Annotated in this window: 44 protein-coding genes (2 of these 44 running past the window's edge); 28 read left to right on the plus strand and 16 right to left on the minus strand. The window is 60.6% G+C overall.

From position 1 onward, the window contains the following. The 3 genes from AC24GY_RS23910 to surE form a co-directional block, all read left to right on the plus strand. Window positions 1-1341, plus strand: partial view of a right-handed parallel beta-helix repeat-containing protein gene (locus tag AC24GY_RS23910; protein WP_487688063.1) — the 3' portion only. It extends 1233 nt beyond the left edge of the window; the window shows 1341 of its 2574 coding nt (coding positions 1234-2574); the start codon falls outside the window, past its left edge; the stop codon is at window positions 1339-1341. Between the two features lie 295 nt (window positions 1342-1636). Further along, window positions 1637-2620 carry an MDR family NADPH-dependent oxidoreductase gene (locus tag AC24GY_RS23915; protein WP_487688066.1) on the plus strand — a complete coding sequence of 328 codons (984 nt, stop codon included), beginning with the start codon at window positions 1637-1639 and terminating at the stop codon, window positions 2618-2620. Between the two features lie 3 nt (window positions 2621-2623). Further along, complete coding sequence (gene surE, locus AC24GY_RS23920) at window positions 2624-3313, plus strand: 5'/3'-nucleotidase SurE (protein WP_487688068.1); 690 nt, start codon at window positions 2624-2626, stop codon at window positions 3311-3313. A gap of 45 nt (window positions 3314-3358) precedes the next feature. On the opposite strand, the gene AC24GY_RS23925 is transcribed toward surE, so the two are convergent. The 4 genes from AC24GY_RS23925 to AC24GY_RS23940 all read right to left on the minus strand — a co-directional run bounded on the left by AC24GY_RS23925 (window position 3359) and on the right by AC24GY_RS23940 (window position 8813). Beyond that, the gene (locus AC24GY_RS23925) at window positions 3359-5248 is read right to left on the minus strand and encodes a M56 family metallopeptidase (RefSeq protein ID WP_487688070.1); all 1890 of its coding nucleotides are present in this window, start codon (window positions 5246-5248) and stop codon (window positions 3359-3361) included. Between the two features lie 11 nt (window positions 5249-5259). Then, a complete protein-coding gene (locus AC24GY_RS23930; RefSeq protein ID WP_422316925.1) occupies window positions 5260-5637 on the minus strand; it encodes a BlaI/MecI/CopY family transcriptional regulator in 378 nt (125 codons plus the stop codon). A gap of 489 nt (window positions 5638-6126) precedes the next feature. After that, window positions 6127-7068 carry a tetratricopeptide repeat protein gene (locus tag AC24GY_RS23935; protein WP_487688073.1) on the minus strand — a complete coding sequence of 314 codons (942 nt, stop codon included), beginning with the start codon at window positions 7066-7068 and terminating at the stop codon, window positions 6127-6129. Window positions 7069-7145: 77 nt separating this feature from the next. Continuing rightward, window positions 7146-8813, minus strand: a complete 1668-nt coding sequence (locus AC24GY_RS23940; RefSeq protein ID WP_487688075.1) for a putative transporter — start codon at window positions 8811-8813, stop codon at window positions 7146-7148. Window positions 8814-8970: 157 nt separating this feature from the next. On the opposite strand from AC24GY_RS23940, the gene AC24GY_RS23945 reads away from it, so the two are divergent. The 8 genes from AC24GY_RS23945 to nth all read left to right on the plus strand — a co-directional run bounded on the left by AC24GY_RS23945 (window position 8971) and on the right by nth (window position 14536). Further along, complete coding sequence (locus tag AC24GY_RS23945; protein ID WP_487688077.1) at window positions 8971-9345, plus strand: group I truncated hemoglobin; 375 nt, start codon at window positions 8971-8973, stop codon at window positions 9343-9345. A gap of 8 nt (window positions 9346-9353) precedes the next feature. Beyond that, a complete protein-coding gene (locus tag AC24GY_RS23950) occupies window positions 9354-9995 on the plus strand; it encodes a DUF2490 domain-containing protein (RefSeq protein ID WP_487688079.1) in 642 nt (213 codons plus the stop codon). 61 nt (window positions 9996-10056) lie between these two features. Next, window positions 10057-11397 carry an MFS transporter gene (locus tag AC24GY_RS23955; RefSeq protein ID WP_487688082.1) on the plus strand — a complete coding sequence of 447 codons (1341 nt, stop codon included), beginning with the start codon at window positions 10057-10059 and terminating at the stop codon, window positions 11395-11397. A 45-nt stretch (window positions 11398-11442) separates the two neighbouring features. Continuing rightward, window positions 11443-11937 carry a hypothetical protein gene (locus AC24GY_RS23960; RefSeq protein WP_487688085.1) on the plus strand — a complete coding sequence of 165 codons (495 nt, stop codon included), beginning with the start codon at window positions 11443-11445 and terminating at the stop codon, window positions 11935-11937. A 19-nt stretch (window positions 11938-11956) separates the two neighbouring features. Next, window positions 11957-12658 (plus strand): CDP-alcohol phosphatidyltransferase family protein, encoded by a 702-nt coding sequence (locus AC24GY_RS23965; RefSeq protein WP_487688088.1) that lies wholly within the window; start codon window positions 11957-11959, stop codon window positions 12656-12658. 63 nt (window positions 12659-12721) lie between these two features. Next, on the plus strand, window positions 12722-13171 hold the full coding sequence (locus tag AC24GY_RS23970; protein WP_487688090.1) for a thioredoxin family protein: 450 nt from the start codon (window positions 12722-12724) through the stop codon (window positions 13169-13171). 207 nt (window positions 13172-13378) lie between these two features. Further along, window positions 13379-13858 carry a 3D domain-containing protein gene (locus AC24GY_RS23975; protein WP_487688093.1) on the plus strand — a complete coding sequence of 160 codons (480 nt, stop codon included), beginning with the start codon at window positions 13379-13381 and terminating at the stop codon, window positions 13856-13858. A gap of 24 nt (window positions 13859-13882) precedes the next feature. Then, window positions 13883-14536 carry an endonuclease III gene (gene nth, locus AC24GY_RS23980; protein ID WP_487688095.1) on the plus strand — a complete coding sequence of 218 codons (654 nt, stop codon included), beginning with the start codon at window positions 13883-13885 and terminating at the stop codon, window positions 14534-14536. A gap of 84 nt (window positions 14537-14620) precedes the next feature. Here the strand turns inward: nth and AC24GY_RS23985 are convergent, their stop codons facing one another. From AC24GY_RS23985 to AC24GY_RS23995, 3 genes are all read right to left on the minus strand, one after another. Continuing rightward, window positions 14621-15436 (minus strand): hypothetical protein, encoded by an 816-nt coding sequence (locus tag AC24GY_RS23985; protein ID WP_487688097.1) that lies wholly within the window; start codon window positions 15434-15436, stop codon window positions 14621-14623. Window positions 15437-15689: 253 nt separating this feature from the next. Then, window positions 15690-16712 carry a hypothetical protein gene (locus AC24GY_RS23990; RefSeq protein ID WP_487688100.1) on the minus strand — a complete coding sequence of 341 codons (1023 nt, stop codon included), beginning with the start codon at window positions 16710-16712 and terminating at the stop codon, window positions 15690-15692. 4 nt (window positions 16713-16716) lie between these two features. Continuing rightward, complete coding sequence (locus tag AC24GY_RS23995) at window positions 16717-20730, minus strand: outer membrane protein assembly factor BamB family protein (RefSeq protein ID WP_487688103.1); 4014 nt, start codon at window positions 20728-20730, stop codon at window positions 16717-16719. A gap of 145 nt (window positions 20731-20875) precedes the next feature. Between AC24GY_RS23995 and AC24GY_RS24000 the strand changes: the two genes are divergently transcribed. The 7 genes from AC24GY_RS24000 (at window position 20876) to AC24GY_RS24030 (ending at window position 30191) form a co-directional block, all read left to right on the plus strand. Next, window positions 20876-21595, plus strand: a complete 720-nt coding sequence (locus AC24GY_RS24000) for a metalloprotease (RefSeq protein WP_487688105.1) — start codon at window positions 20876-20878, stop codon at window positions 21593-21595. Window positions 21596-21623: 28 nt separating this feature from the next. Next, the gene (locus AC24GY_RS24005; protein ID WP_487688107.1) at window positions 21624-22730 is read left to right on the plus strand and encodes a prenyltransferase/squalene oxidase repeat-containing protein; all 1107 of its coding nucleotides are present in this window, start codon (window positions 21624-21626) and stop codon (window positions 22728-22730) included. Window positions 22731-23743: 1013 nt separating this feature from the next. Then, window positions 23744-25039: a Gfo/Idh/MocA family protein gene (locus AC24GY_RS24010; protein ID WP_487688109.1), complete on the plus strand. Its 1296-nt coding sequence runs from the start codon at window positions 23744-23746 to the stop codon at window positions 25037-25039. 55 nt (window positions 25040-25094) lie between these two features. Next, a complete protein-coding gene (locus AC24GY_RS24015; protein ID WP_487688112.1) occupies window positions 25095-28241 on the plus strand; it encodes a fused MFS/spermidine synthase in 3147 nt (1048 codons plus the stop codon). Between the two features lie 221 nt (window positions 28242-28462). After that, a complete protein-coding gene (locus AC24GY_RS24020; protein WP_487688115.1) occupies window positions 28463-29527 on the plus strand; it encodes a cytochrome-c peroxidase in 1065 nt (354 codons plus the stop codon). Window positions 29528-29600: 73 nt separating this feature from the next. Next, window positions 29601-29888, plus strand: a complete 288-nt coding sequence (locus tag AC24GY_RS24025) for a hypothetical protein (protein ID WP_461527860.1) — start codon at window positions 29601-29603, stop codon at window positions 29886-29888. A 6-nt stretch (window positions 29889-29894) separates the two neighbouring features. Then, the gene (locus AC24GY_RS24030) at window positions 29895-30191 is read left to right on the plus strand and encodes a type II toxin-antitoxin system RelE/ParE family toxin (protein ID WP_487688118.1); all 297 of its coding nucleotides are present in this window, start codon (window positions 29895-29897) and stop codon (window positions 30189-30191) included. 9 nt (window positions 30192-30200) lie between these two features. Here AC24GY_RS24030 and AC24GY_RS24035 read toward each other — a convergent pair whose 3' ends face one another. The 3 genes from AC24GY_RS24035 to AC24GY_RS24045 form a co-directional block, all read right to left on the minus strand. Continuing rightward, on the minus strand, window positions 30201-31772 hold the full coding sequence (locus tag AC24GY_RS24035; protein WP_487688121.1) for a hypothetical protein: 1572 nt from the start codon (window positions 31770-31772) through the stop codon (window positions 30201-30203). A 137-nt stretch (window positions 31773-31909) separates the two neighbouring features. After that, window positions 31910-32827, minus strand: coding sequence for a 23S rRNA (adenine(1618)-N(6))-methyltransferase RlmF (gene rlmF / locus AC24GY_RS24040; protein WP_487688124.1), 918 nt, complete (start codon window positions 32825-32827; stop codon window positions 31910-31912). Window positions 32828-32936: 109 nt separating this feature from the next. After that, window positions 32937-33206, minus strand: coding sequence for a Precorrin-3B methylase (locus tag AC24GY_RS24045; protein ID WP_397384293.1), 270 nt, complete (start codon window positions 33204-33206; stop codon window positions 32937-32939). Window positions 33207-33256: 50 nt separating this feature from the next. Here AC24GY_RS24045 and AC24GY_RS24050 point away from each other — a divergent pair, with 50 nt between their 5' ends. The 3 genes from AC24GY_RS24050 to AC24GY_RS24060 all read left to right on the plus strand — a co-directional run bounded on the left by AC24GY_RS24050 (window position 33257) and on the right by AC24GY_RS24060 (window position 39574). Beyond that, on the plus strand, window positions 33257-36193 hold the full coding sequence (locus AC24GY_RS24050) for a DUF7133 domain-containing protein (RefSeq protein ID WP_487688126.1): 2937 nt from the start codon (window positions 33257-33259) through the stop codon (window positions 36191-36193). Between the two features lie 185 nt (window positions 36194-36378). Next, a complete protein-coding gene (locus tag AC24GY_RS24055; protein WP_487688129.1) occupies window positions 36379-38703 on the plus strand; it encodes a hypothetical protein in 2325 nt (774 codons plus the stop codon). Between the two features lie 142 nt (window positions 38704-38845). Further along, the gene (locus tag AC24GY_RS24060) at window positions 38846-39574 is read left to right on the plus strand and encodes a segregation and condensation protein A (protein WP_487688131.1); all 729 of its coding nucleotides are present in this window, start codon (window positions 38846-38848) and stop codon (window positions 39572-39574) included. A gap of 167 nt (window positions 39575-39741) precedes the next feature. On the opposite strand, the gene AC24GY_RS24065 is transcribed toward AC24GY_RS24060, so the two are convergent. Next, entirely contained in the window at window positions 39742-39921 is a 180-nt protein-coding gene (locus AC24GY_RS24065) for a hypothetical protein (protein WP_487688134.1), read from the minus strand. Window positions 39922-39973: 52 nt separating this feature from the next. Between AC24GY_RS24065 and dusB the strand changes: the two genes are divergently transcribed. Then, window positions 39974-41008 (plus strand): tRNA dihydrouridine synthase DusB, encoded by a 1035-nt coding sequence (gene dusB / locus AC24GY_RS24070; RefSeq protein ID WP_487688137.1) that lies wholly within the window; start codon window positions 39974-39976, stop codon window positions 41006-41008. 308 nt (window positions 41009-41316) lie between these two features. On the opposite strand, the gene AC24GY_RS24075 is transcribed toward dusB, so the two are convergent. Further along, on the minus strand, window positions 41317-42228 hold the full coding sequence (locus tag AC24GY_RS24075; protein ID WP_487688139.1) for an alpha/beta hydrolase: 912 nt from the start codon (window positions 42226-42228) through the stop codon (window positions 41317-41319). 117 nt (window positions 42229-42345) lie between these two features. Here AC24GY_RS24075 and AC24GY_RS24080 point away from each other — a divergent pair, with 117 nt between their 5' ends. Together AC24GY_RS24080 and AC24GY_RS24085 are read left to right on the plus strand one after the other, a co-directional pair. Further along, entirely contained in the window at window positions 42346-43578 is a 1233-nt protein-coding gene (locus tag AC24GY_RS24080) for a M48 family metallopeptidase (protein WP_487688141.1), read from the plus strand. An 87-nt stretch (window positions 43579-43665) separates the two neighbouring features. After that, on the plus strand, window positions 43666-46533 hold the full coding sequence (locus AC24GY_RS24085; RefSeq protein WP_487688144.1) for a DUF1549 domain-containing protein: 2868 nt from the start codon (window positions 43666-43668) through the stop codon (window positions 46531-46533). Window positions 46534-46847: 314 nt separating this feature from the next. On the opposite strand, the gene AC24GY_RS24090 is transcribed toward AC24GY_RS24085, so the two are convergent. The 4 genes from AC24GY_RS24090 to AC24GY_RS24105 all read right to left on the minus strand — a co-directional run bounded on the left by AC24GY_RS24090 (window position 46848) and on the right by AC24GY_RS24105 (window position 55109). After that, window positions 46848-48308 carry a peptide MFS transporter gene (locus AC24GY_RS24090; RefSeq protein ID WP_487688146.1) on the minus strand — a complete coding sequence of 487 codons (1461 nt, stop codon included), beginning with the start codon at window positions 48306-48308 and terminating at the stop codon, window positions 46848-46850. Between the two features lie 368 nt (window positions 48309-48676). After that, window positions 48677-50605: a DNA polymerase III subunit gamma/tau gene (gene dnaX / locus AC24GY_RS24095; RefSeq protein ID WP_487688148.1), complete on the minus strand. Its 1929-nt coding sequence runs from the start codon at window positions 50603-50605 to the stop codon at window positions 48677-48679. A 74-nt stretch (window positions 50606-50679) separates the two neighbouring features. Next, a complete protein-coding gene (locus AC24GY_RS24100; RefSeq protein ID WP_487688150.1) occupies window positions 50680-53265 on the minus strand; it encodes a hypothetical protein in 2586 nt (861 codons plus the stop codon). Next, entirely contained in the window at window positions 53262-55109 is a 1848-nt protein-coding gene (locus AC24GY_RS24105) for a tetratricopeptide repeat protein (RefSeq protein WP_487688153.1), read from the minus strand. Before AC24GY_RS24105 ends, AC24GY_RS24100 begins: the two co-directional genes overlap by 4 nt. Before the next feature lie 138 nt (window positions 55110-55247). Between AC24GY_RS24105 and AC24GY_RS24110 the strand changes: the two genes are divergently transcribed. The 4 genes from AC24GY_RS24110 to AC24GY_RS24125 form a co-directional block, all read left to right on the plus strand. Then, entirely contained in the window at window positions 55248-56462 is a 1215-nt protein-coding gene (locus AC24GY_RS24110) for a radical SAM protein (protein ID WP_487688155.1), read from the plus strand. An 81-nt stretch (window positions 56463-56543) separates the two neighbouring features. Continuing rightward, window positions 56544-56774 carry a hypothetical protein gene (locus AC24GY_RS24115; protein ID WP_397384206.1) on the plus strand — a complete coding sequence of 77 codons (231 nt, stop codon included), beginning with the start codon at window positions 56544-56546 and terminating at the stop codon, window positions 56772-56774. A 2-nt stretch (window positions 56775-56776) separates the two neighbouring features. Beyond that, window positions 56777-57469, plus strand: coding sequence for a TIGR00266 family protein (locus tag AC24GY_RS24120; protein WP_487688158.1), 693 nt, complete (start codon window positions 56777-56779; stop codon window positions 57467-57469). A gap of 5 nt (window positions 57470-57474) precedes the next feature. After that, on the plus strand, window positions 57475-57671 hold the 5' portion of the coding sequence (locus AC24GY_RS24125) for a M48 family metallopeptidase (protein ID WP_487688161.1). 1084 nt of this gene lie beyond the right edge of the window; 197 of the gene's 1281 nt are visible here — the first part of the coding sequence; it begins with the start codon at window positions 57475-57477; its stop codon lies beyond the right edge, outside the window.

A 57671-nucleotide genomic window follows, 5' to 3' on the forward strand; every position in this document is an offset into this window, starting at 1 on the left:
CGCATGGGCGTGCAGATGAGCGGGAACAACCTCATCGTGGAATACAACCACCTGCACCACCTCTGCCTCGAAACCCAGGACGGCGGCGCCATTTATACCGGCGGGCGCGACTGGATCAGCAGCCGCGGCAGCAAATGGCGCTACAATTTGATCCACGACGTCATCGGCTGCGGCCAGGAATCCGGCGGCCTCAAGCACCCATGGTTCACCTTTGGCCTCTACCCGGACGACAACAGCGGCGGCCTCGACATCATCGGCAACATTGTCTATCGCGTGGCCCACACGCCCATCCACATGCACAACTCGCGCGACTGCATTGTGGAGAACAACATTCTTGCTCTCGGCGGCAAGTTTCAGTTCGACCTCCATGGCTGGACCAAGGATCAGCGCTTCTACACCAGTCACATCGAAACGATGATCAAAGGCTACGAATCCGTGGCCGGCCTGCCCGCATGGAAAAACATGCGCCACATGGACCTGCACCCCAAGGACGCCATCCGCGACGACGGCATCATGATGAGCGGCAACAGCTTCCAGCATAACATCATGTTTGGTGACACCCCCGGCGTGAAATACGGCGACATTCGCAACGCCACGCCGAAGTGGAACACCATCGACTACAACATCGCCTGGAACAGCGGCCACCCCATCGTCACCGGCATCAATCAAGTCGGCCCGGACAAAGGCGCACCACTCGTCACCGAGAACTTCGACACTGTCGCACCCGGCAAAACACCTCCGGGCTGGGGCTTCAACCACCGCCCCAACAAAGATGTGCAACTCGTCGTCGCCGATGGTGCCCTGCGTGTGGACTGCGCGCTTGGCACCGATCCCAAAAACCCCAAGAGCGTCTTCCACAGCCCCGATGTGCCGATCAAGCCCGGTGCCGCGTATCGCGTGAAGCTGCGCGTCAAATCCAGCGAACCCACCGCCAAGATCAGCCTCGCCTTTGCCTCCTTCAAAAACGGCGAAGGCTACTGGCAGGCAGGCAGCACCAGCATCACCGCCACCAGCGAGTGGAAGGAAGTCGAAGCCACCGGCCGCATGCTCCGCGAAAACGAAGCCGGCTGGAAACCTTGGATGACCGCCTTCTGGCTGCGCGTGGATTGCCACGAGCCCAAAGGCCAGGTCTTCTTCGACGACTTCCGCATTACCGAAGCCGAACCCCTCGACGAATGGGCCGCCTGGCAAAACGCCGGATGGGACAAGCACAGCATGGTTGCCGATCCGTTGTTCATCGACTGGAAGAACGACGACTTCCGCCTCAAGCCTGAATCCCCCGCCTTCAAGCTGGGCTTCAAAGCGATCCCGGTGGAGGAGATTGGGGTGAGGAAGAAGTAAATTGGAATCGACTCACCAATAGTGCCACCGCGAGCGCGACAGCGTCTTGGAGTGCGTGCGGCAAGCCTCGGCGCGACGCCGCTTTCGCTGGCCGGACAATACAGAATGACTAGTGAGCATTCTACACCTCGCGAAAGCGGTGCCGTCGATGCAGGCTTGCGCCGCGCATCTCTGTCACCGCACTCCAAGACGCTGTCGCGTATCTTGCAAACGACCGGCTTGCCACGCCTCCGCTCCGCCGTCACTGTGTGAAAACGACAGCCCCAATCTTCTTTCCCCACGTAATCCCTTCACCATGTCCCAGTTTCTTCAATTCGACCGCACCGGCAATCCTGCTGAAGTTTTGCAACTCCACGAGCGCACGCTCACGCCTCCCGAAGGGCATGAGGTTCGTGTGCGCATGCGTTATGCACCGGTGAATCCGGCGGATCTCAATTTCATTGAAGGCACCTACGGTCGTGCGGCGCATCCGCCTTGCATTCCTGGGCATGAAGGCTGTGGCGAAGTCGAGGAAGTTGGCAGCGCGGTGACATCGCTGGAGAAAGGCGATGTCGTCATCCCGCTGGTAGGCACCGGCTGCTGGACGCAGCACCTCACGGCGGCGGAACATCACTTTGCCAAGATACCTTCTCAAATGGATGCCGTGCAGGCCAGCATGCTGCGTGTCAATCCCGTCACCGCCTGGGCTTTGCTCAAGCACTACACCGACCTCCCGAAAGGTGCCTGGGTGGCGCAGAATGCGGCGAACTCCGGCGTGGGCCGCGCCTTCATCCAGCTGGCGCATCACTTCGGCCTGCGCACGATCAATTTCGTGCGGCGCGTGGAGCTGTTCGATGAATTGAAAACGCTGGGGGCAGACCTCGTCATGCTCGACACCGACGAAGGTGTCGCTGAAGCCAAATCAATCATCGGTGATGAGCCCGTGATGCTGGCCACCAATGCCGTGGGTGGTGACAGCGCCATCCACATGATGGACCTGCTCAGCCCCGAGGGCATCCTCGTCACCTACGGTGCAATGAGCCGCCGCAGCCTGAAGGTGCCCAACAAATTCCTCATCTTCAAAAACCTGCAGCTCCACGGCCTGTGGATCACCAAGTGGTTTGAGAAAGCCAGCACGGCAGAACTTTACGAAGTGCTCGAACCTCTGACTGCCCTCATCCAATCCGGCGAACTCGTCACCGCCATCGACGAAATCGTACCGCTGGCTGATTTCAAACAGGCGATCACGCGTGCGCAGGAAGGCTCACGCGGCGGCAAAGTCATTCTTGATCTCGCGTAACCCATGCACGTCCTGCTCACGAACGACGACGGCATTTCCGCACCGGGATTGCAAGCTTTAGAAAACGCAGTGACACAGCTTGGCTGGCAATACACCATCGTGGCTCCGGCCACGGAGCAAAGCCAGTGCGGGCACCGAGTCACCACGCATCAGCATCTGAGGGTAGAGACGCTTGGGGAAAATCGCCATGCGGTGCACGGCACCCCGGCTGACTGCGTGCGGCTGGCCTTGTTTGCACTCGATTTGAAACCTGATCTGGTGCTCTCCGGCGTCAATGCTGGTGGCAACATGGGGCAGGACATCGTCATCTCCGGCACCGTGGCCGCAGCACGTGAGGCTGCCTACCATGGCATTCGTTCCATGGCGCTGTCTCATTACATGATCCGAGAAATCGCAGTAGACTGGCAGCGCACCGCCGTATGGATGGCGGAGATCGTGAAGGAGACACACGCCCAAGACCACGCACGCAGCACCTTCTGGAACATCAATCTTCCCCATCTGCCAGTGGATCAGAGCGCCCTGCCGCCACGCATCCTCTGCCACCCGGCGCGTTCACCCTTGAATGTGAGCTATCGCAAAGAAGAGCACGGCTACGCCTACGCCGCCTCCTATTCCTCACGCCCGAGAGATCCTGGCTCGGATGTGGAGACCTGCTTCAGCGGCAAGGTCTCCGTCTCGCTGCTGCAGGTTTGAGGCTGCCTGCTGATACAGCGGGCAGCCCCCTTCCATGTGGCCCGTCTATTTGGCAGTCTTGGGTTTGAGGATGAAGGCGTAGGATTCAGCCACCAAGTCCAGCCCCGCGAGTTCCGCCGTATAGCGGAGCGCCTCGGTGAGCGGGACGGTTTTGAGATCCAGGGAGATGTTCACGTTGGGCGGCACGTCGGACTCGCGGATCAGGATGCTCACGCCTTTCTTGTCGGGATCAAACTCACGCGCTTTGGCGCGCAGGTACTCCAGCGCTTCAGGCAGCGTCGCGCTGCGAAACTGCACTGTCGGAATGACGATAGACTCTGCTTTGGCAATCAGTGGTGACTTCGGAGCTGCGGGCGCAGCAGGGACCGCAGCCCCCGGAGGGCCGCCTGCGTCTCCTGTCACGAGAGTGCTGATCAGGTCTTCCACAACCCGCTGCTGCGCCTGGGTGTTTTTGACCACGAGTTGAGTGCCGTTGTCGACGAGCGCCGCTGAGGCTGCCCCTTCAAAGACCACCCCCTTGCCGCCAAGCCATTTCCTAGCATTGTCGATTTTGGCCGCAGCACCCGCAGGCAGCTTGTAGGAGCGCGCGACCATTTCACCCTGGGCAGGCATGGGAGCGATCACCGTCGCCATGGCCTCATATCGCACCACCCGGTTGCTCAAAGATGCGACATAGTACACGGCTTCATAGAGCGGGATATTGGTCAGGTCGAGCGTGATCATGGGACCCTTTTCATAGTCGGGCTTTTCGATGACGAGGTTCAGTCCCTTGTGCTCGGGATCCAGTTCAATGGATTTGGCCTGCAGGTACTCAACGGCCTGCAGCAGAGTGGTGTCACTGAACTTCACCTTTGTCAGGATGATCTCCCTCGCTTTGTCACGAAGCTTGCTGCTGTGAGTCGTAGCCTGCGCCGGTTTTTCATCAGCCCCACGCAGTTGCGCTGTGGCGCACAGTGCGAGCACCGCGAAGGCAGTGGCTAGACCGGTGAGCGCCCCGCGCATGCTGTAGGAGCTGCGATCACGCGTGCCATCCATGATCGCCGAAAGCCGCGTCTCAAGGGTGGACGGCTGAGCCATGGCCATGGCAGGAGCACGCAGTCCACCGGCGGCCTGCACACTGCGTGCGGCTTCGAGCAATTGCAGCGCATAGTTTTCCGCCACCGCACCCGAGCGGATGACCAGGTCGTCCGCAGCCTGCTCCTGCACTGTGCGCCATGCTTTGGCCGCCAGCCAGACCAGTACATTCGGCCAGTAGGCAGCCGTGATGAAACAGGTGATCAAGCGAGTCAGCGCATCGCAGTGGCGGATGTGTCCCATCTCATGACGCAGCGCGGCCTCCAGACGCGCCGCGTCCCAATCCAGCGCCTCTGCCGGCAGCAGCAGCACAGGTTTTATCCAGCCCCATGTCAGCGGTACTGAGACGCTGGACGCCATGCGCAGCGAGATGCCCCGCTCCACGCCCAGATCAGCCGCCACGCGTGCGGTGAGCGCGAGAGTGCGCTCATCCTGCACAGGATGGCTTTGGGATCTCAGACGACGCAGTTGCAAACTGCCGAGCATCCGATGGGCCAGCAGGCAGACAAAGCCTGTGAGCCATACCAGAACAAGCCACTGCGCAGCGCTCAAGCTGGGCAGCCAGCTTTGCGCTTCAGGTGGGGCAGATGGAACCGTGAGGTTCGAAGAGGACAGCATGATCTCAGTCCTGAGGTCGGGTGTCTGCACCTCCGCCGTTGTCTCCGTAAGAGCGATGGACCAAAGCGGCTGCCATAGCAGCGTGACCGGCAACAGGAGCAGTACCAAAAACGCCGCCAGCCAGACCGCACAACGCTGCGCGGCGGAGGCGCTGCGCCAGAGGCTCAGCGTGGCGAAGGCGAGAAGAACGATGCCAGCGCTCTTGGCCAGCAGGTCGACGACATGGAACAGCAATGGATTCATAGGTGGGTTGGTTAGCGGTTCTTGGCCTGTTTGATGATGGACTCGAGACGTTGGATCTCTTCGGGGGAGATTTTCTCGCGCCCATCCACCAGCGCGGCGACGGTGTTCACCAGCGAGCCTTCGAAGAACGTGTTCACGATGTTCTTGAGCGCCGAGCGGCTGGCTTTCTGGATGGGTTCGGTGGGCAGGAAGATGTAGCGCTTGCCGTCTTCGCGATGCTTGAGCATCCCCTTCTCCTCCAAGATGCGCAGCAAGGCGCGCACGGCGGAGTAGCTCGGGGCATCCGTCATCGCACCCGCGACCTCGGAGGCGGTGGCCTCTCCCTTCGCGTAGATGATGTCCATGATCTGGCGTTCGCGACGGCTTAACTGACTGGCTTTTTCCGACATGCTAAATTATTAGCACATCAAGCCGGATCAATGCAAGCCCAATGTGCTAAATAATTAGCACATGCTTCATGCAGAGCTGTTTTCCCTGGAGTGTGGTCAAACCACACCTGCAAACCTGCGTGGCAGGCGTCCCACATCTCCTGTCTTTCCACATTCCCTGGACGGCGCACCTTTTTGAGCGCCCGCGACGCCACAGACCCGAAACTTCGGACCCGCTCAGCGGGTCCCTACCAGCCCTTCGGCACGCGCTGCTCTGGATGGCAGGGATGCGCTGTGCGCGTCCCTAGAAGTCTTCGTCCCATCGTGGGCTGCTGCCTCATCGCATGCCCCCCTTTCCAAAAGCTCACTCCCCAAGCGCATACCAGCTGGCCTTGCATGCGCTGTCTGTCATCTGCCCCCTGGATCTGCACAGAAGCAGTGATGCAGCTTGGAGCGCCGCGCGCTTCAACGGCCAAGTTTTCATCTCATTGCTGCAAGCTTTGATGCAGCTCACTTGGGAGCGTTTTGCAGAGTCGTGACGAGCTGCTGCAGCTCTTTCGTGCTGGGGTGATCATTACCCAGTTTGTTCTTCGCCATCGTCAGCCCCGCCTCGGCTTCCTTTCTGGCCTCGGCATATTTCTTTTCCAGCGTCAGGCAAAGGGCGAACTGGTAGCGGAACGTCAGCGTGTCCACGTGCGCCTCACCGGGGTTGATATCCATAAACAGCAGCACTTTTCGGAACTCCTGCTCGGCTTCCGCCAGCTTGCCCTGCTCGCGCAGGTTGACGGCCAGAGCGCCCCGGGCCATGAGGGTCGGCTGCTTGTCGATGCCGAGAACGCGCACATCGATCTCGACGACGTCCCGCAGTTCCTTCTCGGCCTCGGCAAATTTCTTCTCATCGCCCAGCACCACGGCAAGGTTGGTGCGGTTCAGCAAGGTCGCAGCATGCTCGGCTCCGTACACCTTGGTCATCTCCTTGACCACCGCACGGATCTCCTTCTCCGCTTCCTCAAATTTCCCTTCTTCGTGCAGAGTCTCCGCCAGAGCGTTGTGAATGCGCAGCGTCTCAGGTTTGTCCGCCCCTGAGTACTTCACGTGTCCTTCCCATGACGCACGGAATTCAATCTCCGCCTCTGCTGGTTTCCCCTGCGCGCGCAGGCAGGTGCCCAGAGCCCCCTGGCACTCCGGCAGCAGTGCATTGCCTGGACCGAAGTAGCTCTTGAAAGCTGCGATGAGGGAGCGCAGCACCGGCTCGGCCTCCGCGTATTTGCCCGCCTGCATGTACTCACGCACGGTCGCCTGCTGCTTCTTGAACTCCAGCGCCTGCTTCTTGAGGTCCTCAGGCAGTTTTTCCGGCAGTTTGACTTCAGCAGGCGGTGTCTCCGCTGAGTGCAAGACAGCAGAACCCGAGAGGAGTGCGGCAAGATGAAAAGCGACGATGGTTGACTTCATGGCAGGCCGCAAGGAACGCCAAGTGCGCCGGATGTCTTGTATTTTTAGCGTGGAGTTGAAACGAAACGGCCCCCTCCTCAGGCAAGCTGGGCAATCACCTGCGCCGCCACAATGCGCAGCAGCATGGTGAGCGGATACACCGTGGCGTAGGCCACCGCAGGTGAATCGCTGCGTGCCATGGTGGTGGCAAAGGCGAGCGCGGGCGGATCGGTCATGCCCCCGGAAAGAAGCCCGCACAGCGTCATGAAGTTCACACGGTGAAATTTGCGTGCCACAAACCCGACCAGGAGCAGCGGCAGCATGGTGACGAGCACCCCAAGCAGCACCCACTGCAGTCCCTGCGCCGAGAAAACCGTGGCGGCAAAATGCTCCCCGGAAAGCAGGCCCACATTCGCTAGGAAGAGGATGATGCCCAGCTCACGCAGGGCGCGGTTCGCATTGATGGGCATGTGCATCACCATGGGGCCCAGACGCCCCAGATGACTCATCAGGATGGCCACAATGAGCGGCCCGCCGGCCAGCCCGAGACGCACCGGCGCTGGCAGCCCCTCGATACGGATGGGGTAGAGGCCCAGCAGCACGCCGAGGAGAATGCCCGCGAAGATGGCGGCAAACTTTGTTTCCTGCAGCATCTGCACCGCATTGCCGAGCCTTTGCGTGGCGGCATTGAGAGAATCCTCATCCCCCACAAGCTGGAGCATGTCGCCAAACTGGAGGCGCAAATCGGGCAGCGCCGTGAAGATCAAATCCCCACGGCTCACACGAGTGACGGCAACACCGTGAAAGTGATCGAGGCCGAGTTCACGCACCGTTTTGCCCAGCAGCTTTTTGTTGGTGAGCACCACGCGCCGGTAGGTGATCCTGCCCGGAGCCTTCATGAGGTTCTCTTCGCTCACGCTGCCGATGACCAGCCGGAACTGCTCCAGATGCGCCTGCGTGCCCACGGCCATGATCACATCCCCCACATGCAGCTTCGTTTCCGGGGTGGCGGCGGTGACTTCAACCTCAGCGGCTGCGCGATGTCGGGAGATCACGACACTGGTCTCCTGCACACCGGGAACGCTGGCGATGGCGACACCGTCAAGGTTTGGATTCTCCACCCGCAGATTCATGCGTTGCAGCGGCTCGATGCCAGCCCCCTGCTCCTGGCGGAAGGTCTCCGCCTCCTGCGTCACATCCACCTTGAAAAAAGCCCGCATGAGAATGAGTGAGACAATGATCCCGACGATGGCCAAGGGATAGGACGCCGCATAGGAAAGTGCCGGCAGCGTGATCAGCGCAGGGTCCACATGCGCTGAGGCAAGCGCCTGCTGCGCGGCGCCGAGTGCGGGCGTGTTCGTGGTGGCACCGGCAAACAAACCCGCCACGGCAGGCAGCGGCATGTTCAGCATCCAGCCCCCCGCCAAAGCCACCACAGCCCCCAAAAACACCAAGACAAAGGCATAGGCATTCAGCATGCGTCCCTGCCGCCGCAGCGAGGCAAAGAAGCCCGGCCCCATCTGCATGCCGAGCGCGAAGACGAAGAGCACCAGCCCAAACTCCTTCATAAAGTGCGCCACCTCCGCATTGGGACGCATCCCAAAATGAGAGACGGCCAGACCGGCAAAGAGCACGCCTGCGGTGCCCAGCTTGACTCCCCGGAAACGAATGTTGCCCAGGCCGATGCCTCCGAGAATGACGATGCTGAAGGTAAGCAGGTCGCAGGCCACGGGGTTGTCCAGATGCAGTTGCTGAAGAAATGACATTCCTTTCTCATAGGCATGTTTAGTGCCAGAGGCGCAACGGGATTGTGTGCCATTCTTGTGTGGGCATCACGCGCAGGCTGGCATTCGCTGCGCCGGATTTGACATGCGCTGATTTACCCCGGCATGGCGGCGCTGTTTGTGCTTAAAGCATCCTTGCATGAATACGAACAAACCCTCTCTCTATGAACGTCTCGGTGGTGAAGAAATGATCTCCGCCCTCATTCCCGCCTTTTATGTCCGCGTGCTGGCCGATCCTGAGCTCGGGCCCTTTTTCATCCACACCGAGCTGGAGAAACTGCACGCCATGCAGCGCGAGTTTTTTGTCATGGCCACCGGCGGGCCGATCCAGTACACCGGGCGCCCCCTGGCGCATACGCATCATGGGCGGGGCATCACCCGGCAGCACTTCGCCCGTTTCACCGGGCATCTGGTGGAGACTCTGCTCGACATGGGAGTGACCCAGGAGGAAACGGATGAAGTCATCGAACGAATCAACGCCATGACCAACGAGATCATCGGCGCCTCCTACTGATTCACCGGATGCGCCTGCTGCTGATATTCCTCTGCCTTCTTTCAACTCTGACCGCACAAGCCGATGAGTGGTGGGCCTGGTCGAATGTGGACTATTACCGCAGGCCGCCGTGGACCGGCAGTGTGTTCATGGCCAATTTTGCCGATGAAGTGGACGGCTCCTACGCGCAGATGGTCAGCCCGCGCGTGAAGTATGCGGCGGCCAAATGGCTGGATCTCGGACTGGGGCTGTCGATGTTCAGGGTCGAAAACACCACCACGCACGACCGCTACGACCAGCTCCGCCCGGAGCTGGAAATCAATCCCCACTACGAACTAAAGCAGGTGCGTCTGGACTGGCGCAACCGCATGGAATGGCGCGAGAACCAAGGCGCCCCCTCCACCGCAAACCGCACCCGGCACCGCATGCAGATCGCCTGGACACTGCCCCAGCCGCTGGGCCCGCTGACACGCCTCTATGCCAGCGATGAATGCCTGATGGACCTGCATCTTCGCCGCCCAACAGAGAACCGCATCATCCCGCTGGGAATCACCTTCAAGCTCACCGATTCGATGGACCTCGACCTCTTCTACATGATCGACTCCAAGCGCACCAAAACGACATGGAAAAGCGAATCCGTGCTGGGCACGTATCTGCGGGTGCGGTTCTAGAGAATGAATGAAGGCGCGGCTTTGCGTTGCCCGCGTCCTGATTTGAAGCGTAGAGAGAGGCATGCCTGAGCATTCCAATGCACGCCTGTTTGTATGGTTCCGCATCCTCTTCAACTGCCGGTTTTACTACCCGGTGTTCACGATTCTGTTCCTCGATCTGGGCCTGAGCATCGGTGAATTCGCGGCGCTGAACGTGGTGTGGGCGCTGACCAGCGTGGTGCTGGAGGTGCCCTCCGGGGCGCTGGCAGACCGCTTTGGCCGCAGGCCGCTGGTGGTGGCGGCAGGTATGCTGATGTTGCTGGAGATGGCCGTGCTGTGCCTGATGCAGCCGGGACACCATGACCTCGTGCTGTGGCTGTTTGTGGTGAACCGCGTTCTCAGCGGGGCTGCCGAAGCCTGTGCCAGCGGGGCGGATGAGGCCCTGGCCTATGACTCCCTGCCAGCTGCTGAACGCACAGCACTGTGGCCACAGATCATGGCGAAGCTTTCACGCGGGATGGCCCTGGGTTTTGTGGTGTCCTCCATCACAGGATCGGTGCTCTATGATGCGCACAGCCTGACGACGGCGCTGCATTGGATCGGACTGGATGTAACGGTGGCCAAGCAGGTGTCCATGAAGCTGCCACTGCTGCTCGGCCTGGGCACCGCGCTGGCCTGTCTGGTGGTGACCCTGCGCATGACCGAAGTGCGCGCCCCTGCCCCCAAGACTTCCCTGCTGCAGAGCATCCGCGAAACCTGGATCTCCATCCTGCAGACAGGCGGCTGGATCTGGCGCACGAAAGCCGCCTTCGCGCTGATTCTGTTTGGGCTGGTCTTTGACAGTGTGATCCGTCTCTTCCTGACCGTGGCCAGCAACTTCTACCGCCTCGTGGGCATCGAGGAAGGCTGGTATGGCGTCATCGGCACCGGGGTGTCTCTGCTCGGGCTGGTGACCGCAGGTCTGATGGAAACGAGCGCCAAGGTCATGACCGCACGGCAGAATTTCATCTGGCTGGGCCTCCTGGTGTTTGGCGGCTTGCTGGCGGCGGCGCATCCGCAGCCGGGCTGGACAGGCATCGCCCTGGTCATGCCGCTGTTTCTGGGCATGCGCTTCCTGCAGTTCTTCCTGTCCCATTACCTCAATGAGATCGTGGACTCCGAGCAGCGGGCCACCGCGCTGAGCTTTCGCGGGCTGACGATCAATCTGGCCTATGGCACCCTCACCCTGCTTTTCGGCTGGCAGACCACCTGGGTGGGCGGCCATTTGCACCTGAGCGCGGACGATCCCCGCGTGTTTGCCGCAGCACTGGGACTGTGGCCGTGGTGGTTTGCCGGAACCGTGCTGGTGGCGGGCGGCTGGATGCTGCTGCGCGTTTTTACAGCCAGCAAAGCTGAACGAAACGTAGAGTCATCAGGTCATTAAGAACATTCGACAAGTAACTTCACCGGCAACAAAATGCTCCCAGCCATGAAAAAGCCCTTCTTCGTCCGCCTCTGTCTGGTTCTGGCCGTCGCCATCCTTTTTGTCCAGTGCTCCTCCACGCCCAGGACGCGCATTGAGAAAAACCCGCAGATGTTTTCCAAACTGAGCGCCAAGGACCGCCAGCTCGTGACGCATGGCCTGATCCGTGAGGGCATGACCCGTGATGCGGTTTTCCTGGCCTGGGGACGTCCTGACGCCGTCTCGGTGGGTATCAATCGCGGCAGAGAAAGCGAAACCTGGACCTATGAAGGCCAGCGTCCCGTGCGCTCCATGAACATGAACATGGGTTTTGGCTACGGTTACGGTGGCTTTGGTTATGGCGGTTTCGGTTACGGCGGCCTGGGTGGTTTCGGCCCCTTTGGCTACGGTGGCTATCCCATGTGGGGCAGCGGCACCTCTGTGACGTACATCCCCTACACCGCAGGAACGGCAGATTTTGTCAACGGCCGGGTGGTGAGTTGGAAGTCCACGGCACGCTGAGTTCGAGCTCCCTCCGCCGATGAGCGTGCCCGAAGAACATCTGGCGTCACGCCGCAGTCTGAAATCCCGCGACACCCGCTGGGCGCATGCGCTGGCAGGCTGGCTGGCGCGCTCCGGTCTGACACCGAATGCGATTTCTTTGCTAAGCGTGGTCTTTGCCGGCGGAGCCATGGCCTGCTTCCTGGTCGCCGGAGATCAAAGCAGCCTCACCGGCATTCTCGCAGCCTGGCTGGGTGCCCTCGTCTGCATCCAGATGAGGCTGGTATGCAATCTGATGGACGGCATGGTGGCGGTGGAAGGCGGCAAGGGCTCACCTGTGGGAGCGATTTATAACGACGCACCTGACCGTGTGGCAGATGTGCTGATCATGGTGGGGGCGGGCTACAGCGGTGCGGGAGACCCCGGAGTGGTGAAGCTCTTCCATGTGATTCCGCTGGGCTGGTGCTGCGCGGTGACGGCGGTGTGGACGGCCTACATCCGCGTGCTGGGCGCCTCCCTCACCGGCAAGCACGACTTCCGCGGCCCCATGGCCAAACAGCACCGCATGGCCGTGCTGTGCGGCGGGCTTTTGATCGAAATGATCCAGCATCTGACCGGGCACGAACGCTGGGGCATCCTGCTGGCGCTGACGCTGATCTTTTTCGGCGGACTCTGGACGTGCTGGCGGCGGCTGTCCGTGATGGCTCAGGCACTTCGTTCAGGCGACAACTCGGCGCTTTGATGGCGTGCACGCGAGGAGTTGAAATATTCATGCCGTGGTTTGCGTCCCTATCCACGCACCCTCATGAAAAAAGCGCTCCTCGTACTCGCCACCCTGTTCTCCCTCAGCCTTCACGCCGCTGATTTCCCCAAAGGCAGCCCGAAGTTTTTCACCTCCTCGGGAGCAGTTTTGAAGGCCTCGAAGGAGAACGGCAAGCCCGTTATCCTCGTTTTCTCCGCCGCCTGGTGCGGCCCCTGTCAGAAAATGAAAAAGGAGGTCTACCCGAGCAGCGAGGTGCAGCCGCTGCAGGACAAGTTCAACTGGGCCTACCTCGACATCGACGAGGAAGCCAACAGCAAGCTCGCTGAGGGCTTCAAGGTGGAGACCATCCCCCACCTCTTTTTCCTCGATTCAACGGGCAAGACCACCTTGGACGACCTCAAAGACGTCACTCCCCCCAAGGATTTCGCCAAAAAGCTGAGCAAAGTGCTGAAAAAAGCGGAAGCCGCCCCCAGGAGCGGCAGCGGAAGCTGAGCCTGATTTTGCCACGGCCATTGCAGGCTCAATCACAGCCAGGAATGCATACAGAGTTTCCTTTCACGGCCGGAACTCCTGTCTTTTTTACCCTATTCAGCCCCCTTCTCAAAAGTGGTCCGAAAATCAAAGATTGATTTCAGCGGCGATTTACCCCACAATAAGTATTCTAAAAGGAAAGTTAACAATCAGATATTGTTAATAAAAATGCGATACCACACACTCCTTCTCCTCGGCCTCTCCGCTTTACTTCTGGCGTCTTGTGAATCCTCAGGCTTCATCGGCCGGGGCACTCGGATCACCTCTGTTCGCACCACCGCCTACACTCATGGCGAGTCTGACCACATCATTTACGGAGCCAAGACGGCCGTCGGAACCCAGCTCAAGTATGGAAACGTGCGCAGCGCTGCTGCCGACTGGTCGGTATATCCAGTAGGCACGATCTTCCAGATTGAAGGACTCCCTTACGTTTATCAGGTGGATGATTATGGTTCCGCCTTGGTGGGCACCAACACCATCGACCTCTACAAGCCGGACAAGGCCACCATGAATGCCTGGGGTGTGCGCAACGTGAACATTCGCGTCATCAAATGGGGATCGTTTTCCAAGAGCCTGTCCATTATGAAGGAGCGCACCGGCTACGAGCACATCCGTCGCATGGTGGCGCGCATTGAACGCAGCTCCTAGTCCCGGCTTCTCTGACCTACTCCAGTGACCAAGCAGGAGCGCGCGGATTACATCCGGAATCGGCTGGGTCAGTTGTACCCTTCACCTCCCATTCCTCTGGATCATGAGGATGCCTTTACCCTGCTGGTGGCCGTCCTGCTCTCTGCCCAGTGCACCGATGTCCGCGTCAATCAGGTGACGCCAGCCTTGTTTCGGCTTGGCAAAACCCCGGCAGCGCTGGCCGCAGCCCCGCTCGATCAAATCGAAGCCATCGTGCGCCCCTGCGGCCTGGGACCGCAGAAAGCCAAGGCCATCAAACAGCTTTCTGGCATCCTTCTGGAGGAACACCAAGGGCAGGTTCCCGCCTCGCTGGAGGCCTTGGAGCGCCTCCCGGGAGTCGGCCACAAAACCGCCCAAGTCGTGATGGCTCAGGCCTTTGGCATTCCTTCTTTCCCGGTAGACACCCACATCCACCGGCTCGCACAGCGCTGGGGCCTGACCAATGGCAAGTCCGTGCTGCAGACCGAACGGGATTTGAAGCACCTGTTTCCGGAGGAATCCTGGAACAAGCTGCACCTGCAGATCATCTTCTATGGCAGGGAGTTTTGCAGCGCACGCGGCTGCGACGGGACCGTGTGTGAAATCTGCCGCACCTGCTACGCGAAGCGGAAGAATCCCGTCAGCACCAAGAAAGCTTGAGGAAAGTACTCACGAGCTTTAGCTCGTTCAGGAAGGAACGTTCTGATGCCCCGAATGAGCTATAGCTCATGAGTAATTTTCAAATTACCAGCGCAGACGCAGGCTGGTGCGGAAGGCGCGGGTGGTGTTGCCGAAATCGCCGCCGATACCGATGTCAAACATGGGCAGCACCCGGAAGTAGGTCGACAAATCCACCATCTTGCTGTCGTACTTGTCGGCGCTGCTCACGGTCACGCCGGCCTGCACTTCCAGCCAGGTCAAAGGAGTGAAGCGCAATGCGGGACGCACATAGATGGAACCATCGCTGAAGCTCACGGAAGTGTCCTGCGCCTTCAAGCTGGCGTAAACCAGACCGGCCTCAGCCACAAAGGTGAGCTTTTCGTTGATCAAAGCCGTGTGGAAACCAGCGCCTGCCTGGATGCTGGCGAAGTCATAATTCCCCTTGGTCGCACCGGTGACACTGCCACCGCCGCCGCTGCCCCATGAAGCGCCAAACTTCAAATAGAGCGGATTGAACAGGGCCACCGTCAGCGTTGCGCCAATGGTGTTGGCTCCAGACAGGTTATCGGCCTTGGGAGCCACGTAGCGGTAATAGGCCTCCAAGTTGTTGAAATTGACCATGTTAGGCCCGCTTGGCTGTGCACCGTAACCGGCTGCACCTGTCGGCGGCGAACTGTAATTGCTCACCCCCTGAGGCGTGTACGAGGAGACGCCACCAGGCTGTGGAGCGGCGGCGTATGGATCTGCATAGCCCGGAGGGGCCGTCACGGCCGGTGTGACGGAGGCTGGCGGCAGTGAATTGGGATACGCAGGAACATTGGGTGGTGTGCCGTATCCCGGGGGCGGCGTACCATAACCGGGAGGAGGCACCCCCATGACGCCATAACCAGTCTGAGCCACGGCACTTTGACAAAAGGCAACGCTGACGCTGAAAGCGTAAAATAGGATCCTTTTCATGAGAAGTGGGGCATCTATTGATTATTTAGATATGTTAAATAATCTCTCAAATCAATAGATTGAGCAAATCTTTTTTTTGGTTTTGAGATTTCCATTCAATCCAGTCGCTATGACACTGTCTTAGCAATCAGCCATAGAATGGACCTTACGGGACCTATACGTCCTATAAAGGGCCCCCGGCGCACGAAAACCGCCGCTACTTTCTCAGCCAGCGTGGGATCAGTACCAGCAAGGCCAGTCCCGCTGCCAAACCGGCAATCAGTCGGCCTTTGTGGCTTTCAGCCGGTTTCTCAATCTCGGGCAGGATCGTCACCAATTCAGGAACCGCGAGGGGTTTGAACTCCGGGAGGGTCGGAGGCGGAGTCGGAGGACTGGCCGCTTCAGATCCCGCAGGCTGGGCCGCGCTGGCGGCCGCTGCTGGCAGCGCCTTTTCCCAATCAAGATTGAGCAGGAGGTCCCAACCGGGGCTTTCGTTTTTCAGCCGGCAGCCGCAGCGGCCCACGAGGAACATGCAAGCATCTTCCAGCGACGCGTCATCCAGAATGTCCAGCGGCCAGGCTCCCAGCACCCTGCCCCGGCCAAAGACCGCCCCGGCAAAGCTGGTGATGGTGGGATCAAAGGTCCCCCTCGGTCCGACAAGCATGTGCAGCAGCATGGCCTCTGCGGGATCATCGCGCCGCAGCCTGAGGGTGCTGAATTTCAGCCGCAGTGGAGGCCCGGGGCCAAGCTGGCTGTCTGGGTCGTTGGGGTCCTGAATGGGCAGCGACGCCACCTGCTCCAGGAATTTGAGCCGCTTTTCGATCCGCTCCACCTCCAGCACATCCACCGGCGATCCGCTGTCAGCGATCACCCAGATGACCGAATCCCCCGCCAGCAGCAGCTGCACGAGTTTCTTACGCGCCGGGGAATCCAGCACAGCACTGAGCGTGGCAGCGTCCAGCTTGCCCGCCCACACCTGCTTCTCGCTCTCCCGCGAATAGCGCAGGATGGTGTCCTGCTGCGCGGAGTCCTTGGAGGTGGAGAAGTCGAGATTCGCCTTGCCATTGGCACGCAGCGGGCGCAGCAAATCCTGCACCTCCGGCGTTTGCGAGACGGCGGCAGGCATCACCAGATGAAACTTGTCCGCCTCCCAGCGATCCAGCGCGAAGCGGAACACCGGAATGGTGCAGGCGCAGGCACCACTTGTACAAATGGCGATGATGAGGGTGGCGAGTCGCATGGCGCTATTTCCCAAAGCACTGCAGCCTGCCGTCCATCGTGCTCACATACACACGTCCTTGAGCGACGGTGATGCCATCCCACACGGCGGGACTCGTCAGTTCAAGTCCCGCGCTTTGCTCACCGGTCTCGGTGTTCACGGCCCACATCTTGGCGCCGCGTTTGCCATCCAGAGCTTCGTCCTGCTCTTTGAGTTCCTGCAGGATGGCGGGGTCTTTGGCAGCGAGACGTTCAAAAGCATACTCCTCGTCGATCGTGTCTGGCGCTCCGCTAACAAGCACCGTCTTGCCAGCCAGCGCCATGCTGCGGGCCACGATGGGCACAAAGCGGTCCCAGGTGTGCTTCACAAAGCTCCCGCTGGCTTTGCCACCTTTGGCATCGGCACCGCCCTTGAACCACAGTGCACCGCCCACCTTGCCTTTGCCGGATTCCACCCCGGCCCCCACACCGTGCACCTCATTGCCGGAGCTGTCGCGGGAGTCGCCATTGTCGAAGTTGCAGACCAGCACGGCATCCGTGGGCTTCACTTCGGGCTGCTCAAAACGCTGCTGCACCTCGGCGGCGCTCAGTGCCTTGTGATAGAGGACGAACTGATCCAGCAGGCCGCTGTAGCCACCGGCACTTTCTTCTGCCACGCCACTTCCATTGCCCACGATGAGCGGATTCGCCGGTTTGCCGGCCACCAGATCTCCCGCCATGCCTTCGGCGACAAGCTTGCCATCAATATAGAGGGTCATCTTTTTGTCAGCCGCAAGGACACCCGCGATGTGATGCCAGCCGTCGGTCAGCGCCTCGGCGGAGACGATGCTGCTCACTTTCGAATCACTGCGGATGTGGAACTGCGGTTTTTTGTCGTGGAAGTCGAGACCCACGCCAAGGCGAGGTCCGCCATGGTTGATGATGGTGCCGCTGGGCTTGTCCGGAAGCACCCAGGCCTCCACGGTGATCGGGGTCTTCGTAGGATCCAGCACCGGAACATCCGGGAACTGCACGCTGCCAGGCATCGGCGCGCCTCTGGCCCCTCCTTTTCCACCGCCTTTTTTCGGAGCGTCTGCATTCTTGCCTTTGCCTTTCTTCTTGGCCTCCGCCTGCGCTTTCAGGGTCTCGCTGTGGCCCACCTGCGTTTCACCTTTGGGCTGCACGGCGAGTGGTTTGCCGTCCTTGTCCAGCACCACGCTGTTGCCCTTGCGTTCGGTGGTGGCGGATTCGGTGTCATACGCTTGCTCCGGTGGTGCCTTGGGTGTGGCGAAGAGCGTGTACTCCATCGTGGTCGTCCACTTGTAGTACTGCGCCTCGCGACCATAGGAGTACACGTTCTTGTCATCGTGCACGAGGATGCGGCCTGCCGGGGCATACTTGCCCGCCTGGAAGTAGCCGCTGTGACCACCGGCAAAACTTTTGCCATAGACCCAGTAGCTGCGGTGGAAGTTGGAATCATCCAGGAAGCCCATCGGCGCAAAGAGGTGCTGCCCCTCGCCTTTGTGCGCGCCGCCCTGCTTGTCGAAGTCTCCACTCACCGGGCCCACTTCCACACGTTTGCCATCGGTCCCGATCTTCTGCGTGCGCAGGAAGGTCCACTTGCCGTCGCTGCTCAGGATGTCGTTCAAAGCGACCGGCATCTGCAGTGTCTTGTGGCGGTCATTCAAGTCGCCGCCGGTTTCAGGATCGCGGTCGTCGTAGTTGATTTTGACCTTCATCTCACCGGTCTTCGCATCCACGCGGTAGAACCACAGGCCGCCATCGAGGAAGCAGGAATGGCCGGAGACAAAGCTCACCAGACCATTTTCCACCAGCACGCTGCCGTGCACGGGCCAGACGCTCTCCATCATCTCCCACGCGCCATGGCTCAGCATCACCGGTGCCCCCTGAAACTTCCACACCAGCGCGCCGTCTTTGGCACGCAGGCAGTACACATTGCCGTCATTCCCGCCGATGAACACCCTGCCCTGCCAGTAAGTCGGCGGTGAATCCATGCGACCACCCGCGATGAAATGCCAGGCTTCCTTGCCCGTGGCGGAGTCGAAGGCATGCAGCGTGTGCTTGTCCACTTCAGAGACGAAGGTCAGGCCAGCGGCGCTTGTCGTGGTGCTCAGCGGTGGGGTGAGCTTCACCTCCCAGGCCATGCCGAGGTCCTTTTTCAAATCCTGATTTGAATAGCCGCTGCGGGCATTGTCGGAGCGGTAGGTAGGCCAGTCCTTGGCATCGGCGGGCGTCTCCGCAATGGCTTCGGCATAGGCGGGTCCCTTGGTCAGACGTGCGCTGTCCGCTGTGTGCGGCGGCATGGGATAGCGTGGCGCGGAGGCCATGGCGGCCATGCCATCCAGCTTCGCTTCGGGGTAGCAGGCGCAGTTGTGCGGTCCGGCGTAGGTGAGACCGTTGCATGGCAGCACACCATAGAGGCAGGCGCCGCGCACCCAGTGGTTCAGATCCCAGTGCTGCTTCTCCATATCGACATACTCGATGCCGGTGCGGGATGGAATGATGAACTTCTCCGTCGCCTTCGCCATGTAGCAGCGGTGGTGAAACCAGTAGGTGCCCTGCGGCACGTCCGGATAGAACTGCTTCTTCACCACGCCCGTCAGCGGATCGCGGCCCGTGTATTCACCCGTCTGATTCCCCTGCGTGGTGCCCGCATTCCAGACGAGCCCCTGCGCCACGATCACATCCTCCATGCTGCGATAGCCGCTCTTCTCATGCGAGGAACTCCACAGTTCCTTGCCCGTATCCGCGTTGATCCCCTTCATCAGGCCATCGCCGCCAGCATAGAGAATCACGTCATCATTGAGCACCACACGCGGTGCGAAGTTGAACTCATAGAGCTTGCGGCGCGCCTCGGGCACATCGGCAAAGAGCACCGCACCCGTCTTCACATCGCGGCTCGTCAGTCCATCGCCATTGTAATAGACCATGCGCTTGTCATCCAGGGCGAGGGTGATCGGCCCGACCTTGTCGTCCACCTTCCAAAGCGTCTTGCCGCTCTCCGCGTCGAGCGCCATCAGGTGGCGTGTCTTTCCATCCCAGTTGAACTCCGTCTCCACGCGCTTCTGATCACTCTGCTGCTTCACGGCAAACTCTTCGTTCAGACGCCACGCTTCGGGGTTCACCAGGGCATACAGGTTGCCGTTTCTATACAGCAACTCTTCCGCGCCCTTGGTCTGCGGATACTCACGGATCACCTCGCCCGTCGCTCCATCAAGGCAGGTGATGGGATCTGAAATGCCCAGCGTCACATAGACCTTGTCACCGATCGCCGCGAGACGGCGCGTCAACTGCGTGGGGCCGGACTTCAGCGGCCACAGGTGCGTGCTCCACTGCGGGATCGACTTTTTCCAAAGAATGGTCCCATTGAAGGCATCGCGCGCGATCAGCGCAAACTTGGCCGGCATCAGGATGGAGATGCGGCTGCCCTCATCCATGATGTAGTAGAGACGCCCTCCCGCGCTTACCTCGGCGCTGACCGAAGACATGCGGTCATGGTGGCGGCTCCAGCGTGGATTTCCCACCCACTGCATGCGTGAAGGCGGGCCGGTGAGGATGTCCTTGGAGGTGGGATTGCCCTTCGAGTCATACGCAAAGTGCGTCCACTCATCCATGCCTTTCGGCCATGGCTTCACGATCTTCTCCCAGCCACTGGCCTTGCGAACCATGGCCACGCCCAGCGGTGTCAGCACGCGGTCGATCTCCGACTTGTCCACTGCAGCGGCGTCTTCGATCACCAGCAGGTTCACGTAGTTCTCAATATAAGGCAGATGCTTCCCATCCCAGGAATCCACCGCCACGGGGCCGTACTTGCCCGCCTGATGGATCGTCTCGCGAATCCCCGGCAGCGCCGCCGCGTCCTGCGTGAGTCCCTGCACCTGATAGCGATCACTGGCCCGCAGCCCCTGCGTCACCTTCCCATCCCCGCAGCCCACATGCACCACGATCCCGCCTTTGACCCCGGACTGGGAGATCAGGTCGGCGGCATCATCAGCCAGCAGCGCGGAGGAAAGCAGGAGGCAGGTCAGAAGTCTTTTCATGGTGGGATCGGTCACGCGTAACGAAGGGCTGATGCAGGATGTTTCTCTCCTTTTAAAAAGACTGAGACTCCATTATGAATCAAATCAAAGGGTGGATTTAAGCCGCCGCTTGTGTGACAGGCTCCGCTCACTCTTTTCCATACCCATGCTCCGCTTCACGCTCTTCGGCTTTCTAATCCAGATCCACTGGATCTTCTGGTTAAACACCGCACTCATGGGCGGAGGCATGAGCGCCAATACCCCCGAGCAGTTTCGCGGTCTGCTGGCCTGGGTGACCGCCGTCCTGCTTTCCATCTTGATTCACGAACTGGGCCATGCGCTGGCCATGCGAAACTACGGTGACCGCCGTGTGGGCATCGTGCTGTATGCCTTCGGCGGGCTGGCGATCGGCAGCAAGCCGCGCACCCGGCAGGAAGACTTCCTCGTCAGTGCCGCAGGCCCGGGGCTGCAGATTCTTGTCGGTCTTGCCGTCGGCTGGTCCATGACCCTCTGGCCACCCTCCTCGCTCTGGCTGCATCAGATGATGGATGCCTTCACCGTGGTCAGCATTTTCTGGGCCCTGCTCAATCTGGTGCCCGTGCTGCCGCTGGATGGAGGCCACCTCTGCCAGGCTTACCTTGGCCCGCGCAAGAAGCGGCAGGTGCTGCTCATCAGCATCACGTGTGCGGTGGCCTTGGCGCTCTTGTCGGTGACCAGCGATCTGTGGCTAGGCCTGCAAAACGGCGTCCTGCGCCTGCTGGACATCGACGCGAAAATTCGCGTGGGCAGCGGCATTTTCACCCTGCTGGTCTTTGGCATGCTCGCCTGGAACAATTGGAAGGAGTTGCAGAATGAGCCGCAAATTCCTTGGATGAACGCGCGTTGAGAGTGCATTGGACTGTTTCCGTCCCCTGATGCGCCTCCTCCGAACACTTTTTATCCTTGCTGCGGCCACCACCCTCGCCGCCGCACAATCGCCCAAGCCCGAACTGATCTCCCCGCAGGTCAAAGCTGCGGTGGACAAGGCCGTGGCCTGGCTGATCAAGCAGCAGAAAACAGCGGGCTTCATTGTCGATGAAAAATCCGACGCCAAGCCCAAGCGCGGAGATCTGCCCTCCCACAGCGCGGCGATGACCTCCCTCGCCCTCATGGGACTGGCCTCCGTGGGGCACATGCCGGATGATCCCACACCGGAAGGCATCGCCTGCGGCAAGGCCCTGCGTTACATCGTGGAAGGCGTGGAGCCTGATGAAAACGGCTATCTCGGGCGCAGCGACCGCTCACGCATGTATGGCCACGGCATCATCTCCCTCATGATGGCTGAAATGATCGGCCACGCGCCGGATGAAGCCACCGACAAACGCCTGCACAAACAACTGGAGGGCGCGATCCAGCTCATCCTCCGCTCCCAGCAGGTGCCGAAGAGCGAGGCCAATCGCGGCGGCTGGCGCTATGAGCCAAGCTCCAGCGACAGCGACATCTCCGTCAGTGTGTGGCAGGTCATGGCACTGCGTGCCGCCAAGGACGCTGGATTTGAAGTCCCCAAAGGAGCCATCGACAACGCCGTGGCCTACATCAAACGCAGCTACCGCGTGGAGCGCGACTCCAACGGCAATCCCAAGAGCGATGCCGCCGCCTTCAGCTACGAGCCTTATGGCGGTCGCCAGACCTTCTCCACCACCGCCGCCGGACTGCTCTCCCTCCAGGTCTGCGGCCAGTATGAAACCGCCGAAGTTCTGGGCTCCGCCAACTGGCTGCTCAAGTCCCCGCCCGAAATCAACGAACCCTGGTTCTTCTACGGCTGCTACTACTACGCCCAGGGCATGTACCAGCGCGGCGGCGACCACGCCGCCACCGCCCGCCAAAAGACCGAGCAAACCCTCATCGCCGCCCAAGGTCAGGACGGCAGCTGGTATCCCCGCAATGGCAACGAGAAGAGCGCCGGAGCCGTGTATGCAACGTCATTGGCGCTGCTGAGCCTGAGCGTGCATCATCACTTTTTGCCGATTTATCAGAAGTAGGCGGTGGAGAAGTCCAAGCGTGCCCGCCGAAGGGAAATCGTCCTCCCACTCGAACTCGGATCGCCATCAGGGATGACAACGGGTTTCGGCAGTTTCGGCGGTTTTGGCAGTTCGTTTTCGGAGGGGACGTATTATTTAACCGAGCACCACCGCGAGGGGGTATTGGCGGTTTCGGCGGTTTTGGCGGTGCTTTTTAAAAGGGGGACTATTTTTTCGCGAGGGGCAGAGCGTGCTCAAGCGAACCAACAAAACCAACGAAACTGGGGGTTTTGAGGGTTTCGTTGGTTTTGTTGGTCCTTTTTGGAAGGGGGAGTGTTTTTCTACGGGCTTGCGTGGATGACCACACCGGAGGCGGCTCAGAGGGTTTTGACAGTTTCGTCAGTTTTGGCAGTCCCTTTTCCAAGAGGTACACCATTCATGAGGATGGCCAGTAAGCGGTGGATGAATGGGAAAACCAGGTGAGTCAGGTTGAAATTCACCCTCAATCCATCTCCTGCCATGACTTGCAATAAAGCAGCCCTGCTGGTACGCAGCAGCAAGATGTCGGTTCTATACGTTAACACCATGATTCTATTTACCACTTAGTGTTATTATAGAGCATTGAATACCTCATCCTATCCTGACCAGTCCTCCCTCCACAGGCCGGTTTGTCATCCGGCTCTACTTCAGCTCACCTCTGGCACCTAGCACACCACCAGCTCCCCCACAGCCAGAGCCGATGAAACATCAAGGCTACTTGTTGAACGTTTCAGCCCTCCCAGCCTGCTAATACAAAATTCGTCCCCCTTTTAAAAAGCACCAACAAAACCAACAAAACCCTCAAAACCCCCAGTTTCGTTGGTTTTGTTGGTTTCGTTGGTTCGCTTTTGCACGCTCCGCCGCTCGCGAAAAATATCTCCCCCTTTTAAAAGTCACTGCCAAAACCGCCGAAACCGCCAATACCCCTTTTGGCAGGCAGCAAAGGCAGCTCGGCATGCATGGTCCGCCCGTTTCCCGCCGTATGTCACGGCACCATGAACACGCTCAACCGCCGTCAGTTCGTCCGTCGCACCGCTTTGGCATCGTTCGCTGCTCCCGCCTTTCTGAAGGCGGCAGGCGCTGACAAGATCAACCTCGCCTTCATCGGCCCCGGCGGGATGGGAACGAACCACATCAACACGATGTGCAAACGCGATGACGTGATCTACTCCTGGGTCTGCGATGCGGACTCCAAAAAGGCGGAGGCGGCGGCGAAGAAGATTCAGGAACTCACCGGCCAGACGCCGAAGATCGCCAAGGACATGCGGCAGGTGTTTGATGACAAAGCCGTGCAGGCCGTGCTGATGGCCACGCCGGACCACTGGCACGCTCCGGGGGCGATCCTCGCCGCGAATGCCGGCAAGCATGTGTACGTGGAGAAGCCCTGCTCGCACAATCTGCATGAAGGACGGCTCATGATCGAGGCGGCGGCGAAAAACAAGGTGGCCATGCAGGTGGGCACCCAGAGCCGCAGCACCGCCAGCATCAGCCAGATCATCGAAAAACTGCGCAGCGGCGTCATCGGCGAGGTCTTGGTGGCAAAGGCATGGAACAGCCAGCTAAGAAGGAATCAAGGTCACATGCCGGAGACGGAGCCACCAGCGAACCTCGACTACGACCTGTGGCTCGGACCCGTGCCGAAGGTGCCGTTTAAGAGCACCTACCATCCCGGCAGCTGGCGCTGGTTTCATCATTTCGGCGCGGGAGATTTCGGCAATGACGGCGTGCATGACATCGACATCGCCCGCTGGGGACTGGGAGTGGACCAGCACCCGAACCGCATCATCGGCCAGGGCAGCAAGCTCTTCTTTGACGATGACCAGGAATGGCCGGACACGCTCTACTGCGGTTTTGAATACGACATCGCACGCAAAACCAAGCAGCTCATCTATGAGCAGCGCGACTGGTCACCCTACGTGCAGGAAGGCCACGAAAACGGCTGCGCCTGGTATGGCACCGAAGGCATGATCATCGGCGGCAAGCAGAAAGGAAGCTGGCAGATCTATGGCCGCAAAAACAAGCTCATCGAAGACATCAAACCCACCTCCGGCCCCGACCTCGCCGCGCATCACGCCAATTTCTTCGACGCCATCCGCACCGGTGCCAAACTGAACGCCGACATCACCATCAACCACCTCTCCACCTCCCTCTGCCACCTCGGCAACATCGCCGCCCGCACCCGCAGAGCCCTGGTGTTTGATCCCCCGAAAGAGCAGTTCATCGGCAACGCGGACACCTCAAAGCTGCTCCGCCGCGAATATCGCGAGCATTGGGCCACGCCGGTGGGGTGAGCCGCCCGTTTCACAACTGGACACCTCAAGCTTCGTGCGTCTTGATGGGCCAACGATGACTCTCCCTCCCGCTCTGCGCCTGCCCTTCCTCGCCATCCTGCTGGCCTTGTCAGGAGCCTGCGCGCTCGTCTATCAAATGGCATGGCTGCGGGAATTCCGGCTCGTCTTTGGCGGGGCCACGCCCGCCACCGCTGCGGTGCTGGCGATCTTCATGGGCGCGATGGGCGCAGGCAGTGCGCTGTTTGGCCGCAAGGCGGAAGCCTCCACGAATCCGCTGCGGCTGTATGCTTTGATCGAGCTCGGCGTGGGTGTCGCTGCATTGCTGACGCCGCTGCTGCTTTCGCTGGTGCGCTCCCTCTATCTCAGCACCGGCGGCATCGCTGCGCTGGGGCAGGTGCCTGCGACGTTGCTGCAGCTTCTGCTCGCGACGGTGGTGCTCGCACCGCCCTGCCTGCTCATGGGCGGCAGCCTGCCTGCGGCCTTCAAATGGGTGGAGACAGATCAGGACACTCAGCGTGGCAGCCTCGGCGTGCTGTATGGAGTGAACACCCTCGGTGCGCTCACCGGCGTGCTCGTCAGTACTTTCTGGCTCCTGGAAATCTGGGGCATCCGCACCACCGTCATGGCGGCTGCGGGAGTGAATCTCCTCATCGGTGCAGCAGCGTGGTTCGTTTCGCGCAACGAGACCTCGCCGAAGCCAGCGCCGCTGACTGCCCAAGATGCAACCGTGGCTCCAAGCATGCTGACAGCGCGCTTCCTCTACCTCGCCGCAGGCATCACCGGCTTCACGTTTTTCCTCAGCGAACTCGTCTGGTTCCGCATCCTCGCACCACTGCTCGGCAGTTCGGTCTATGGCTTTGGTTTGATCCTTGCGCTGGCACTTGCTGGTATCGGACTGGGCGGACTGCTCTACCGCATGCTGTGGGCATCGCGGGCCGGTGCAGTCACACTGGCGGCGCTGGCACGCGTGGCGGCATGGCAGGCGTTGTTTCTAGGCCTGCCCTTTGCACTGGGAGACCGCATCGCAGTGTTCGCCATTGATGTGAATCAGTTGCGCTCTCTGGGCCTACCGGGCCAGATCACCGGTTGGACCTTGATCGCCAGCTTGCTCGTCCTGGGGCCGTCGATCCTCGCGGGCGTGCAGTTTCCGCTGCTCGTGGGTTTGCTGGGCAGTGGCAGCCGCGATGCGGGCCGACATGTAGGATACGCGTATGCTGCCAACACCCTCGGTGCTATCACCGGTTCGCTCGCCGGAGGCTTCATCCTTTTACCTTGGCTGACCGCACTCGGTGCTTGGCGCTGGGTCTTTATGCTCACCCTGCTGCTGAGTCTGGGCGCGGCAGTGCTGGGAGCACGCTCCACTTCAAAGTGGGCATGGCCTGTGATCGCAGCCCTATGGCTCAGCGCAGGCTGCCTCATGTTCATTCCCACCGGCCCCACGGCGGCATGGCGGCACAAGCCCATCGGCTACGGTCGCGTGGAGTCGCTGCCGAATTCCATCAATGGCCTGCGCGGCTGGTTGCATGCCAGCCGCTGGAAGATCGCGCATGAATTTGAAGGACGTGAAGCCAGCGTGGCCGCCGTGGACAGCGATGACGGCTACTGCCTCTACGTGAACGGCAAATCCGACGGCTCAGCCTTTGGCGATGCCGACACCCAGGTCATGCAGGGCCTCGTGCCCGCCATGCTGCATCCATCACCGCATACCGCCTTCATTGTCGGCCTCGGCACCGGCACCACTGCTGGCTGGGTCGCCGACGTGCCCGAGATGAAGCAGGTGGATGTGGTGGAACTGGAGCCAGCGATGACCATCCTCGCACGCAACCATTTCGCACCGGTGAACCGCGATGTGCTGAGCAAAGCCAACGTCCACCTCATTCCCGGCGATGCACGCGAGGCCCTGCTGGCAGCAGGCAGCCGCTATGATCTGATCATCTCCGAACCCTCCAATCCCTATCGCGCCGGAGTCTCCACCTTGTTCACGCAGGAGTTTTACGCCGCCGCCAAAGCCCGGCTCCATGAGCACGGTCTATTTGCCCAGTGGGTGCAGGGTTATGAAGTGGATGCGCAGGCCATCCGCCAGGTCTATGCCACGCTCACCTCAGTGTTTCCGCATGTGGAGACCTGGATCTCCGGGCCCAATGATCTTCTCTTCATCGGCCACCTCACACCACCAGAATATACCATGGATCAGCTGCGCATGCGCATCACGCAGCCGCTGTTTGCCGAAGCGCTCAAGCGCGTGTGGCTCACGAACTCCGTCGAAGGCATGCTCGCCCATCATCTCGCCTCGCCAGAGTTTGCACGCAGCCTGCTGCAGACCAATCCAACCAACGTCAACACCGACGACCGCAACCTGCTGGAGTACGGCTTTGCCCGCGCCCTTTCCAAGGACAACACCTTTGAGACCACTCAGGTTCTCAGCATGGCCATCGATCAGGACATGGATGCTCCAGCGAATCTCGGCTCACAGATCGACCGCACACGCCTCACCTATGAGCGCCTGCGCATGCTTGCAGCAGATGGTGCCAGCTTCGCGATGCTCGATGATATGACGGGCGACGACCAGCGTCGCGCAGACGCTGTCGCCGCCTTTGCCAAAGGAAACTTCAATGAAGTCCTCACAACATGGGCGGGCACATCCACCAGTCCCTTTGAGCAGTTGATGCTGCTGGAATCCGCCGCACAAGCAGGCACCGCAGAGCAACTGCCTCCCTACATGGCAGCCGTCCGCCAGGACTGGCCGGCAGACGCACACTTCGCTGCCGCGTTGTCCGCCTTCCGCCATGAATCCTACGACGATGCCGCATCTCAATTGCTCGATGGATTCAAAGACATGCGATCACAGGTCTGGGTGCGACTCTCCTCCGTGCAAACCGCGCTCTCGCTGGTGCCGCCACTCGCCGCGAACAATCGCGATCTCGTCCCGCAATTCATGGCCGCATTGCAGCAGCCGTTTCCCGGTGGCCTAGCCGAGCCCAGTCGCCTGAACACGCTGATTCAGATCATCACCCTGCTCTCCCCAGAACAGCAGATTGAAGTGCTTTCCGAGTTTGAACCCAACCCACCCTGGCAGCGTCAGTTTTTGGAGTTTCGCGTTAAAACCTATCGCACCGCCACGCATGCGCTAGCGCCACAGGCAGAGCATGATTTGCAGGAATTTCTGCGCCACGCCGACCGCCGCTTGGATGAACCGCGTTAATAGCTGCGCAGCAAACGGAGCGCGGACTTTAGTCCGCAGCACTCCGCCAGCCCCCATACTCCGCATTCCTCTTCCGCATTCACACCTCCAGCGTCCCCCTGCTTGCCACGCGCAGCGCGCGTAAAATCCTTCTCCGTGTGTACGACCTGCTGCGGACTAAAGTCCGCGCTCCAGGACTCTTTGTCCTGCAACGCCGAGCGGTCGAAGCGCGTTGATTCCATATGCTCTCCACCCTTGTCGTGATCCTTGCGGCTGCGGCGGTTGAACCGTTGCCGAATACAAAGATCGAGGCGCTGCCGAAATCGGCTGCGCTGCCCACCGACACGCCTGCAAAGATCGCCCTTGGCCGACTGCTGTTCTTTGATCCCATTCTCTCCGCCACGCGCGATGTCGCCTGCGCCACCTGCCACCATCCGCAGCACGGTTGGGCCGATGGCAGGCCGACGCCCCTCGGCGCACATGCCAGCGGCGTCGGGCCTGCGCGCAAACTCATCCAAGGCGCTCCCTTCCTGCCGCTGACACGCAACACGCCCACCATCCTCAATGCCGCCTTCAACGGCATCGAATCCGGCAAGCCCTTTGATCCCACCAAGTCACCCATGTTTTGGGACAACCGAATGAGCAGCCTCGAAGCGCAGGCCCTGGCACCCATCCGCCAGCGCGAGGAAATGCGTGGCGATGTATGCCGCGAAGCCGAAGCCGTTCCCTCCATGATCGAGCGCCTGAAAAGCATCCCGGAATACGTGAAGCTCTTTCAAACCGAGATCACCGCCGCAAAGGTCACGCAGGCCATCGCCGCGTATGAGCGCACGCTCATCACTCCCGATTCCCCCTTCGACCGCTTCATGCGTGGCAACAAATCCGCCATGACCACCGAGCAGCAGCAAGGCATGACCGCATTCCAAAAGGCCGGATGCGCCCTCTGCCACAACGGCCCCATGCTCTCCGACTACAAACTCCACGCCATCGGCCTCACCGACTCCGCCACGAACCGCACCGAGTTCCGTACGCCCTCTCTGCGCAATCTGAAACACACCGCGCCCTACATGCACCACGGCGGCAGCACCACGCTCGATGAAGTGCTGCTCTTCTACGACCGCCTCATGGATCAAGCCGCCGAAACATTCGAGGGCGGTGACACCACCCTGCCCCCGCTCGATCCCCTGCTCCGCCAGATGAACATGCTTCCCGAAGACCACGAGCCGATCAAAGCCTTCCTCGAATCACTCAACAGCGATGACTACGACAAGTCCGCGCCCGACCGCGTGCCGAGTGGCTTGAAGTGATGCCTGTTCCCTAGAGACGGACGGGCAGCTGGGACTCGACAAAGCAGCAACTCTTTGATACCCTGAAAGCGTTATGACAGCCGTCGTGGAAAATATCCGTCAGCAGATTGACCGCCTTGCGCCCGAGGAGGTGGAGGAGCTTTTCGCCGGGCTTGAATGTGACTACGCCATCCGAGTCGTCCACACTGAGATCAAAGTCGAGGAACTCAACGCGGCAGATCAAGCCAAGATCGCGGCCTTGCGCCAGGATATTCAGCTTGCGGCTGACGGACTTGATCGCGGAGAAGGCATTGAGATCGACTGGGATGCCAAGCTGGCACGCAGGCATGCGGCTTTTGCGCTTCGGCAGCAGACCGCCTGATCCGCCATGCCCACGGTCATCTACTCCGAGCAGGCAGATCGTGATCTAGACGACATCTGGGACTACATCGCTCAAGACAGCGCACTTCAGGCTGACAGGCTTTGGGATCGTTTTAGAGCTCGTCTGGAATACCTCGCCAAGTGGAACACGTTTGGGCGGCCACGATTCGAACTCTGCGCAAACTGCCGCAGCTATCCGTTCGAAAAATACTGCTTCTACTTCCGCCCCACAGAATCAGGCATCGAGGTGCTGCGAATCCTCCATTCCGCACGCGACCTCGACCAGATCAATTTCTCCGAGTGACCTTCACGCCTACCACGCATCCGTCCTGAACGGCTGCGCTGGCAGTCCATCCTGATTGAACAAATTCGCCCACTGAAATGCATTGCTCCACGCATAGCGCACCGCAGCAGGCTGCGGCACATCCTTGCTGGAAACGACCACCGTATTGCCTTCGATGACGGCATCAGCCCACACGAATTTTTTATCTGCACCGGCAATGGCGAATCCCTGCAGCTTGTCGCCATTCTTGAAGGCCAGCCCCTTGCCGCTGTGTTTGAACTTCAGCGTCACCTTGCCACCAGAGATCGTGTGTGAGGCAAGCTGCGGGCCGAGGTATTCATTGCCTTTGTCATACGCCACCGCCAGCGCCACCTGCACGGCACGCGCACCGTAGCCCGACTTGTTCGGCGGATGAATGCCATTGCCAAGATCACTGCTGATGACCATGTGCGTGTTCGGATACTTCATGATCTGCTCAAAGGCCACATGCGAGTACTCCTTGTCCGGGTTGTTCGGGATCGTCTTCGGCAATGGCGCGAACTTTTCCGCGAGACGGTTCATCGGCTGTGAATAGTCAAAAGCGCAGCCACCACCGCTCGGCTTCTCCACATAGAGAAAAGGGAAATCGCCCTGCCCCCAGGCTTTGCGCCAGCCACCGATGAGAGCGCCCATGAGTGTCACCTGATCCACACCCACGATGTTCGTGCGGCTCTCGCCCTGGTCCCACAGCACGCCTTTGATGCCGTAGCCGACGTAGGGTCGAATGAACTGCTCAAAAAGCTGGCCCACTTTGCCAAAATTCGTCTCCCCCGCCTTGCCCACAGGTTGCGGTGCGCGCGGTGGGCGGGCAGGCTCCTTGCCCTCTTTCTTGGCGGCATCCGCGCTGATTTTCCACTTGGCGAATTCCTCATCAAACTTGGCCTTGTCCACGGCGTACTTGGCCACGAGCTCATCATACTTGTAGGTGGGTGCAAAAGCCTTCACCGCCGCAGCACTCGCGGCATCGCTGCGATACATCTCTTCGCTCAGCCAGAAGCCCGAAGGCGTGCCACCAACAGCACCGACCATCAGCCCCACCGGCACCCCGAGCTCCTTTTGCAAAGGAAAGCCAAACGAGAACAGCAGCGCGCTGAACTTCGGATTCGTCTCCGGCGTGGCCTGTTCCCACGTGGCGTTCACGTCTTTGCGCAGCAAACGCAATTGCGGATAGGTCTGCTTCGCCGCCTCATCCAGCACCGGGTCATCTTTGGTATAACTGGCCACCACCATGTCCATGTTCGACTGCCCGGACCCGATCCACACATCGCCCACCAGCACATCGTCGATCTTCTGGCCGCCAATCGTCAGCGCGCGCGGCTCCGCGCTGGCCCTGAGCGCGTCCAGTTTCACGCTCCATGTGCCTTTGCCGTCCGCCGTGGCCGTCTTGCTCTGCCCTGCAAATTCCACCGTCACCTTCTCGCCCGGAGCCGCCGTGCCCCACACCGGCACTGCCATACCACGTTGCAGCACCATGTGCGGCGTGAAGACCTTGGACAGTTTCACCTCAGCATGCAGTGCGGAAGCCAGCAGGAGGAGCAAACAGAAAGCGAGCGATGATTTCATGAGTGAGGGCAATACGAACGAGCCTGGACAATCTAGCGCAGGACGCACTCATGATGGAGGATAGGCTTCCAGCCTGTCAGTGGATCGAGGCGTCTCGCCTTTGATTCCGGACTCAGGCGGGACGCCCCAGTCCATTGTCAGGCAGGATGCCTGACCTCCGTGCCGCCAAACCTCCACGCCAGAATGCGGCTCTTTTTCTGCCCCTGCGCCATGTCGATGATCTTCACCTCCGCCGCCTTCACTTTGCGCAGCGCCTGTTCAAGTCGCGGCAGATGCTCGCTCTTGGACACCAGCGTCGTGAACCATCCGCATTGCGCTGCAAACTCCGCGCTCTCTTCGATCATGCGTCGGATGAATCCCAGCTCTCCGCCCTCGCACCAAAGCTCGTTCGCCTTGCCTCCAAAATTCAGCCCCGACTTCTTCCCGCCAAGATTGCGCAGCTTCCTCTGCGTGCCCTCCGCCGCTTCAGCAGCCGAGCCGTGAAACGGTGGATTGCACAGCGTCAGGTCAAAGTGCTCGCCCGGCTGAATAACGCCTCGAAAACAGGCATCCGCCGACTTCTGCAAACGGCACTCAATCAACCCCGCCACACTTGGATTCTTAGCCACGATCTTCTGTGCCCAGCGCCACGCAGCCGGATCAACCTCCACACCCACAAAGCTCCAGCCATACTCACTCGCACCGATCAGCGGATAAATGCAATTCGCCCCCGTGCCGATGTCCAGCACTCGCACCGTCGGCCCGCGCCGCAGCGCGATCAAATCCGCCAGATGATGAATGTAGTCACTGCGTCCCGGAATCGGCGGACAAAGATAGCCCGGCGGGATGTCCCAATGCTCCAAACCATAGGCATGCTTCAGCAGCGCCTGATTCAACGCCTTCACCGCCAGCGGGTCTGCATAGTCTATGCTGTCGTCCCCATACGCATTCTGCTTCACAAATGCCGCCAACGCCGGGCTGCACGCAATGAGCTGCGAAAAGTCATAGCGCGTGTTGAAGCGATTGCGTGGGTGCAACCCGGCTTTGCGAGCCTTGTCCATATCAGAAGCAGTCATGAGGTTGGCCGCAAAGAAACGCAGAAACCGCAAAAAGGTCGGAGATTAAAAACTAGGCTTCCCATTCTGATTTTTGATTTTTTTGCGTCTCTTTGCGGCCACTCCCTCCTCATCGTCCACCTCCAGGTGGCGTGCGGTCATCACCAAAGTATTTCTCGCTGCGGTAGCGCAGCCACACGCGCAGCACCTGCGGCACCTTCTCCCGCTCCGCCTCGCTCAGCGTCTCATAGAGTGCCATCGCCTTCTCACGCTCGCCACGGCACGCACGATTGTTGTGCGCATCCCAATACGCCCGCGCCACGCGAATGCGACGGCACACCTCTTTGATCAAGGCGGCGCCGGTGAGCGGCTGGGTGCTGGGTTTCTTCTTCGCGGGCATGGTCGTCATCTTGGCTTACAGAACGGCCTGAGGCAATGCGTAGTAGCTCCATGCCCGCCCGTATCGCAGCTCTCGCTCTCATCCTTGCCACCCACGCCCTTGCGCAAAGCGGCACCATCCCCGCTGACCGCCCCAGAGCGCGCCCTGCCTCGGCGCTGACCGGTTGGGCGGACTGGGAGAAAGGCGAGGAACTGCTCAAACGCATCCACGTGCCGCCCGCCCCCGTGCTTTCCGCCGAGGATGAAGCGAAGACCTTCAAGCTCGCCCCGGGTTACCGTGCCGAACTGGTGGCGTGCGAGCCAATGGTGCAGTGCCCCATCTTCTTCGAGTTCGATCCCGACGGGCGCATCTGGGTCGTCGAATATCAGGGCTACATGCGCGACGTGCAGGGCAGCGGTGAGGGCGATCCCATCTGCCGCATCGTGGTGCTCGAAGATGAAAACGGCGATGGCAAAGCCGACAAGAGCACCGTCTTCCTCGACAAGCTCGTCATGCCTCGCAGCTTCGCCTTCGTGAAAGGCGGCATCCTGCTGCAGGAACCGCCCAAGCTGTGGTTCTGCGAAGACACGGATGGAGATCTCCGCTGCGACAAGCGCACCGAAGTCGGCACCATGGGCGTGGGCGGAAATCCGCAGCACACAGCGAACGGCCTGCGCCGTAGCATCGACAACTGGCTGCACTGCGCCGACTGGCCGCATCGTTATCAGTGGAAGGACGGCAAACTCATCGACCAGCCCACGCTGCATCGCGGGCAGTTCGGCGTCAGTTTTGATGAAACCGGCCGCTTCATCAGCTGCTACGAAAACAGTGCCATGCACATGGACCTCATCCCTGCGGAGGCGCTGCTGCGGCATCCGAACCTCGCCAAACTCGCGCAGCGCGGTGGTCGCGGCAGCTTCGGGGTGAATGTGAACGTGGCGAAGGACGCCGCCGAGTGCTTCCCCATTCGCGTGACACCAGCCGTCACGCTCGGTGCCCTGGAATTGCGCGATGACGGCCGCCTGCGCACCTACACCATCGTCTCCGGCACCTGCTTCTATGATGGCGATCAGTTTCCACCCGAGATGCATGGCAATGTCTTCGTGCCCGACTCCGCCGGCCATCTGGTCGGCACGCTGAAACTCAGCGGTGGCACCTCACCGCAGACGCAGCGCTTCTTTCCGCCTGAGCAGGAACTCATCGCCAGCACCGATGAACGCTTTCGTCCCGTGAACGCCCGCGTGGGACCGGATGGCACTTTGTATCTCGCGGACATGTATCATGGTATCATCGAGCATGTGATCTTCATCGTGCCGTGGCTGACAAAGCAGATCGAGCAGCGCAAACTCTACGAAGGCAACGATCACGGTCGCATCTGGCGGATCGTGCACGACGGCCTACCGCTGCGGCAGCGGCCTGCGTTATCCAAAGCCAGTACCGCAGAGCTGGCGGAAGCCCTGGGTCATGCGAATGGCTGGCAGCGAAACACCGCGCAGCGGCTGCTGGTGGAACGCCAGGAGAATATCGGAGATCCCAATCGCTTTGCTGCGCCACTCCAGCGTCTGCACGCGCTGTGGAGCTTGGAAGGCATGGGCAATCTGACAAAGCCCATACTTCAAAAAGCCGCTCAGGATACCGACCCACGCGTCCGTGCTGCGGCAGCGAGATTGGGCGCGGAGATTTCACTCAACACAGAGCCGGATGCGAGCGTGCGTGTGCAGGCCCTGCTCACGCCGCAGAGCACCGCCGCCATTGCCCAGCATCTCACGCAGCATGAAGATGATCTGAGCCGCATCGCTGCGATGACGGGCGTGCATGGCCGTGAGGTGGAGTTGCTGGACCTGCTGCTCAAGCAAACGGACTGGCGGCAGGAATCCGCACACCGCCGCGAGACACTGCGACTGCTCACGCAGTTCATCGGCATGGATGATCAGCATGAAGCCGTCGTCTCACGCATCGAGCAGACATCTAACTGGCAGCGCATGGCGCTCGTGGATGGCTTCCTCGCCACACAACCGAATGACCCACGGCAGATCAAACCTGTGAAGCTCGCGGCGAAGCCAAAGTTCCTCGATGAACTGGCGGCGAACCGCGACATCACCGCCCGCGAGCGCATGCAGCGTCTGCGCATGTGCCTGACGTGGCCGGGTGCAGACAGCGTGGTCACGGCCACACGCAAGCAACCGCTCAGCGCTGCGGCGCACCAGCAGATCGAGCGCGGTGCCGCCGTGTATCAAACCGTCTGCGGACTCTGCCATCAGCCCACGGGTTACGGCATCCCCAACGTGGCGCCGCCTCTGGCCGAGAGCGAATGGGCGACCGGCGAACCGGAACGCATGATCCGCATCGCGCTGCACGGTTTGTATGGCGAGATCGAGGTGAACGGGCAGAAGTGGAATCTCGCCATGCCAGGTCAGGGTGAAAACCCCATGCTGGATGATTCAAAACTGGCCGACGTACTCAGCTACGTGCGCAATGCCTGGGGCAATGAAGCCAGCGTGATCGATGCCGCCCAAGTCGCAGCCGTGCGTTCACAGACCCAGACCCGCAAGATGCCCTGGACGGCGGACACACTGCTGCAAGTGGATGTGAAAGGCGGCAAAGCCATTCAAGCCGATGCCGATGACGTGCTGCTGCTTCCCGCCAGTGCTGCGAAAACGTACGGCCAGAAGCTCGCCTACCGCGCCGCGCTCAATGTGCTCGCCCCCTGGCGCATCGAAACCGATGTGGCCGAGTGGCGGATCCACGTGCCAACAGCGGGTGATTATGAAGTGCGCGTGACACTGGCGGCCGATGAGGCCTCCGCAGGCGATGCCTATGTGATTGAGGCTGAAAGCACCAGCGTGAAAGGCGTGGTGCAGGCCACCGGCGGCTACGAGAGCTTCAAGGAGCAATCCGCAGGAACCATCAAGCTCAAGGCAGGCATCCAGTCCCTGCTGATGCGGCCCGATGGAGCTCTGAAGCAAGAATTGGCAGATGTGCGCGCCGTGCGGTTGATTCGCAAGTGAGAGTGGGCACGCCGCGCAGGAGGCACTAAAAGTTCCGCCCCGCGAAAAAACGACAGTCCCAGTGATTTGCATTGCCATGAGGCCGCCTGATCTCATACACATTCACCATGCGTACTTATTGGCAGCTAGGGTTGGCGCTTTGCTTAGGATTTGTTTTCCATCTAAAAAGCAGCGCGCAGGAGCCGGTGACTCTTATTACGGCACGGATCACCACGGTGACGGAGAGCGACTGGCAGCGTGAAATGGCCCAGGCTGCGAAGCCAGACGGCCTGCGCGAGCGGCTGCAGGCGCGCACGTTGGTGGAACTAGCAGGAGCAATGACCGATGATGAGGTGACACTCCTGAGCGTGGGGCAGGAACGTGACTTCGTCACTCAATGGGGCCGCACCGCAGACCAGCAAGATGTCGAAGCCAAGAAGACCGAGAAGCAGCTCATCGGCACCGAAATGCGGGTAAAACGCGAGATACTCGATGATGACGGCACGAAGGTTCGCCTGCACATCACGCTGACGCATGACCTCCAGCCGCCGCAGTTGCAGAAGATCACCTATGCCACGGCAGCGGTGGGAGCCGAGCGCGACAAGCGCAGCGTCACCGCACCACGCTTTGAGCGCCTGCGCTGGCAGGGCGAGGTCATGGCAAGACCCGAGGAGCGCATGATCGCCAGTTTTCAGTCACCGCAGGATGCTGCCACGCGGATCGTCGTTTTCCTCCAGGGCGGCGCTGGTGTCAGCAAGGCCACTTCAAGCACCACCTTGCAGCAAACGATCTACCGCGTGACTGAACTGGACATGCTCGACTGGCTGCTGAAATCCTCCCGCGATGATGCAGCAGTCATCCATCATCTTGAAGAAGCCGTGGCAGCCGGACAGGCCAGCGTCGTTTCCAGCGTGAGTCTCTCGATGGCATCCCGCGCTCCAGCTGAAGGGCAGATCGGCACCGAACACTGGTTGACCACGGAGTTGGATCAAAACTTCGACTTGCTACACATGACACCCGTCTCCTTTAAGCCGTCACTCCAAGGGACACGCTTGTCAGCGAAGGTGGTGGGATGCAGCGCCAAGTTCACCAGCACCTATGCATCACGTGCTCCGCTGGCCGTGAAATGGCCCACCTCCTGGCTGCGGGTGCGGGACGAGAATAACACGAACAGTAAAGCCATTCACGGCTGGATGGACTGGAACGATCAATTTGAAGATCAGATTCAGGGAGCCATTTTGTTCTGCAATGCAGCTCCGCATCTCGTGGCGATGATGCCCGCAGCAGATCAGGTGTGGGGCACGGATCGCCAGGGGCGCTGGCTGGATGTGACGGTGATGCAGCAACCGGGCTTGACCTCCACTCCCTCCCCTGCAGACATCGTTGAGTTCGTACCGGGATCCGAACCTGACAAACTGCCACGCCGCTTGTTCATCGGCATTGCTCTCGACACAGATGCCGCACATTCGCTGCTCACCGCGCGCAAACCTGGGCAGGATGAAGCCCCGCTTCTCCGCGAACTGCTGGCACGCGCCAGAGAAGGCAAGGCCCGCGTGATGACCTGCGCCTTGGCTGCGCATGATCCCGACCGCCGCAGGCAGACCAGCGCCCGCATTCATTCCTACCCCACGGAAATGCCCAGCATCCCCTCGGCGTGGAACGAGATTCCCGTCGGCACCCAGTTGGAGCTTGATGGCGATATTGTGGCCCTCACCCAGCACCTCGCTCCGCCCGGCCGCACCGAGTGGAAACTCGCGCGCGACATGCCGGAGGCCATCATGTGGGAGCCGCGTTTTCGAGCCATGTCCATGATCACCTCGGCTTTCGCTTTCACCACACCCGGCACTCATCTGCTGACAGCGGCGGATGTTCCTGCGGTGATGGCCGGCACTGATCTTCCTGCGCATGAGACCCTCCTCTTCTTCAGCCACCTCGACGCCAGCACCGATCCATCTGCGATCAAAGGAACCGACTTTGAAATCGACACCCTGATCTTTGAAATCTCAGCCCAGGATGCAGCCGCTTGGGAGGAACTGAAGCCCGATGATTTTGAAAACTTCTCCCAGCAGCAGCTCAAAAGCGGTCGCGCCAGGATTCAGTCCCACAGCCTGCTGCGCACCCGGCCCTCGTCACTCTACAAGCTGTCAGTCATGGAGGAGTACCTCACCGCCACCGAATTTGATCCTCCCATACCTGATGCACCCTTCCGTATGCGGCCCACTGCCTTGCAAATGCTCCCCGTGGGACTGCAATTTGAAGGCGACTTGACGGTAGACTCCGACGGCAATGTCAGCCTCAAGGTCAAGCTCCAGAACTCCTTGGCCAGGCCCGTCGAGCCCGGCTTGGAAGAAACCCTCCGCATCTCTGCCGACAGCAAAGCGCCCTATCCCGGCGCGAAGCACGAGTTGGAAGAATGGACGGACACCCTTCACCTCACTCCCGGCCTGTTCCATCACCTCCGCCCGCCCGCCGCCGTTGACGGTGCCCAAACCACACGCAGCGTCTGGGTACGCGTTCGGCCTGCCAGATGAGGTTGGCCGCAAATAGTTCAAAACAAGCGGCTCCTTCCGCCTGATCCCTTTTTGTTTTTTGTGCCTCTTTGCGGCCATCTCCCCATACCTCATCCCACCATTTTCCCCTCGCCATCCCTGATTCCCCGCTCTATCTCGATCCGTGGAAGACACCGATTACAAAGTTCGACTCGAGATTTTTGAAGGCCCGCTGGACCTGTTGCTTTACCTCATCAAGAAGGAGGAGATCGACATTTACAACGTGTCGCTGGAGCGCATCACGCGGCAGTACCTGGATTACATCGACACCTTCAAGGCCCTCAACATCGAGCTCGCCAGCGAGTTCATCGTCATGGCGGCCAATCTCATGTACATCAAAAGCCGCGAGCTTCTGCCGCAGGCCGTGCAGCCGCCGGAGGAGGATGCGGAGGAGAATGACCCGCGCTGGGAGCTGATCCGTCAGCTCATGGAGTACAAGAAATTCAAGGAAGTCGCCCATTTCCTCGGTGCGCAGGAGGTGAAGGGCGATGAACTGTTCGTCACCACTCCCGAACTCCCTGACCTTGAGGCCCCGGTGGAAACCATCGGCCAGGTGGGCATCTTTGACCTGATCCGCGCCTTCCAGCGCATCCTCAAGCGCTTCGAAAACGCCAGCGACTTCCGCGAGATCGTCAATGACCGCTACACCGTGGCGGACAAGATCGAGCACCTGCTCCAGATCGTCCCCGCAGGCAGCAAGATCAAATTTGAAGACCTCTTCAGCAGCGCCGCCAGCCGTGGTGAGGTGATCGTGACCTTCCTGGCCATGCTGGAACTCATCAAACTCAACCACCTCCAAGTGGAGCAGGAGCAGCTGCTGGGAGAGATCGTTGTGGTGCGTCCGGCGGGTTGAAACTTCGACAATCAGAAATCGATTGCTCGACAATCGTCAATCCTCTGGCTCAAGGGCGTCCTGGCTTTGAGTCATTGACGATTGATGAACAAGGATTGTTGATTTTTGAAGTGTCAATTCTGTGCAAAAGAGGGGCTGGCCGACCGCATGCCTGCTCAGGGTCATTCCTACTTCCGCTTCGCCACAGCGCCCACCGCCGTCGGCGCAGGCTGCACCACACGGCTGATCTTCGTCTTCTTCCCCAGCACCCAAAACAACCCGCCGATGCTGCCGATCAGGGCACACGCGGCCACCACGGTCCAGAGGCCGGGGAGGAGCGGTTTGCGGTAGCGGCGGCGTCTTGCCATCCGGGAATGTGACACGACTTGCCGCACTGTGCCAGTGCGGCTATGCTTATAGATGCTTCCTTGGTTCGAAAATGACCGCTTTCCCCTCTATCTGGCCCCTATGGCCGGGGTCACGGACGTGATCTTCCGCCATTTGTGCAAGGAACAGGGCGCAGATGTCATGGTCACGGAGTTCGTCAGCGCCGAAGGCATCCTGCAGCGCGACGACCGTACGCGGCACTACACGGACTTCGATGACGCCCAGCGCCCGCTCGGCGTGCAGCTCTTTGGGTCCGATGGCGTGCGCATGGGCGAAGCCGCCCGCAAAATCATCGACTGGAAGCAGCCCGACTTCATCGACATCAATTTCGGCTGCCCCGTCAACAAGGTTGTCTCCAAAAACGGCGGCTCCTCCCTCCTCAAAGACTGCCCCCTGCTGGCCAGCGTGGCGCGTGAAGTCGCCAAAGCCGTGCCCATTCCTGTGACCGCCAAGATGCGCATCGGCTGGGACGCGAATCTCGTCAATGCCATCGAAGTCGCACGCATCCTGGAAGACTGCGGCATGCAGGCCATCGCCGTGCACGGCCGCACTCGGGCGCAGGGCTACACCGGCCTCGCGGACTGGGAAGTCATCGGGCAGGTGGCGGATGCCGTGAAGATCCCAGTCATCGGCAATGGCGACATCTCCAGCGGTGTGGATGTGGAGATCCGCCGTGCGCAGACCAACGTGAAGGGCATCATGATCGGTCGTGCGGCCATGGCAAATCCCTGGGTCTTCAAAGAGGCCAAGCATTACCTCGCCACCGGCACCCATGCCCCGCATGCGACGGTGGAGGAGCGTTTCAACTTCATGCGCCGCCACTGCCAGCTAGCCATCGCCCGCAATGCCCACATGGGCGAACTGCCGACGATTCGCTCCATGCGCAACCGCCTCATGAACTACACCAAGTCCATCCCCGGCGGCAAGTGGCTGCGCCAGCGCTTCTCCCAGATCGGCAGCGTCATGGAACTGGAGGACATCTTTGCCGCGTATCTGGTGCATCAGGCCGAGCACGGGCATGAGCATGTTTCGAGCGTGGAAGAACCCACCTTGAACGCCGAGCATTAACTTCTGGGATGCAAGGCGCAAGCCTGCATCAGCCACACCGCTTTCGCGCGGTGTTGAAATCTCTTCATCATAAGCCCACCGTCCGGTTTTGCGAAAAGCGGCGTCGCGCCCAGGCTTGCCGCACGCACTCCAAGACGCTGTCGCGCCCGCGATGACACTGAGGTTCCGGCAAACGCGAGAGCGTCTTGGAGTGCGGTGGCAGAGATGCACGGCGCAAGCCTGCATCGGCGACACCGCTTTCGCGGGGTATGAGCCGTTCTCCGTCCCAACGTCCGACCTGCAAAAGCTGCGGCTCGTATCCGCCGGTCTCACTTCGCCAGGATGCCCTTCAGCCACGCATCCACCACCGGCGTCGCAGGATAGTCAGCCTTCCCCAGATCGCGATTGATCTCCATGTGCCCCTTGAGTCCCTGCCCCTGGAATCCTTTCACCTCAGCGGGAGTGCCCGCTTTGCGCAAGGCTTCTCCAAGCGCGATCGACTGAGCGGTGCCGTCCACACGCTGGACATGAAGAATGAGGAAAGCCGGAGCATTCGGCGCGGCGGCCTGCGCTGTCGGAGATAGCTTTTTCTGGCGCTCCGGATCGGTGCCAAAGGCTTGCAAATAGGTGTCATGCATAAAGTCGCCGCCTTCGGCGATCTGACGTGCCACATCATAGGCCGCACCATCCAGCGGGATCACGCCACGCACGGCCTTCGGTCCCACCTCCGCTATTTTGAGGTAGCTCAGATCCGTGCCCACCAATGCAACCAGATGCGCCCCGGCGCTGTGGCCTATTAGAGCCACACGCTTGCCTTCAAAGCCCAGCTTCTCAGCATTCCTGATCAGATACGCGATGCCATTCGCCACATCCTGCGCCTGCTCTTCCACGGTGCAGGAGGGCACGAGCCGGTAATTGAGCGACGCAAAGGCATAGCCCTGCTGCACGAAGTGAGTGCCCTTTTCTCCTGAGGCCATCCGCTTGTCGCCACGCTTCCAGCCACCACCGTGCACATAAATCACGATCGGTGATCCCGGCGTCGTCGGCTTCCAGTAATCCAGCTTCTGCAGCGGGTCCGAGCCATAGCTCATTTCCTCGCCGCCAGGTTCAGCAGCCGATTGCATGCGCTGAGCGATCCTCTCTCGCAACGATCCGCCGATTTGGGCACACGCTGGAAGGATGCTGAGAAACGTGAAGAGTAGAAGGAGGGTTTTGAACATGGCGGGCTTGGAGGTGGTCATTGACTGAAATGCCGCACAGCGCGAGTGGTTACACAAAATTTCGGGAATCTGGCAGCACTGCTCCATCGTCCTGAAACCAACCCATTCACGGGCCTTCGCGCCCCCCTTCCCCTTCGCATGTCTCTTTCCAATCCATGGTTCATCGCCGCCGTCATCGGCGTGCTTGGCGTCTTTCATCTTGAGATCATCGCCACCTTTCTGAACCTCGCCCAGTTCCGCCATGCTTTGCCTCAGCGATTGAAGGCGATCTTTTCGGAGGAAACGGTGCAGAAGGCGGGTGAATACGCCGGCAAATCCTCCCAGCTGGATCTGCTGCGCAGCACCTTTACCGTGGGCGCTCTGGTCTTGTTCTGGTGGAGCGGCGGCTTTGACTGGCTGCAGCGCTGGAGTGCCAGTTGGGGGCTGAACGCAGTCCAGACAGGCGTGGGCGTCATCGGCCTCCTCATGCTGGTGCAAAACATCCTCTCCCTGCCTTTCGATGCCTATGACACTTTCAAGATCGAAGCCGAGTATGGTTTCAACCGCACCACCGTCAGCACCTTCATCAGTGATCGCCTCAAAGGCCTGCTGCTCACCGCACTGCTCGGTGGTCCGCTGCTGGCGCTGATCCTCTGGTTCTTCCAGACCCAAGTCCACGCCGTGCTCTACACCTGGCTCACCGTGGCAGGATTCAGCATCGTCATGGCCTGGCTCTCCCCTCGGCTGCTGATGCCCCTGTTTCTCAAATTCAAGCCCCTGGCCGATGGCCCCCTGCGCGAGGCGCTCCTGGCGCTGGCCGCACGTTTAAAGTTCCCCGTCGTCGATGTCTCAGTCGTGGATGGCTCGCGCCGCTCCAGCAAGGCCAACGCCTTTCTCAGCGGCTTTGGCAAAAACAAGCGCATCGCCCTCTTCGACACCTTGATCGAAAAACACTCGCAGGAGGAGCTGGAGGCCATCCTCGCCCATGAAATCGGGCACCACAAATGCCGCCACGTGCCGCAGCAGCTCATCCTTGGCCTGCTGGAAAGCGGACTCATGTTTTACCTGCTGCACGCTGCACTGCAATCACCCGCCTTTTTCCAGGCATTCGGCGTCACCGGCCAGCCGCTCGGTCTGGGACTGGTGCTCTTCAGCATCCTCTATCAGCCCGCCAGCCTGCTGCTGGGTCTGGTGAGCAGCGCCCTGAGCCGCAGGCACGAATTCCAAGCCGACGCCTTCGCCCGCGCCGCCTGTGGTAACGCCGCTCTGATTGAAGGTCTGCAGAAGCTCTCCCTCGACCACCTCACCCACCCCAATCCGCACACCCTGACTGTCTGGCTGCACTATTCCCACCCGCCCATCGGTCAGCGTCTGGCGGCTCTGGAGGCCTAAAGAGCTTATTCACAGTGTTTTTTCGCATCTGTGATAAATGCCTCCCCTCCAGCCCGTAGCTTGATTAACCCCTTGATCCTACCTTTTATGAAAAGCCCCCTGCGAGCTTCTCTCTTCACACTCGCCATCACATCCCTCGGTTTTGCTGCTGATCCTGCGGCGCCTGCCACTGCGCCCGCTGTAGCAGCAGCCCCTACAGCCGCAGCTCCCGGCATTGATTTCGTGCGTGATGTGCAGCCCATCTTGGAAACCAAGTGCTTGGAATGCCACAATCCCAACAAGATCAAAGGAAAGCTCCTGATGGACTCCGCAGCGGCCTTGCTCAAAGGCGGCGCAGACGGCCCCGCCCTCGTCGCTGGCAAGCCCGATGAAAGCGAGATGATCAAGCGCGTCATCCTTCCGAAAGACCATGACGACATCATGCCTCCCAAAGGCGGGCCGCTTGCCGCGAAGGAAATCGATGTGCTCAAGCGCTGGATCGCCGCCGGTGCCCAGTGGCCGCAGAATCTCACCCTGCAGTACAAAACACCCGAGCAGCGCCAGGCGCTGGCCGAGCTTCAGAAGAAGCTGCCCACGCTGAAGAACATCCAGATCCTGCCGGACAAGTATTCCCTGGAAACCAAGCGCGATTTCCACCGCGTCGTCGTGCTGGCCACCTTTCAGGATGCCACCACCAAGGACGTCACCAACGTCTGTGATCTCCGTGTCGCCGACAGCAAGATTGCATCCCTCGAAAATCTGACGCTGAAGCCCGTCGCCGACGCAGGCAGCACCGAAGTCATCGCCACTCTCGGCGGGCAGACGGTCAAAGCCGCCGTCGAAGTGAAAAACGGCACCAAAGATCGCGCCATTTCCTTCCGCCTCGACTGCATGCCCGTGTTCATGCGCGGCGGTTGCAATCAAGGTGGCTGCCACGGTGCCGCACGCGGCAAGGACGGCTTCCGCACCTCCCTCTTCGGCATGGACCCCGCTGGCGACTACATCCGCATCACGCGTGAAATGCCCGGCCGCCGCATCAATCTGGCCATCCCTGAGGAAAGCTCCCTCATCGAGAAAGCCGTGGGCGCTGTGCCACACTCCGGCAACCAGTGCTTCGAGCCAGACTCCGTTTACAACAAGGCGCTGCTCGAATGGATCTCCGCAGGTGCACCAGATGACGCTGCTGATGTGGCCAAGGTCACCGGCATCGAAGTCTTCCCCAGCCAGATCGTCATGGAAGGCAAGAACGCCACGCAGCAGATCACCGTGCGTGCCACCTACTCCGACGGCACCGACCGCGATGTGACGAACCTCGCGCTTTTCATGTCCAACAACGACCCGACCGCTACCATCGACAAGCAGGGCCTCGTCACCTCCGGAGATCGCGGCGCCGCGTTCATGCTCGCCCGTTTCAACGTTTATTCCGTCACCGCCCAGGTCCTCGTGATCCCTGCTCAGCTCAAGTATGAGCGGCCCAACCTCGCTGAGACCAATTACATCGACACCCTGGTCGATGAGAACCTCCACAAGCTCCGCATCCTGCCTTCCGGCATTTGCACAGACGAAGAATTCGTTCGCCGCGCCTTCATCGACATCGCCGGTGTCTACCCTGAAGCCAAGGACATGCGCGCCTTCCTCGCCGACGCCAACCCCAACAAGCGCGCCGCTCTGGTGGACAGCCTGCTGGAGCGCAAAGAGTTCACCGAACTCTGGGTCATGAAGTGGGCCGAGCTGCTGCAGATCCGCTCAGGCATCGCCGGCAACAACAACCAGCCTCCTTTCTACAAGAACGCGCTGCTCTATTACAACTGGCTCTCCGAGCGCATCGGCAAGAACATCCCCATCAATGAAATCGTGGTGGAGCTCCTCTCGGCCACCGGCGGCACCGTCTCCAATCCAGCGGTGAACTTCTACCAGACCGAGCTCGACCAGCTCAAGCTGACCGAAAACGTCGCCCAGGTGTTCATGGGCATGCGCATCCAGTGCGCCCAGTGCCACAATCATCCCTTCGACCGCTGGACCATGGATGACTACTACGGCTTCAAAGCCTTCTTCTCCCAGATCGGCCGCAAGCCGACCGACGACCCGGCTGAAGTCATCATCTACAACAGCAAGGGCGGCGAATCGAGACACTTCCTCACTCAGGCTGTGATGAAGCCCAAGTTCCTGGGTGGCGACACTCCGGAAATGAAACCCGGCGAAGACCGCCGCAAAGTGCTCGCCGAATGGATGGCCTCCCCGCGCAATCCCTTCTTCGCCCGCAACGTCGCCAACATCATCTGGTCACACTTCAATGGTGTCGGCGTGGTGGAGCCCGTCGATGACGTGCGCGTCTCCAACCCGCCATCCAACCCCGCTCTCATCGCTGCGCTGGCCGAGCACCTGACCGAGTACAAGTACGACATGCGCAAGTTCGTGCGCGACATCTGCACCTCCCAGACCTACCAGCGCAGCACCAAGGTCAACGAGACCAATGCAGGCGACAAACGCAACTTCTCCCACGCCCAGGTCCGCCGTGTGCGCGCCGAAGTCCTGCTCGACGCCATCTCCCAGATCACCGACACGCCGAACAAGTTCCAGGGCCTGCCACTGGGCGCGCGTGCTGTGCAGATCGCCGACGGTGCCGTCTCCAACTACTTCCTCACCACCTTTGGCCGTGCCAAGCGTGAATCCGTCTGCTCCTGCGAAGTGAAGATGGAACCCACCCTCTCCCAGGCGCTGCACCTCATGAACGGCGACGCCGTCAATGACCGCATCAAGCAGGGCCGCGTCGTCGCCAAGATGATCCAGGAAAAGAAGAACGACCGCGAAATCGTGGAAGACCTCTTCCTCCGCGTCTTCGGCCGCATGCCTCTGGACAAGGAATGGGCCAACGTGCAGCAAGCCATCACCGAAGACCCAGCCGCCCGTCAAAACGTCCTCGAAGACCTTTTCTGGGCCCTGCTGAACTCCAAGGAGTTCTACTTCAACCATTGATGCCCCATGTAGTGCGAGCCTCCGGCTTGCACTCTGTCCTCCGTCGGACAGGCCTCCCGGCCTGTCCACAGGCCGAGGCGTCCCGAACGTGGCCCCAAACTCAGGCGAAACGCCCCAGCTTTTGGAGTGCGGTCGCGCAGATGCAAGGCGCAAGCCTGCATCGGAGCTACCGCTTTCGCGGGGGAGGAAAAGTGTTCTCCTACCGCAACCCATCGTCCGGCCTGCAAAAGTGGCATCGCGCCCAAGCATGCCGCACGACTCCAAGAAGCTTTCTCGGTCACATCTGTGCCAGCAAGAAAAAGCAGCACCCTGCCTCACTTAATCCCCGGCATCAGCTTCGTAACCCAGCGCGCCAGCACCAACAGCACAACCCCGGAAATCCCAGCCGTAATCGCCACGTGCATAAACCGCTCCGGCATTTGCGCAGTGGCATCGCCGGTGACACCACCCGCCAGGATCCCCGCGAGAATATCCCCCAGTGAACTGCCCAGAAACCAGATGCCCATCATCTGCCCCGTAAGGCGTGGCGGAGAAAGCTTGGTCACCGCGCTCAACCCAACCGGGCTGAGGAAAAGCTCACCGAGCGTGTGCAGCACGACCACGGACATCAGCCATGTCGGCCACACGGGCCCCGTGCTCAAGGCGCGCTGTGCCGCCCAGCCCGCGACCACAAACCCCAACGCCAGCATGAGCAGCGCCCAGGACATCTTGGTCGTCAGCGAAGGTGACCTCTCACCCCGCGCCAGTCTGGACCAAAGCATCGCGACAAGCGGAGCCAGTGCGATGACACAAAGTGGATTCAGCGCCTGAATCCAGCTCGCCGGCACTTCCAACCCGCCGAATTTCCGAATAGTGAACCGTTCGGCGAAAATGCTGAAGGACGAGCCCACCTGCTCAAAGCCCGCCCAGAACATGGCCGAGGCCAGAAACAGCACGAGTATGACCACCATCCGCTTCTTCTCAACGGCATCCAGTTTTGCGAGGAAAAACGCCCACAGGAAATACAGCAGCGCCACACCGGAGATGAACCACGCCGTGTGGTGGGCGAACTTGATGGCATCAATCTGGATGACTCCACCCACACCCAGCGCAACCAAGCCAACCACCGCAGCCAGCGCCACCAGCAGGAGCGTCCATTCACGCCTCACATTCTGCCCCTCATGCACCACGCGTTCACCGATCTGTGACACATGCTGGTGCGTGAACTTGAACTGCACCAGCCCGAGAAACATGCCCACCGCCGCTGCCGAAAAGCCCCAGCGCCAGCCCACCTCCTCACCCAGCCAGCCGCACAGCAACTGGCCGAATAAAGCACCGACATTGATGCCCATGTAAAACAAGGTGAAGCCCGCATCCCGCCGTGCGCCGCCTTCTGGATAAAGCTGCCCCACCAGCGCGCTCATGTTCGACTTCAACATCCCTGAGCCACAGGCCACCAGAATCAGCCCGATGAAAAACGCCTGCGTGCTGTGAATGCCCAGCACCACGTGCCCCGAAGCAATGATGATGCCACCCCACCACACCGCACCTTTGGCTCCGAGCAGCCGGTCTCCCACCCAGCCTCCCGGCAATGCCGTCATGTATACGAGCGCCGTGTAGAGTCCGTAGATCGCAGCGGCCATTTCATCCGTCAGCCCCATGCCGCCATTGTTCACCTCCGCCACCATGTAGAGCACCAGCAGCGCCCTCATCCCATAGTAGCTGAACCGTTCCCACATTTCCGTGAAGAACAGCGTGTAGATTCCGCGAGGATGGCCGGCAGGGTCGGAAGTCATGGCGTGAGGGGTCCGCCATCCAAAGACAGCAAGCTCCTCATTGCGAGCTTTTCCTTAGACCACGCCCACCGAAAACAGGTCTGTATCTGATCAACGACTCCTCGGTGACCGCATCCCCACCATCCAGCGCAGTGCACACCTCAGGGCTGGTAGGGAACCGCTGTGCGGGTCCGAAGTTTCGGGTCTATGGAGTCGCGGGCGCTCCAAAAGGTTCGCCGTCCATAGAATGTGGAAAGGCAGCAGATCCAGGGCGTTTGCCGCACTGGTTTTCAGGCATGGTGAAAAGCCCCGATCGACGGAAAACAGCCCTGCATCTCAGCCTCTCTGCCTGAGACTGCATCAAGACTCCTTTTCAACGGCTGAGCGTATTACTCAGCAGTCACCAGCTTCGCCTTGAACTTCACCATCGCCTGCTGGATCAGCGGGTCGTTGTAGAAATCCTCGGGGGGCTTGGGAGCTGCAGCAGGCGCATCCGCCTTCATGAGTTCCTCCTGCTGCGCGGCTTTCACCTCGGCTTTAGGCTCCGCCTTGGCTTCAGCCGCAGGCTTGGCCGGTGACTCGGGCTCATTCAGCAGCCCCAGATCCACCTCAGCAAAGGCCGGTGCCTTGAGGCTCGAATCCAGCACAAACTCAAACTTCATCGCCTTCCCCGTCAGCTCCTGCGCCAGACCTTCGAGGAAATTGACCTGCGCAGGGCGCATCAGGCTGTCGCGTGCATAGCTCTCGCTGGGCGGAAAACCCACTTTGATCGTGTTGCGTGAGATGTCGAGCAGCGTCGCGGGCTGCAGCCACGGCGCGATGAGGAGACGACGCGCCTGCACCTGAGCAATGAACTTCGTCCAGAAAACATCCTGGCCAAACAGTTCTCCCGGTTCATCCACCGCAGAAGCCTCTTTAACCTTCGCCGCCGCCACAGGAGGCGGTGCGGGCGCCGGCTCTGGCGCCTTCTCCACAACGGGCTCAGGCGCTTTTTCGATGACGGGCGCGGCCTTCACCACAGGCTGCGGCTCAGGCTCCGGTGCTCTCACCACAGCGGGGGCCGGTGCCGTTGCACGCTCCACGGGCTGCGTCATCACCGCAGGGACGGCTTTCACCGGCTCTGCTGCACGGCGCAGCGGTGGCGGTGCTGCCTGCACACGCGGTGCCGGCCGGGTCAAGCCCTCTGCGCTGCCCGAATCCAGCGCATCAATCACATCGCTGATCGAAACTTCATTCAGGCTCTGCACAGAGGCGATGACGCCCAGCTCAAAGTGCAGGCGCTTGTTGCTGGCCCAGCGCATGCGCGCATCCACATCGGCCAGGCCATCCACCACGCGCAGCAGTTGCTCCGTGTTCGCCATCTGGGCCTGGGCCACGACTTCTTCGGCCACTTCCGGGCTCAGATCTTCCGCCGCAGCTTCGGGGTCCGCCTGCTGCACCAGCAGCGTGCGAAAATGCTGGATCAGATCCCCCAGGAAACGCCCCAGCTCCTTGCCAGCCTCGTTCTGCTCATACACAGCGCGGAGGGCTCCCACGGTGTCGCTTTCCAGAATGTGCCGCGCCAGTGCCGCCACGGATTCGCCGGAAGTGAAGCCAAACACATCCAGCACGTCTTGCTCGGTGATCGTGCCACCGCAGAAAGCCACGAGCTGGTCCAGCATGGACTGCGCATCGCGCATTCCGCCTTCCGCGCCTTTGCCGATCGCATAGGCCGCCTTCTCGTCCAGGTTTACATTCTCCAGCTTCGCGATGTGCAGCAGATGCTTCGCGATCACCGCATTCGGGATGCGCCGCAGGTCAAAGCGCTGGCAGCGGCTGATGATCGTGGGCAGGATCTTGTTCGGCTCCGTCGTCGCAAAGATGAACTTCACATGCTCCGGCGGCTCTTCCAGCGTCTTGAGCAGCGCATTGAAGGCCCCCGTCGTCAGCATGTGCACCTCATCAATGTAGTAGATCTTGTAGCGGCAGCGGGAGGGGGCGTATTTCACGTTGTCCCGCAGCTCGCGCACCTGCTCCACGCCGTTGTTGCTCGCACCGTCGATCTCCAGCACGTCCATGCAGCGCCCTTCGGCGATCTCGATGCTCAGCTCGTCTTCAGGGTCAAAATCGATGGTCGGCCCGTTCTTGGCGCACAGCGCCTTGGCAAAAATACGCGCCGTGGAGGTCTTCCCCGTGCCACGCGGCCCCACAAACAAATAGGCATGCGCCAGCCGCTGCTGGGCGATGGCATTGCGCAGCGTCCGTACGACGTGATCCTGGCCGAGAACGTCTGCGAAGGTCTTGGGGCGATATTTGCGGGCAAAAACTTGGTAACTCACCCTGCCAGACTAACGAACGCTCTCAGTGAAGCCAACGGAAGTTTAAAACAAGAGAGTGAAAATTGGTCGAGCATTCACTTGTTCACGCTCCACGAGGCACGACCGCCGGGGATGCTGGCGGAGCCTTTGTAGCCCTTGCCGGTGAAACTGCCGCTCATCGAGGAGTTGATGGGCACGTTGGTGCCCTTCGCCACGACGGAGCCGGTCATCTTCATCGAAATCGTGCCGGAACTCAGCTCGACATCGCCGCTGATGCTCGCACGAGCGCTGGCGGTCTGGCCGCCGACGGTGACGGTCTGGCCATAGCTCCCCGTGACGCTTGAACCGATCACGGTGATGCGGATGGTCCCCTTGCCGCTCAAGGAGCCGGAAAAGGTGCCCTGCATGCCGCCCATCTCGCCTATCGCCGCGTCGAGTGCGGGAACACCATCGCTCTCCAGCACACTCACAAGACGATCCACGATGCTCGCATTCGCGGGCAGGCCTTTGGCCTTCAATTTCGCGATCACGGTCTCGCGCATCTTCACCGCGTCATCGGTGGCGTTTTCGCGGGCCTTGGCCTCCTCTTTGCCCGCTTCCTTCTTGGCGGTGAGTTTTTTGCGCTCACGATAGCTGCGTGTTTTCGTCTCGGGCTCGGCGGCGGCCAGCTTCGCAGCCTTCTTGCCCTCCAGAACCTTGTTCAGCCGCTTCGCCTCGGTGAAATCGCCGTTTTTCACTCCATCTGCGGCACGCTGCGCGCCCACGGGGGAGGCCCCGGCCTTGATGAGCTTGTCGTAGATCTCTTTGGAGCGCTCCTCGTTGATCTGCTTTTCATTGCGGGCGCTTTTCAACTGGTCGAACAGCCCCTTCCCGGCCCCGAGGCCTTCGCCAATCGCATTGCCCAAATTCGTGCCGCTCTGCTTGGCCGCATCATACGTGATCGCCTTCGCACCGCCATACAGACCACCGAGCACCGCCTTGCCCTTCATTTCGAGATAGGACTTCCACGAATCGGGGGAAATCTTGCCCGCAGCGATGTCCTTTTGGTATTGATCAAACGCATCCTTGCCGGCCTTCGTGCCGATGTCCGCCATCGAGCCAAATCCCAAGCCATGCCACAGGGTGCGCCCGGCCAGCTCAGCCTTGTCCTTGCTCCAGCCAAGAGCGCCCGTGGGTTCTCCCTGCCTCTTCGCTTCCATCTCCTCCTTGGCGGTCTTGTAGCCTTCGTAGATGCCGTAGGCACCCAGGGCCAGCCCCGCGCCTTTCATCAGCCTGCCTCCAGAGGCTGCTTTCGCCTCCGGTTCCACCGCCACGCTTTTCGTGCCACCGGGCTTCGTGACGGGTTCGCTCGGACTACCAGCTTTCGTCACCGGTTCATTCGGCCCGCGCACAGCCTCGGTGGTGGCATTGGCCTTGGCTTTGTAGTCCGCCAGTTCATTGCGGGCCTGCTGTGCCTCCGCCTTCATTCCCTTCGCCTCCAACTCGTTGATCTTCGTCTGCGTCTGCTGCACTTCAGCCGCCGCTGCGGTCTTGGTCTTCGCCTCGGCGGCATTCAAAATGTCCCGCGTGGTTTTTTGCAGCTTGGCGGCTTCATCAGCGTTTGAAATCGTCCCTCGACCCGTTTTGATCTCTGCCAGCTTGTCGAGGATGTCCCCGGGATTTTTCACGCCATTCTGTTTGGCGATCGTCTTGACCATCTCAGGGTCCAGTCCCGCCTGGTTCGCCGCCTTCAGCGCGCCTTTGGCCATCATCTGTCCTTCCGGTGCTCCGCCCACCAGAGCCTCCGGCGGCGCGCTGGTGCCGTGCATCGCTTTTTTCGCGTGGTCCATCGTGGCCACATGGTCCTTCAGCGCCCCTGGCTTCAGCGAGCCTCCGGTCTCTGAAACATACGTCTCACCATGCTGTGCGCCCATCTTCACCTGCGCCTGATGCCCCGCGCTGCCGATGCGGTCGGTGCCCGGTGCGGCATTCACCGTCATGCCAAACTCAGGCGAAGTCTCCAGCACGCCGCCCGTCACTTTCACGGGTCCGCCGTTGGGACCCTTCACCCCGATCTCATTGAGAATCTTTCCCGCCTTCTCCGTCGTGCGGTAGCCGCCGCCCGCGTCAAAGTCGCCGTTCATGCCGCGATGATTCGGATCGGTGATCGTCGTGCCAGCGGTCTGCTTAGCACTGTTGCTCGCATTGCTCGTCCCACCCATCACATCCCGGTTCGCCTGATTGATCACGCCCTCATGCACCACGTTCCGCTGGGTGGCGATCTGCTTGCTGGTCGTCCGGTGCGCCGCATTCTCCGCCTCGATCTGCGCGGTTTTCGCAGGTCCCTCCGGCATTTTTTCGATCTGCTTCTGCGCTGCATCATGCCGTGCGCATTCGCTTTGCCAGTCCGACTCCACCTTGCTCCATTTTTGTTTCAGGTCGGAGATCACCTCCTTGCGCGCCGCCTGCTGCTGCATCGAAAGCTTCTTGGCTTCCGCCTGATGCCTTAGCACCTCCTCCCGCAACTGCGCATCCCGCTGCGAACTGGCCGGCTGCTGCTGCAGCGCCGCCTTCCGCTCCTGAAACGCCTGACGCTCCGCTTGCTGCGCCGCCTCGATGGATTCAAAGCTTACCATCACCTCTCCTGTCTGCGCAAAGACCGCACGGCTCAGCAAGGCCCAGCATATCATGATTCGTTTCATGACTTAGCTCCCTCCCATTCGGCCACCAGTTTGGCGGCGTAATCATGCTCCGGCGTGCCTGCCTCCTCAATCAGCAAAATGTCCCGCGCCTGCGACAGCGCCGCCTCCCGGTCACCAAGATAGTTCAGCATGATCGCACGGCCGACTCCGAGCGCCGAGACCTCAGGATTCGCCGCATACTGCGCCTCAAAGAAATCCACCCCACGATACCCCTCGTCATTCGCCGCATACTCCGCGCACAGAGGTCCCACGGCATGCGCCGCCGAACCCGCCGGATCATTCTCCATCGCATTTTCCAGCGCCGTGATGGCCTCCATGCCGCGATCCTGCGCCGCCATCAGCAATCCCAGTTCCAACCATGCCGCCGCATATTCGGCATCCGCATCCACAGCCTGCGTGAACATCTTCTCCGCCATCACCAGCGCACGCTCATCAAACGGGGCGAGCTCTTGATACAGCAGCCCCGTTAAAAACAAGTGCGCGGCATTTCCCGGTTCCAGCGCCGAGGCCGACCGCGCATACCCCACAGCCTCCTCCAGCGCGGCTTGGTCCGGTTCTCGCTGCGGTTGATCAAGAATCGCAAACGCATGGTCATGCCTCACCACCGCCATCGTGTGGCGGTTTTCAGGTGAGGCATCTGCAAGCAGCGCCTTCATCGCCTGCTCCTCTCGCCTCTTGATCTCCACCGGCACCCAGGCCGCGACACCCACCGGCGGCTGCGGCCCCAAAATCGTCGCACGTTCCAGATCCTCCTTGGCTCCGGCGCTGTCACCCAGGGCTTCCCGGGCTTCTCCTCGTATTTGAAACGCCCGCGACTCGGTGGGCAGCAGCTCAAGGCACTTCGTGGCATCCGCCACGGCCTTTTGAAACTCACCAGCGGCCAGCCATGCACCCGCACGATTGCGATACACCTTGGCGTGCTGCGGATTGATCTGCAGCGCCTTGTCAAAGTCCGCCATCGCCTTCTCCCGCTGCCCCAGGTTCAGCCATGCCTGCCCGCGATTGTTCAGATAGATCGAACCCGTCGGGATCAGTTCCAGCGCCTTGGTGAAACACTCGATCGCCGCCTCGTTGTCGCCGCGGTTCATCAGAAAGAAGCCGCGGTTGTTGTGAAACTTCGCCACCTTCGGATCCAGCTCCACCGCTTTGTCATAGTCTGACAGCGCACGTTCTTTCTCGCCCATCTGATCGTACGCCGTGGCTCGGTTAAAATAGGCCGCCGCGTTCTTGTCGTTCAGAGCAAGAGCCTTGTCACAATCCTCCACCGCCTTCTCATACTCACCGCGCAGCAGCAGCACATCGGCGCGGTTCGTGTGGAAAAGGCCGTTTTTGGGATCCAGCTCAATGGCCGCCGCGTAGTCCGCCAGCGCCTTGTCCGGCTCTTTGACCGCGCTCCATGTGAGCGCCCGGTTGAAGTAAAACAGCGCGTTCTTCGGGTTCAACTCGATCGCCTTGGAATAATCCGCCAAGGCCAGATCACGCTGCCCCTTGTTGTCATAGGCCAGGGCACGGTTGTTGTAGGCCGTTGAATCCTTCGGCGTCAAAGTGAGCACTTGGGTGAAATCCGCAATCGCGCCGTCCAGTTCATTCAGCCGCCAGCGCGCACGCCCACGCCCCATGTAGGCTCGCGCATCCTTGGGTTTCTGCCGCATCAGCTTTTCATAGGCCGCTGCCGCCTCCTTGGCCTTCCCTCCCGTGAGCAGGCTGTCAGCCGTCTGCCACGCATCCGCAGCCCCGGCCATTCGCCGTGCCATCAGGACGATCAGAACGACCAGCACCACCCACAGCACCCTGCGCCAGTGATTGCGGGATCCCAGATCATCCGTTGGAGGTTGGTGGTTCATGGCGTGCCTCTCTTCATACAGGTACGCCCGCCTCCCGGTCATTGCCGGTCACCCCTTGCGATACTTCGACTGCTTTTTGTGGCCTCCCACCTTGACCTTTGAACACAACATGACCTCTTGAACGTAACCTCCTTGCCCATGCTCCTTTCCCTCACCTCCCGCATCCTGAAAACCGTCGATCCCCTCTGCCTGGCCAAGATCGGCTGGAATTTCGGCTACAAGGGGGCGCGCTCCGTCATGCTGCACAAGCAGCGCATGAAGCAGGGCCAGTACTTCCCCCCGTTCTTCTACATCTCCATCCTGAACTCCTGCAACCTCCGCTGCCAGGGCTGCTGGGTGGACGTGGACAAACCCCGCGAATCATTGAATCTCGATGAGCTGAACAAGATCGTGAACGACGCCAAACGGCGCGGCAATTCCTTCTTCGGCATCCTCGGCGGCGAGCCCTTCATGCATCCTGAGCTTTTCGATTTCCTCTCAATGCACCCGGACGCCTTCTTCCAGGTCTTCACCAACGGCCAGATGATCACCGCCAAGGCCGCTGAAACCATGCGCAAGCTGGGCAACATCACCCCGCTGGTCAGCATCGAAGGCACTGAGATCGTCAGCAACGAACGCCGTGGCAACAAAGACGTGCTCACCCGCACCCTGCGCGGCCTGCAAAACTGCCTGGACGCCCGCGTGCTCACCGGCGTGGCCACCAGCCTCTGCAAAACCAACATCGACGACCTCCTCACCGAGAAATGGCTGCGCCGCCTCATCGACATGGGAGTCCACTACGCCTGGTACCACACCTACCGCCCCGTCGGCCCCAAGATCAGCGCCGATCTCGCTCTCACGCCCGAGCAGATCACCCAGGTGCGCAAATTCGTCGTCAACATGCGCGCCAAGATGCCCATCGCCATCGTCGATGCCTACTACGACCACAACGGCCAGGCCCTCTGCCCCATGGCCAACGGCATCAGCCATCACATCAGCCCCACCGGCGCCATCGAGCCCTGCCCCATCATCCAGTTCGCCAAGGAAAGCGTCCGCACCAATGACGACCTCTTCGACGTCTTCACCAAATCCGAATTCCTCCGCGACTTCCGCAACATCGCCTCCGCCAACACCCGCGGCTGCATCGTCCTTGAGCGCCCCGACCTGGTGAAAGCCGTCGTCACCAAGCACACCGCCAAAGACTCCACCATCCGTCAGACCGCCATGGCCGAGCTCGAATCCATGACCCCGCGCACCAGCCAGTGGCGCGAAGGCGAGGAGATCCCCGAGAAGCACTGGATGTACTGGCTCGCGAAGAAATTCTTCTTCAACGACTTCGGGGTGTACCAAGGGCTGGGAAAGAAGAAAAACTGAGCTGAAATAACGAGTCAATCTTTGAGACTGTCACACCTTTTAACTTGAAGTGTGATCCGAAAATCGCTCTACATGGAATCCATGGCTCAAAATACATTTTCTCCTGTCCTAGCTCGTGGTGGCATGGGCGGCATCGTTCGTTGGTTCATTCAGATCGTCATCTATGACATCTGCATCACCGGCATTCAGGACATTCTCGGAGTCAGCCGCATGGTCGCCCTCTTCATTTTCCTGGGCATCATGATCCTCATCAGCATCGGCGGTTACATGCTGCGCAAGAAGATGAGCGGCCAGGCCGACTCGGACATCTAGCCATGCGTCACACAGTTCTTCACGCCCCCGCCTTTTCGACTTTGCGTCTGGATATGGCGGAGGGCGAGAGCATTCACGCACAGCCGGGCAGCATGCAGGCCATGACGCCAGGTTTTCACATCGACGTCAAAGCCGGGCTCCACATGGGTGGCAAACGCGGCATGCTCGGTGGCATGCGCAGCCTCTTCGGTGGCGAAAGCTTCTTCACCGTCATTTACAAGGCCAAGCGCGACGAGCAGCACCTCATGCTCGCCCCCGAACAAATGGGCGACATCCGCGCCATCGAAGTCACACCGGACACCGGCCTGAAGCTCGCACGCGGCGCCTTCCTGGCCTCCTCGCCCGAGCTCACCTTTGATCTGCACAATGCCGGCATGCAGGGCGTCCTGGCCACTCGCGGACTCTTCTTCCTGAAGACCGTCGGCTCCGGCCTGCTCTTCCTCTCCAGCTACGGCGGCATCGTTGAGCAAAACCTCGCGGAGGGAGAGCGCTTCGTGCTCGACAACCGAAACATCGTCGCCTTCACCGACACCATGCCCTTTGAGTCCGTGGTGCTCACCAAGTCGATCAAAGACTCCTTCCTCTCCGGCGAAGGCTTCGTCGTCCGTTTCACCGGTCCGGGCAAGGTCATCTACCAGACCCGCGCACGGCCCTCCCTCGGACTCATTCGCGGCTTCCTGCAAACTCTCACCTGATCGGCATGGAGAGCGTCCTGCCAAAGCCGCGCCGTCTCGTCACACCCACGCGCGAGGCGCTTCTGCAAAGCTTTCAGGCCAACGAGTCTCGCTCGATGCTGTGGCTCGGCCTGGAACTGATCGCCATCTTCGGCGGTCTCGCCTGGTGGGCGTCCCAACCGCATGAAATCCCCGGCTGGCAGTTCTTGCTCCTCTTCGCCTG

Source organism: Prosthecobacter sp. Pr1 (assembly GCF_057652315.1).

What these genes read in the sequence shown, in the direction of transcription:
- dusB (WP_487688137.1), top strand. Translation starts at nt 39,974, where the DNA reads ATGCTTCCTTGGTTCGAAAATGACCGCTTTCCCCTCTATCTGGCCCCT.
- AC24GY_RS23965 (WP_487688088.1), top strand. Translation starts at nt 11,957, where the DNA reads ATGAGCGTGCCCGAAGAACATCTGGCGTCACGCCGCAGTCTGAAATCC.
- AC24GY_RS24045 (WP_397384293.1), bottom strand. Translation starts at nt 33,206, where the DNA reads ATGCCCGCGAAGAAGAAACCCAGCACCCAGCCGCTCACCGGCGCCGCC.
- AC24GY_RS23940 (WP_487688075.1), bottom strand. Translation starts at nt 8,813, where the DNA reads ATGTCATTTCTTCAGCAACTGCATCTGGACAACCCCGTGGCCTGCGAC.
- AC24GY_RS23995 (WP_487688103.1), bottom strand. Translation starts at nt 20,730, where the DNA reads ATGAAAAGACTTCTGACCTGCCTCCTGCTTTCCTCCGCGCTGCTGGCT.
- AC24GY_RS24065 (WP_487688134.1), bottom strand. Translation starts at nt 39,921, where the DNA reads ATGGCAAGACGCCGCCGCTACCGCAAACCGCTCCTCCCCGGCCTCTGG.
- AC24GY_RS24080 (WP_487688141.1), top strand. Translation starts at nt 42,346, where the DNA reads ATGTCTCTTTCCAATCCATGGTTCATCGCCGCCGTCATCGGCGTGCTT.
- surE (WP_487688068.1), top strand. Translation starts at nt 2,624, where the DNA reads ATGCACGTCCTGCTCACGAACGACGACGGCATTTCCGCACCGGGATTG.
- AC24GY_RS23945 (WP_487688077.1), top strand. Translation starts at nt 8,971, where the DNA reads ATGAATACGAACAAACCCTCTCTCTATGAACGTCTCGGTGGTGAAGAA.
- AC24GY_RS24090 (WP_487688146.1), bottom strand. Translation starts at nt 48,308, where the DNA reads ATGACTTCCGACCCTGCCGGCCATCCTCGCGGAATCTACACGCTGTTC.
- AC24GY_RS24030 (WP_487688118.1), top strand. Translation starts at nt 29,895, where the DNA reads ATGCCCACGGTCATCTACTCCGAGCAGGCAGATCGTGATCTAGACGAC.
- rlmF (WP_487688124.1), bottom strand. Translation starts at nt 32,827, where the DNA reads ATGACTGCTTCTGATATGGACAAGGCTCGCAAAGCCGGGTTGCACCCA.
- AC24GY_RS24115 (WP_397384206.1), top strand. Translation starts at nt 56,544, where the DNA reads ATGGCTCAAAATACATTTTCTCCTGTCCTAGCTCGTGGTGGCATGGGC.
- AC24GY_RS23990 (WP_487688100.1), bottom strand. Translation starts at nt 16,712, where the DNA reads ATGCGACTCGCCACCCTCATCATCGCCATTTGTACAAGTGGTGCCTGC.
- AC24GY_RS24085 (WP_487688144.1), top strand. Translation starts at nt 43,666, where the DNA reads ATGAAAAGCCCCCTGCGAGCTTCTCTCTTCACACTCGCCATCACATCC.
- AC24GY_RS24075 (WP_487688139.1), bottom strand. Translation starts at nt 42,228, where the DNA reads ATGACCACCTCCAAGCCCGCCATGTTCAAAACCCTCCTTCTACTCTTC.
- AC24GY_RS24025 (WP_461527860.1), top strand. Translation starts at nt 29,601, where the DNA reads ATGACAGCCGTCGTGGAAAATATCCGTCAGCAGATTGACCGCCTTGCG.
- AC24GY_RS24010 (WP_487688109.1), top strand. Translation starts at nt 23,744, where the DNA reads ATGAACACGCTCAACCGCCGTCAGTTCGTCCGTCGCACCGCTTTGGCA.
- AC24GY_RS24020 (WP_487688115.1), top strand. Translation starts at nt 28,463, where the DNA reads ATGCTCTCCACCCTTGTCGTGATCCTTGCGGCTGCGGCGGTTGAACCG.
- AC24GY_RS24050 (WP_487688126.1), top strand. Translation starts at nt 33,257, where the DNA reads ATGCCCGCCCGTATCGCAGCTCTCGCTCTCATCCTTGCCACCCACGCC.
- AC24GY_RS23950 (WP_487688079.1), top strand. Translation starts at nt 9,354, where the DNA reads ATGCGCCTGCTGCTGATATTCCTCTGCCTTCTTTCAACTCTGACCGCA.
- AC24GY_RS23960 (WP_487688085.1), top strand. Translation starts at nt 11,443, where the DNA reads ATGAAAAAGCCCTTCTTCGTCCGCCTCTGTCTGGTTCTGGCCGTCGCC.
- AC24GY_RS23970 (WP_487688090.1), top strand. Translation starts at nt 12,722, where the DNA reads ATGAAAAAAGCGCTCCTCGTACTCGCCACCCTGTTCTCCCTCAGCCTT.
- AC24GY_RS23975 (WP_487688093.1), top strand. Translation starts at nt 13,379, where the DNA reads ATGCGATACCACACACTCCTTCTCCTCGGCCTCTCCGCTTTACTTCTG.
- AC24GY_RS23915 (WP_487688066.1), top strand. Translation starts at nt 1,637, where the DNA reads ATGTCCCAGTTTCTTCAATTCGACCGCACCGGCAATCCTGCTGAAGTT.
- AC24GY_RS24105 (WP_487688153.1), bottom strand. Translation starts at nt 55,109, where the DNA reads ATGAACCACCAACCTCCAACGGATGATCTGGGATCCCGCAATCACTGG.
- AC24GY_RS23935 (WP_487688073.1), bottom strand. Translation starts at nt 7,068, where the DNA reads ATGAAGTCAACCATCGTCGCTTTTCATCTTGCCGCACTCCTCTCGGGT.
- AC24GY_RS24015 (WP_487688112.1), top strand. Translation starts at nt 25,095, where the DNA reads ATGACTCTCCCTCCCGCTCTGCGCCTGCCCTTCCTCGCCATCCTGCTG.
- AC24GY_RS23930 (WP_422316925.1), bottom strand. Translation starts at nt 5,637, where the DNA reads ATGTCGGAAAAAGCCAGTCAGTTAAGCCGTCGCGAACGCCAGATCATG.
- AC24GY_RS24120 (WP_487688158.1), top strand. Translation starts at nt 56,777, where the DNA reads ATGCGTCACACAGTTCTTCACGCCCCCGCCTTTTCGACTTTGCGTCTG.
- AC24GY_RS24005 (WP_487688107.1), top strand. Translation starts at nt 21,624, where the DNA reads ATGCGCCTCCTCCGAACACTTTTTATCCTTGCTGCGGCCACCACCCTC.
- AC24GY_RS24000 (WP_487688105.1), top strand. Translation starts at nt 20,876, where the DNA reads ATGCTCCGCTTCACGCTCTTCGGCTTTCTAATCCAGATCCACTGGATC.
- AC24GY_RS23955 (WP_487688082.1), top strand. Translation starts at nt 10,057, where the DNA reads ATGCCTGAGCATTCCAATGCACGCCTGTTTGTATGGTTCCGCATCCTC.
- AC24GY_RS24100 (WP_487688150.1), bottom strand. Translation starts at nt 53,265, where the DNA reads ATGAAACGAATCATGATATGCTGGGCCTTGCTGAGCCGTGCGGTCTTT.
- AC24GY_RS24110 (WP_487688155.1), top strand. Translation starts at nt 55,248, where the DNA reads ATGCTCCTTTCCCTCACCTCCCGCATCCTGAAAACCGTCGATCCCCTC.
- AC24GY_RS24035 (WP_487688121.1), bottom strand. Translation starts at nt 31,772, where the DNA reads ATGAAATCATCGCTCGCTTTCTGTTTGCTCCTCCTGCTGGCTTCCGCA.
- AC24GY_RS23925 (WP_487688070.1), bottom strand. Translation starts at nt 5,248, where the DNA reads ATGAATCCATTGCTGTTCCATGTCGTCGACCTGCTGGCCAAGAGCGCT.